This window comes from Otariodibacter oris, from assembly GCF_009684715.1.
GTDB classification, from domain to species: Bacteria; Pseudomonadota; Gammaproteobacteria; order Enterobacterales; family Pasteurellaceae; genus Otariodibacter; species Otariodibacter oris.
The window spans coordinates 1,441,786-1,499,456 of sequence record NZ_CP016604.1 but is presented as its reverse complement, the minus strand read 5'-3'; the positions used below and the strand labels follow the sequence as shown (position 1 = coordinate 1,499,456).

52 protein-coding genes, 1 rRNA gene, 1 riboswitch and 1 other annotated feature (2 of these 55 only partly in view) are annotated in these 57,671 nt (G+C 36.1%); of the genes, 44 read left to right on the top strand and 9 right to left on the bottom strand.

The genetic code is table 11. The features are described from left to right. Positions 1-32, bottom strand: the 5' portion of a protein-coding gene (gene dld, locus A6A10_RS06915; RefSeq protein ID WP_121122418.1) for a D-lactate dehydrogenase. 1,663 nt of this gene lie to the left of the window's left edge; the window shows 32 of its 1,695 coding nt (coding positions 1-32); the start codon lies at positions 30-32; the stop codon falls past the left edge of the window. Positions 33-271: 239 nt separating this feature from the next. Here dld and malT point away from each other — a divergent pair, with 239 nt between their 5' ends. Beyond that, positions 272-2,983 carry an HTH-type transcriptional regulator MalT gene (gene malT, locus A6A10_RS06910; RefSeq protein WP_121122416.1) on the top strand — a complete coding sequence of 904 codons (2,712 nt, stop codon included), beginning with the start codon at positions 272-274 and terminating at the stop codon, positions 2,981-2,983. Positions 2,984-3,003: 20 nt separating this feature from the next. Here the strand turns inward: malT and parE are convergent, their stop codons facing one another. Then, complete coding sequence (gene parE, locus A6A10_RS06905; RefSeq protein ID WP_121122414.1) at positions 3,004-4,914, bottom strand: DNA topoisomerase IV subunit B; 1,911 nt, start codon at positions 4,912-4,914, stop codon at positions 3,004-3,006. A 151-nt stretch (positions 4,915-5,065) separates the two neighbouring features. On the opposite strand from parE, the gene A6A10_RS06900 reads away from it, so the two are divergent. The 8 genes from A6A10_RS06900 to A6A10_RS06865 all read left to right on the top strand — a co-directional run bounded on the left by A6A10_RS06900 (position 5,066) and on the right by A6A10_RS06865 (position 12,946). Continuing rightward, positions 5,066-5,269, top strand: coding sequence for a heavy-metal-associated domain-containing protein (locus A6A10_RS06900; protein ID WP_121122412.1), 204 nt, complete (start codon positions 5,066-5,068; stop codon positions 5,267-5,269). Between the two features lie 6 nt (positions 5,270-5,275). Continuing rightward, positions 5,276-7,432, top strand: coding sequence for a heavy metal translocating P-type ATPase (locus A6A10_RS06895; protein ID WP_121122410.1), 2,157 nt, complete (start codon positions 5,276-5,278; stop codon positions 7,430-7,432). Positions 7,433-7,596: 164 nt separating this feature from the next. Further along, positions 7,597-8,001, top strand: coding sequence for a DoxX family protein (locus A6A10_RS06890; protein WP_121122408.1), 405 nt, complete (start codon positions 7,597-7,599; stop codon positions 7,999-8,001). Positions 8,002-8,412: 411 nt separating this feature from the next. Beyond that, entirely contained in the window at positions 8,413-9,444 is a 1,032-nt protein-coding gene (gene rsgA, locus A6A10_RS06885) for a small ribosomal subunit biogenesis GTPase RsgA (RefSeq protein WP_121122406.1), read from the top strand. A gap of 116 nt (positions 9,445-9,560) precedes the next feature. After that, positions 9,561-10,448 carry a metal ABC transporter substrate-binding protein gene (locus tag A6A10_RS06880; protein WP_121122404.1) on the top strand — a complete coding sequence of 296 codons (888 nt, stop codon included), beginning with the start codon at positions 9,561-9,563 and terminating at the stop codon, positions 10,446-10,448. After that, positions 10,448-11,221 carry an ATP-binding cassette domain-containing protein gene (locus A6A10_RS06875; RefSeq protein WP_121122402.1) on the top strand — a complete coding sequence of 258 codons (774 nt, stop codon included), beginning with the start codon at positions 10,448-10,450 and terminating at the stop codon, positions 11,219-11,221. The genes A6A10_RS06880 and A6A10_RS06875 overlap by 1 nt, the downstream gene beginning before the upstream one ends. Before the next feature lie 2 nt (positions 11,222-11,223). Further along, positions 11,224-12,111 carry a metal ABC transporter permease gene (locus tag A6A10_RS06870; RefSeq protein ID WP_121122400.1) on the top strand — a complete coding sequence of 296 codons (888 nt, stop codon included), beginning with the start codon at positions 11,224-11,226 and terminating at the stop codon, positions 12,109-12,111. Continuing rightward, on the top strand, positions 12,104-12,946 hold the full coding sequence (locus A6A10_RS06865) for a metal ABC transporter permease (RefSeq protein ID WP_121122398.1): 843 nt from the start codon (positions 12,104-12,106) through the stop codon (positions 12,944-12,946). Before A6A10_RS06870 ends, A6A10_RS06865 begins: the two co-directional genes overlap by 8 nt. A 79-nt stretch (positions 12,947-13,025) precedes the next feature. Here A6A10_RS06865 and A6A10_RS06860 read toward each other — a convergent pair whose 3' ends face one another. Beyond that, on the bottom strand, positions 13,026-14,411 hold the full coding sequence (locus tag A6A10_RS06860; RefSeq protein ID WP_121122396.1) for a Do family serine endopeptidase: 1,386 nt from the start codon (positions 14,409-14,411) through the stop codon (positions 13,026-13,028). Between the two features lie 282 nt (positions 14,412-14,693). On the opposite strand from A6A10_RS06860, the gene A6A10_RS06855 reads away from it, so the two are divergent. Continuing rightward, positions 14,694-15,488: a TatD family hydrolase gene (locus tag A6A10_RS06855; RefSeq protein ID WP_121122394.1), complete on the top strand. Its 795-nt coding sequence runs from the start codon at positions 14,694-14,696 to the stop codon at positions 15,486-15,488. 8 nt (positions 15,489-15,496) lie between these two features. Here A6A10_RS06855 and A6A10_RS06850 read toward each other — a convergent pair whose 3' ends face one another. Then, entirely contained in the window at positions 15,497-16,174 is a 678-nt protein-coding gene (locus A6A10_RS06850) for a phosphoribosyltransferase family protein (RefSeq protein WP_121122392.1), read from the bottom strand. A gap of 115 nt (positions 16,175-16,289) precedes the next feature. On the opposite strand from A6A10_RS06850, the gene A6A10_RS06845 reads away from it, so the two are divergent. The 5 genes from A6A10_RS06845 to prlC all read left to right on the top strand — a co-directional run bounded on the left by A6A10_RS06845 (position 16,290) and on the right by prlC (position 23,325). Beyond that, entirely contained in the window at positions 16,290-17,099 is an 810-nt protein-coding gene (locus A6A10_RS06845) for a Cof-type HAD-IIB family hydrolase (RefSeq protein ID WP_121122390.1), read from the top strand. A 105-nt stretch (positions 17,100-17,204) separates the two neighbouring features. Beyond that, positions 17,205-18,668 (top strand): porin family protein, encoded by a 1,464-nt coding sequence (locus A6A10_RS06840; RefSeq protein WP_121122388.1) that lies wholly within the window; start codon positions 17,205-17,207, stop codon positions 18,666-18,668. A gap of 182 nt (positions 18,669-18,850) precedes the next feature. Then, a complete protein-coding gene (gene pyrG / locus A6A10_RS06835) occupies positions 18,851-20,506 on the top strand; it encodes a glutamine hydrolyzing CTP synthase (RefSeq protein ID WP_121122386.1) in 1,656 nt (551 codons plus the stop codon). 197 nt (positions 20,507-20,703) lie between these two features. Continuing rightward, positions 20,704-21,090, top strand: coding sequence for a DoxX family protein (locus A6A10_RS06830; RefSeq protein ID WP_121122384.1), 387 nt, complete (start codon positions 20,704-20,706; stop codon positions 21,088-21,090). 198 nt (positions 21,091-21,288) lie between these two features. Then, positions 21,289-23,325: an oligopeptidase A gene (prlC, locus tag A6A10_RS06825; protein WP_121122382.1), complete on the top strand. Its 2,037-nt coding sequence runs from the start codon at positions 21,289-21,291 to the stop codon at positions 23,323-23,325. Between the two features lie 93 nt (positions 23,326-23,418). Here prlC and A6A10_RS06820 read toward each other — a convergent pair whose 3' ends face one another. Further along, entirely contained in the window at positions 23,419-24,549 is a 1,131-nt protein-coding gene (locus tag A6A10_RS06820; RefSeq protein ID WP_121122380.1) for an HAD family hydrolase, read from the bottom strand. A 316-nt stretch (positions 24,550-24,865) separates the two neighbouring features. Here A6A10_RS06820 and A6A10_RS06815 point away from each other — a divergent pair, with 316 nt between their 5' ends. Then, positions 24,866-25,615 carry an SIMPL domain-containing protein gene (locus tag A6A10_RS06815; RefSeq protein ID WP_229583599.1) on the top strand — a complete coding sequence of 250 codons (750 nt, stop codon included), beginning with the start codon at positions 24,866-24,868 and terminating at the stop codon, positions 25,613-25,615. Between the two features lie 77 nt (positions 25,616-25,692). Beyond that, the gene (locus tag A6A10_RS06810) at positions 25,693-26,850 is read left to right on the top strand and encodes a chorismate mutase (RefSeq protein WP_121122379.1); all 1,158 of its coding nucleotides are present in this window, start codon (positions 25,693-25,695) and stop codon (positions 26,848-26,850) included. Between the two features lie 71 nt (positions 26,851-26,921). Here A6A10_RS06810 and A6A10_RS06805 read toward each other — a convergent pair whose 3' ends face one another. Beyond that, positions 26,922-27,551, bottom strand: a complete 630-nt coding sequence (locus A6A10_RS06805) for a glutathione binding-like protein (protein ID WP_121122377.1) — start codon at positions 27,549-27,551, stop codon at positions 26,922-26,924. A 173-nt stretch (positions 27,552-27,724) separates the two neighbouring features. Here A6A10_RS06805 and A6A10_RS06800 point away from each other — a divergent pair, with 173 nt between their 5' ends. From A6A10_RS06800 to A6A10_RS06675, 26 genes are all read left to right on the top strand, one after another. Beyond that, entirely contained in the window at positions 27,725-28,387 is a 663-nt protein-coding gene (locus tag A6A10_RS06800) for a pseudouridine synthase (protein ID WP_121122375.1), read from the top strand. A 111-nt stretch (positions 28,388-28,498) separates the two neighbouring features. Further along, complete coding sequence (gene galE, locus A6A10_RS06795) at positions 28,499-29,518, top strand: UDP-glucose 4-epimerase GalE (protein WP_121122373.1); 1,020 nt, start codon at positions 28,499-28,501, stop codon at positions 29,516-29,518. Further along, entirely contained in the window at positions 29,518-30,807 is a 1,290-nt protein-coding gene (locus A6A10_RS06790; RefSeq protein ID WP_121122371.1) for an AmpG family muropeptide MFS transporter, read from the top strand. Before galE ends, A6A10_RS06790 begins: the two co-directional genes overlap by 1 nt. Before the next feature lie 94 nt (positions 30,808-30,901). Continuing rightward, on the top strand, positions 30,902-31,546 hold the full coding sequence (gene adk / locus A6A10_RS06785) for an adenylate kinase (protein WP_121122369.1): 645 nt from the start codon (positions 30,902-30,904) through the stop codon (positions 31,544-31,546). 121 nt (positions 31,547-31,667) lie between these two features. Continuing rightward, positions 31,668-31,802, top strand: a sequence feature (His leader region). A gap of 50 nt (positions 31,803-31,852) precedes the next feature. Then, positions 31,853-33,226: a Na+/H+ antiporter family protein gene (locus tag A6A10_RS06780; RefSeq protein ID WP_121122815.1), complete on the top strand. Its 1,374-nt coding sequence runs from the start codon at positions 31,853-31,855 to the stop codon at positions 33,224-33,226. Positions 33,227-33,432: 206 nt separating this feature from the next. Then, the gene (locus A6A10_RS06775) at positions 33,433-35,034 is read left to right on the top strand and encodes an ABC transporter substrate-binding protein (protein ID WP_121122367.1); all 1,602 of its coding nucleotides are present in this window, start codon (positions 33,433-33,435) and stop codon (positions 35,032-35,034) included. Positions 35,035-35,183: 149 nt separating this feature from the next. Continuing rightward, entirely contained in the window at positions 35,184-36,188 is a 1,005-nt protein-coding gene (locus A6A10_RS06770) for an ABC transporter permease subunit (protein WP_121122365.1), read from the top strand. A gap of 20 nt (positions 36,189-36,208) precedes the next feature. After that, on the top strand, positions 36,209-37,096 hold the full coding sequence (locus tag A6A10_RS06765; protein WP_121122363.1) for an ABC transporter permease subunit: 888 nt from the start codon (positions 36,209-36,211) through the stop codon (positions 37,094-37,096). 9 nt (positions 37,097-37,105) lie between these two features. Continuing rightward, positions 37,106-38,089, top strand: a complete 984-nt coding sequence (gene dppD, locus A6A10_RS06760; protein WP_121122361.1) for a dipeptide ABC transporter ATP-binding protein — start codon at positions 37,106-37,108, stop codon at positions 38,087-38,089. A gap of 56 nt (positions 38,090-38,145) precedes the next feature. Then, complete coding sequence (locus A6A10_RS06755; RefSeq protein ID WP_121122359.1) at positions 38,146-39,126, top strand: peptide ABC transporter ATP-binding protein; 981 nt, start codon at positions 38,146-38,148, stop codon at positions 39,124-39,126. Between the two features lie 1,358 nt (positions 39,127-40,484). Then, the gene (locus tag A6A10_RS06750) at positions 40,485-40,907 is read left to right on the top strand and encodes an Imm42 family immunity protein (RefSeq protein WP_121122353.1); all 423 of its coding nucleotides are present in this window, start codon (positions 40,485-40,487) and stop codon (positions 40,905-40,907) included. Between the two features lie 127 nt (positions 40,908-41,034). Further along, positions 41,035-41,871, top strand: a complete 837-nt coding sequence (locus A6A10_RS06745) for a hypothetical protein (RefSeq protein WP_121122351.1) — start codon at positions 41,035-41,037, stop codon at positions 41,869-41,871. A 101-nt stretch (positions 41,872-41,972) separates the two neighbouring features. Beyond that, positions 41,973-42,815, top strand: coding sequence for a hypothetical protein (locus tag A6A10_RS06740; RefSeq protein WP_121122350.1), 843 nt, complete (start codon positions 41,973-41,975; stop codon positions 42,813-42,815). A gap of 219 nt (positions 42,816-43,034) precedes the next feature. After that, complete coding sequence (locus A6A10_RS06735) at positions 43,035-43,265, top strand: YgjV family protein (RefSeq protein ID WP_121122348.1); 231 nt, start codon at positions 43,035-43,037, stop codon at positions 43,263-43,265. Between the two features lie 87 nt (positions 43,266-43,352). Beyond that, a complete protein-coding gene (gene pnuC, locus A6A10_RS06730; RefSeq protein WP_121122346.1) occupies positions 43,353-44,048 on the top strand; it encodes a nicotinamide riboside transporter PnuC in 696 nt (231 codons plus the stop codon). An 82-nt stretch (positions 44,049-44,130) separates the two neighbouring features. After that, positions 44,131-44,841: a DnaA regulatory inactivator Hda gene (gene hda / locus A6A10_RS06725; protein WP_121122344.1), complete on the top strand. Its 711-nt coding sequence runs from the start codon at positions 44,131-44,133 to the stop codon at positions 44,839-44,841. Further along, positions 44,842-45,483, top strand: a complete 642-nt coding sequence (ccmA, locus tag A6A10_RS06720) for a cytochrome c biogenesis heme-transporting ATPase CcmA (RefSeq protein WP_121122342.1) — start codon at positions 44,842-44,844, stop codon at positions 45,481-45,483. It abuts the gene before it with no gap. Further along, on the top strand, positions 45,480-46,142 hold the full coding sequence (ccmB, locus tag A6A10_RS06715; RefSeq protein ID WP_121122340.1) for a heme exporter protein CcmB: 663 nt from the start codon (positions 45,480-45,482) through the stop codon (positions 46,140-46,142). Before ccmA ends, ccmB begins: the two co-directional genes overlap by 4 nt. A 48-nt stretch (positions 46,143-46,190) precedes the next feature. Continuing rightward, positions 46,191-46,931, top strand: a complete 741-nt coding sequence (locus A6A10_RS06710; RefSeq protein ID WP_121122338.1) for a heme ABC transporter permease — start codon at positions 46,191-46,193, stop codon at positions 46,929-46,931. 16 nt (positions 46,932-46,947) lie between these two features. Then, positions 46,948-47,139, top strand: a complete 192-nt coding sequence (ccmD, locus tag A6A10_RS06705) for a heme exporter protein CcmD (protein WP_121122336.1) — start codon at positions 46,948-46,950, stop codon at positions 47,137-47,139. 140 nt (positions 47,140-47,279) lie between these two features. Next, on the top strand, positions 47,280-48,662 hold the full coding sequence (locus A6A10_RS06700) for a DASS family sodium-coupled anion symporter (RefSeq protein WP_121122334.1): 1,383 nt from the start codon (positions 47,280-47,282) through the stop codon (positions 48,660-48,662). A gap of 199 nt (positions 48,663-48,861) precedes the next feature. Next, a complete protein-coding gene (locus A6A10_RS06695; protein ID WP_121122332.1) occupies positions 48,862-50,034 on the top strand; it encodes a phosphoglycerate kinase in 1,173 nt (390 codons plus the stop codon). Positions 50,035-50,140: 106 nt separating this feature from the next. Beyond that, complete coding sequence (gene fbaA / locus A6A10_RS06690) at positions 50,141-51,220, top strand: class II fructose-bisphosphate aldolase (protein WP_121122330.1); 1,080 nt, start codon at positions 50,141-50,143, stop codon at positions 51,218-51,220. Between the two features lie 127 nt (positions 51,221-51,347). Then, the gene (locus tag A6A10_RS06685) at positions 51,348-52,154 is read left to right on the top strand and encodes a peptide ABC transporter ATP-binding protein (RefSeq protein ID WP_121122328.1); all 807 of its coding nucleotides are present in this window, start codon (positions 51,348-51,350) and stop codon (positions 52,152-52,154) included. A 93-nt stretch (positions 52,155-52,247) separates the two neighbouring features. Further along, entirely contained in the window at positions 52,248-53,603 is a 1,356-nt protein-coding gene (gene gorA / locus A6A10_RS06680) for a glutathione-disulfide reductase (RefSeq protein WP_121122326.1), read from the top strand. A 48-nt stretch (positions 53,604-53,651) separates the two neighbouring features. Continuing rightward, positions 53,652-54,344 (top strand): hypothetical protein, encoded by a 693-nt coding sequence (locus A6A10_RS06675; protein ID WP_121122324.1) that lies wholly within the window; start codon positions 53,652-53,654, stop codon positions 54,342-54,344. Between the two features lie 73 nt (positions 54,345-54,417). Here A6A10_RS06675 and A6A10_RS06670 read toward each other — a convergent pair whose 3' ends face one another. The 3 genes from A6A10_RS06670 to queC are packed head-to-tail and all read right to left on the bottom strand — an operon-like array spanning position 54,418 to position 56,031. Beyond that, positions 54,418-54,957 carry a 7-carboxy-7-deazaguanine synthase QueE gene (locus A6A10_RS06670; RefSeq protein ID WP_121122322.1) on the bottom strand — a complete coding sequence of 180 codons (540 nt, stop codon included), beginning with the start codon at positions 54,955-54,957 and terminating at the stop codon, positions 54,418-54,420. After that, entirely contained in the window at positions 54,957-55,379 is a 423-nt protein-coding gene (gene queD / locus A6A10_RS06665; RefSeq protein WP_121122320.1) for a 6-carboxytetrahydropterin synthase QueD, read from the bottom strand. The genes A6A10_RS06670 and queD overlap by 1 nt, the downstream gene beginning before the upstream one ends. Continuing rightward, positions 55,372-56,031: a 7-cyano-7-deazaguanine synthase QueC gene (gene queC, locus A6A10_RS06660; protein ID WP_121122318.1), complete on the bottom strand. Its 660-nt coding sequence runs from the start codon at positions 56,029-56,031 to the stop codon at positions 55,372-55,374. Before queC ends, queD begins: the two co-directional genes overlap by 8 nt. A 3-nt stretch (positions 56,032-56,034) precedes the next feature. Then, positions 56,035-56,079: riboswitch (PreQ1 riboswitch) on the bottom strand. Positions 56,080-56,508: 429 nt separating this feature from the next. Between queC and A6A10_RS06655 the strand changes: the two genes are divergently transcribed. Next, positions 56,509-57,671: ribosomal RNA gene (locus A6A10_RS06655) — 16S ribosomal RNA — on the top strand; it runs 378 nt beyond the window's last position.

The following is a 57,671-nucleotide window of genomic DNA, read 5'->3' as shown; positions in this document are numbered from 1 at the left end:
TTAAGATCGGATACAAGAGAATTGATAGACATATTATTTCCTCCTAAACAAAACTTAACAAATTTAATAACAAATGATAATGATAAATCAAAAAAATGTGACCTATTTCACTTTCTATACGAGAATTATTTAATAAAATCAAGAAATATAGAGAGTTTTTTATTTATTAATTATTATTTTTTGCTCTTTGATTCATTAATTTGCTTAATTTTTCCTATTTTATTTCAAAATTTGATAGAATCTAACTCCAAATGGATTAGGAGAAAATTCTATGGTCACAAAGCTTATTCCGACTAAATTGATTTCAAGCGAATCACAGGCTATGCATAAATTAAATGCTCAAAATATTGAGCGTACGGTATTATTGCGATCATTAGAACAAGCAAAGTCTTATCCATTAACGTTGATTACCGCTCCAGCAGGTTACGGAAAAACGATCTTAGCATTACAATGGGTTGAACGCTTAAGAGCTAAAAATGAACGTGTTGTTTGGTTTGCATTGGATGAGAGTGACAATAAAGTAGAGCAGTTCTCTAATTATTTTTCTTCGGCATTAAGTAATGTAACGGGAGTCAGCTTTCAATCGATCAATTATCAAAATAATTTAGTGGAATATCTAGGGCAATTATTAGTACCACTTTTTGAAGTAAAAACGCCTTTTTATGTTGTGATTGATGATTATCATCTTATTGAAAATAGTGAAATTCATGATGCGTTACGTTTTTGGTTGAAGCATCAGCCTGCATCAATGCATTTAATTTTGTTATCACGTCTTACTCCTCCTCTCAGTATTACTAATCTCCGTATCCATGAAAAGTTATTTGAAATTGGGGTGAATGAACTGGCATTTACGCCAGCTGAAGTTCGTCAATTTTTTGAGCAAAAACTACAAATGACACTGAACGATGAGGTTGTATTTTCCCTTTGCGACCGTGTTGAAGGGTGGGCTACAGCTTTGCAATTGGTTAGCATTGCTATTAAACAAAATGCCGAGTTATTGCAGTTTCCAGAAAAACTATTTACGAAGTTAAATCAACAAGATATTGCAGATTATTTGAATGAAGAGGTCTTCCATTATATTGATCCCACTTTAAAACAATTTATGCAACGTTGTGCAATTTTACGTTCAATGAATGAAAAATTGGTCTTTGCCATTACGCAAGATCACAATGGGGTCAAATACCTTGATGAGTTGGAAAAACAAGGACTATTTGTTCAGCGATTAGTACAAGATAATGGTGAGGTATGGTGGAAGTTTCACCCTATTCTTGCAAATTATTTATCTCAAAGTTGCCGAGTAGAATTGCCTAATGAATGGCAAAAATTGCATCAAAATGCCTCTATGGAGTGGCTAAAATTAGGCTATGGCTCTGAAGCTTTATACCACGCTCAGATGCTGGATGATACTGAAACCCTATATCAAATTTTACAAGAACATGGATGGGCGCTTTTTCACCAAGGGCAATTGAAATTACTGGAAGATTGTTTACAGCGACTTCCTTCAGAAAAAGTTTGGCAAGAAGAAAACTTAGTCTTACTTAAAGCTTGGCTAGCACAAAGTCAACATCGTTACCAAAAAGTAACCGGTATTTTGCAAAAGTTTGAGCCAAAGTCACCGCTTAGCGAAAGTTTACAAGGACGTTTCGATTCATTGAAAGCTCAAGTGGCAATTAATGCAGGGGATGAAGAACAAGCTTATGTCTTGGCAAATCAAGCCTTAAAAAATCTTTCTTCTGAGTTTGGATATGCGCAGATTGTGGCTAAGTCGGTCATTGGTGAGGCACAGCATTGTCGTGGCTATTTAAAAGATGGTCTAGCGATTATGCAACAAGTCGAAAAATTAGCGACTACGCAAAATGCTTATCACCATTGGCTTTGGTCTCGATTACAACAAGCTGAGATTTTATCAGCACAAGGATTTTGGCAATCTGCATTTGACTTATTAAAAGAAACCTCCCAACAGACTTCTAATTTTCATAAAATTCCAATGGATGAGTTTTTAGTCCGTTTGAAAGGACAAATCCTATGGGAATGGCATAATTTGGATCAAGCTGAGGCGATGGCAAATGATGGGATTGAGCTACTTGATAAGGAAGAAGAAAAAATCCAATGTTTAGCCTTATTAGCAAAAATATCCTTAACAAAAGGGGATATTCATAATGCGGAAAAATTGATTGAACGCTGTCGTGAATTACTCTCTCGAAGTTCGCCCCATAAGGATTGGATAACCGCATTGGATGAAGTTCAGCTAATTTATTGGCAGATGAATGGAGAAAAAGCACATTTAGAAAGTTGGCTTGCTCAAACTAATTTTCCAACCCAAGCCCATAATCATTTTACTCAACGTCAATGGCGTAATATTGCTCGCTGTTTCTTGTTGCAAGGAGAGTACGAAGAAGCATTAAAGATTCTCAATAATTTATTAGATACGGCTTTTAATTTTAATTTAGTCAGTGATACTCAGCGTGCGTTAATTTTACGTAATCGAGCTTATTTTTTACAAGGTCGACAAGATTTAGCTCAACAAGATCTCATTCAGGCTCTCACTTTGAGCCAACAAACTAATTTTATTAGTGCGTTTGTAATTGAGGGGGATTTGATTGCTCAACAAATCAGATCATTGTTGCAATTGAATATTTTAGAAGAGTTTACTTTACATAAAGCACAATTTATTTTGCGAAGCATCAACCAACATAATCGCCACAAAACTGCGCATTTTGATGAAGAATTTGTGAAAAACTTATTGGCGAATCCACAGGTGCCTGAGCTACTTAAAATCAGCCCGCTAACACAACGTGAATGGCAAGTTCTAGGCTTGATTTACTCTGGATATAGTAATGAGCAAATCTCACAGGAATTGGTAGTAGCCATGACGACCATCAAAACCCATATCCGCAATTTATATCAAAAAATCGGGGTAACCAATCGTAGTGAAGCGATTGAATACACCCGAAGTTTATTAAGAATGATGGGCTATAATTAACTCAAAAGATCTGATATAGCTTATACGGCTATATCAGCTTCGTTACCGTGATCTTGTAGCCATTGTTTACGATCTTCCGCGCGTTTCTTCGCAAGGAGCATGTCCATCATTTCTATTGTATCCTTTGAATCTTCCTCGTTTTCGGCGCCCTCAAAGGTTAATTGAACAAGACGACGTGTACTTGGATCCATTGTGGTTTCACGTAATTGGCTTGGATTCATCTCCCCTAACCCTTTAAAACGTTGTACGTTTGGTGTGCCTCTTTTTTTGGCTAAGCGAGCAAGAATCGCTTCTTTTTCTGTTTCTTCTAAGGCGTAATAGACTTCATCTTTACCGATGTCAATACGGTAAAGCGGTGGCATTGCCACATAAACATGTCCATTTTTGACTAAATTCGGGAAATGTTTGAGGAATAATGCACAAAGCAATGTGGCAATATGTAAACCATCAGAATCGGCATCAGCAAGAATACAAATTTTCCCGTAGCGTAATTGGCTTAAATCATCACTATCAGGATCGATCCCCATAGCCACAGCAATATCGTGTACTTCGGTAGAGGCGAGGACTTGATCAGATGACACCTCCCACGTATTTAGAATTTTTCCACGCAATGGCAAAATGGCTTGATATTCTTTATCTCGAGCTTGTTTAGCCGAACCACCCGCAGAATCTCCCTCAACTAAGAATAATTCCGTCAGTTTAAGATCTTGAGAGGTACAATCTGCCAGTTTACCCGGTAGAGCAGGACCACTCACCAATTTTTTACGTACTACTTTTTTCTCGGCTTTTAAGCGATTTTGTGCCGAGCTAATCGCCATTTCGGCTAATTGTTGTCCAGTTTGAACATTCTGATTTAACCACAGGCTGAACGCATCTTTTGTGCTATTTTCCACATAACTGGCAGATTGACGGGAAGATAAGCGTTCTTTGGTTTGTCCCGCAAATTGTGGATCTTGCATTTTTAATGAGAGAACATAACAACAGCGATTCCACACGTCATCGGCATTCAGTTTTACCCCTCTTGGTAGTAAGTTGTGGAAATCACAAAATTCTACCATCGCTTTAAATAGTCCTTGACGTAAACCATTTACGTGAGTTCCGCCTTGTGGTGTTGGGATTAAATTTACGTAACTTTCTGTTACCATCTCACCGCTTGTAGGTAGCCAAGCTAACGCCCAACTTACTGCCTCTGTTTCACTTTGAATATCCCCGATAAAGGCAGGATTTGGTAGCGATTCATATTGATCTAATGCTTCAGCAAGGTAATCGGATAAACCATCTTCGTAATACCAACTTTCTTCGGTATTATTGATATGATCTTTGAAATTAATCGTAAGTTTAGGGCAGAGTACCGCTTTAGCACGTAATAGATGACGTAAACGGCTAACTGAAAATTTTGCAGAATCAAAATATTTAGGGTTTGGGTAAAACCGAACGGCTGTACCAGTTTGACGTTTAGGGCAATTACCCTTAACAGTGAGTTCTTCTACTTTCGAGCCATTTTCAAAGGCAATCGTATAAACTTTACCATCACGTTTAATGGTAATATCAACTCGTTGGGAAAGGGCATTTACCACAGAAATCCCGACTCCGTGCAATCCGCCTGAAAAGGTATAGTTTTTATTGGAGAATTTACCGCCAGCGTGGAGTTTAGTCAGAATTAATTCCACCCCTGAGATTTTTTCAGTGGAATGAATATCAACGGGCATACCTCTCCCATTATCAATCACTTCAAGAGAATTATCGCTATGTAGAATGACATCAATTTGTGTCGCAAAGCCTGATAACGCTTCGTCCACACTGTTATCGATCACCTCTTGCCCTAAATGGTTTGGACGAGTAGTATCGGTATACATCCCTGGTCGAAGTTGTACGGGTTCTAAATCTTTGAGTACGGTGATTTCATCAGCATCATAGCGTTTTTCTGACATCTTGTAGTTTTTTCCATGTGGTTAGTAAAGCGACCTTGAATTTTAGCGAATTAAGCCCACATTAACAAGATGCGAGAAATATAGCGACAAGCGGTCAGTTTATGATTATATTTTACAAGAATAATTTATATGTTTTATAGGAGAAAATAATATGTCAGTCACTCAATTACAATTAGATGGTTTACATTGCAATGCTTGTGTGAATAGCGTAGAGAAAGCGTTAAAAACATTACCAAGCGTAAAAGATATTAAGATTGATTTAGCCACTCAGCTTGCTGTTGTTGAAAGTGAAGAGTCGGCACAAACATTGATTGATACGATTGAGGATATTGGGTTTGATGCAAAGGAGGCGTAGTCGATTATGGCAGAAGAAAAACAATTTCTGCTTGATGGATTACATTGTGCTTCTTGTGTTCGCCGAGTAGAAAAAAAAGTTTCGAGCTTACCTGAAGTTGAATTTGTTTCGGTTAATTTGGCGGATCAGACCGCTTTTGTACAAGGTAATGTCAATGCAGACGATGTTGTACAAGCAATTACTAAAATTGGCTTTGGTGCAGAAGTGCTAGAAAGTGAACAAGTTAGACGAGAAAAGCAACAAGCTCAAACACAAAAAACATTAGCCAGAAAAAAACAAGAATTTAGCCTTGCGTTAATTGTCGGTTTTGTGCTGATGTTTTATGGTATGTTTGCAGGAATGGGGCTAACGGCAGATAACCAATGGATTTGGTTTATTTGGGCATTGGTTACATTGCTTACTATGGTTTTTAGTGGACGTCACTTCTTTACGGGTGCGTGGACAACACTTAAAAACCGTTCCGCCAATATGGATACCTTGATTGCAATGAGTACAGGTGTCGCTTGGTTTTATTCCTTTTATTTAACCCTGTTTTCACAATGGGGATCGCATCTCTATTATGAAGCTAGTGTGATGATCATTGGTTTTTTAAGTTTAGGGAAATACCTTGAACTTAAAGCGAAACAACGATCTTCTCTCGCTCTCGAAAAATTATTAGATCTCGCTCCACAACAAGCGGTCATTTTTGAAGATAATCAACCAAAAACCATTTCAGCTAAAGGGATTAAACCAGAGATGCTGATTCAAGCGCTTACTGGCGATAGATTAGTCGTGGATGGCGTGTTAGAAAGTGGCACGATTTGGGTTGATGAATCAATGCTGACGGGTGAAGCTTTACCGATTGAAAAAAAAGTGGGCGATACTGTACGAGCAGGTACTTTAGTTCAAGATGGTGCAGGCATTTATCGAGCAGAACAAGTCGGTTCTCAAACGGCTTTAGCTCGTATCATTCATGCGGTACGTCATGCTCAATCAAGTAAGCCACCACTCGCAAAAATGGTGGATAAAATCGCTGCTGTTTTTGTACCAATAGTGATTGCTATTGCTTTAGTATGTAGCTTAATTTGGCTTGCTGTGGGCAAAGATTTCAGCTTCGCTTTTTCCATATTTACGACAATATTGATTATTGCTTGTCCTTGTGCTTTAGGTTTGGCGATTCCACTTTCTACTATCGCAGGTGTCGCTCGTTCAGCCGAGTTTGGCGTATTGGTACGTAATATTGATGCAATGCAAGCGAGTAGTCAGTTAGATACGTTAGTATTCGACAAAACAGGCACATTAACTACTGGCAAAATGACTGTAACAGAGTTAGAGATAGTCGGAGACGTTGAAAAGCAGACTGTCCTACAACTGGCGAAAAGTTTAGAAAAACAGGCTTCTCATCCTATTGCTAAAGCGATTGTGGATTTTGCCTCAGACTTTTCTGAATGTGAGGTTTCTGATTTGCAGATCATTAAAGGGCAGGGAATTTCAGCCAAATATGGTGATGATGAAATCAGAATCGGCAATGCAAAATTTGCAAATTTTAATCAGGATCTTACCGCTTCCGATACTGTCAGTACTTTGGTGTTTGTTGCAATTAACCAAAAGACTGTGGGTATATTTCATGTTCAAGATGAAATTAGATCAGAAACCAAACAGGCTATTGCAGAGTTGAAGCAGCAAGGCTATCACTGCATTATGCTAACGGGAGATCGCCAGCAGACTGCGGAATATTATGCTCAACAAATTGGTATTGATGAAATTATTGCAGAAGTATTGCCAGAACAAAAATCAGCGAAGATTCAGCAATTACAACAGCAAGGTCGAAAAGTGGCAATGATTGGTGATGGGATTAATGATTCGCCAGCACTTGCTCAAGCTGATGTCGGTATTGCGATGCATAATGGTAGTGATATTGCGATAGAAACCGCTGATCTTTCGCTAATGCGTTCAGGTTTAACACCAATATTACAAATATTACCTTTTTCAAGTGAAGTATTACGTAATATGAAACAAAGTTTAGTCGGGGCATTAATCTATAATGTCATCGCTATTCCAATTGCAGCGGGGGTGTTATATCCATTTACTGGATGGTTACTTAACCCAATGATTTCGGCTATAGCTATGGCATTGTCGTCGATTACAGTAGTATTAAACAGCCAAAGATTGTTAAGAACGTAATATTAAGTAAGTAGATTGTTGACTATTGTCAAATTTTGGTAAATTAAGTGTTTTATGTGTTAAGATTTGCATATATAATGGCAGACAGCCTAGTATAAATTGCTTAGGTAAAATCTTATCTTTTATTTTAATCAATGTTATTTTTTTGTTAAAAGGATAATAAAATGAATCAAACATTAAATAATTTACGCCCAGCAATATTTTTATTTGTTCGTATCATCGTTGGTTACATGATATTTTCACATGGTGCAATAAGAATTTGGGATTTTCCAGTACCTCATCATAGTGGTGGTGTTCCTGTATTATCTTTCATGGGTTTTGGTTCTATATTAGAAATTGTAGGCGGGATTTTAATCCTTTTAGGTTGGTATATTAGACCAGCTGCATTCATTCTTTGTGGTGAAATGGCCTATGCTTACTTCTTTATGCATGCTTCATGGAATGATTTCTTACTTCCTAGCCAAAACCACGGTGAATTAGCTGCAATCTATGCACTTGCTTTCTTATTAATGTTTGTTGCTGGTGCAGATAAATGGTCTTTAGATTACAAAGTTAGAGGAGTGCTATAATATTTTATAGTGTAGCATTTTATTAAATGAGTTTAGGGTGGGATGATCTTATTAGATCATCCCATTATTTTTTCTAAGGTTTCATATCTTTGGATCTTACGCTCTTACTTTGATATATATTTTAATATAATTTACTTATGGTAAATTATAAATCAATAAATTTAAGTATTGTTTTCCTTTTTTAATATATTAAACTAGTCTGAACTTTTAATTGTATAGACAGTCTATATTTACAGATTTCGTTAAAGTTAAGGTCAATGACGCAATCTTTGGATTTCATATACTTTAAAATTATTTTAGAAAAAATAAGCGGTGAGTTGCTTGCAAAATTTTGCAATAAACTCACCGCTTTTTTTCATTTTATAGTATGCTAATCATTCTATCATTTTTATTAATTTAAGAGATTTTATTTTGGGTAAACGCCGATTAACACAGAATCAACAACGTCGAATTCAATCTAATCATCATAAACGCATTAGTAAAAAAGAATTTGATTGGCAAGATGATATGCTTGGTGAAGTTGAGCAAGGAATTATTGTTACTCGCCATGCAAAGCATGCAGATGTAGAAACGGAGACTGGAGAGATTTATCGCTGTAATTTACGTAGAACCTTAAAGAATGTGGTCGTGGGGGATATGGTTTCTTGGCGGAAAGGGAGTGAGCAATTACAAGGCATTAGCGGTGTCATTGAAGCAGTGTTTCCAAGAAAAAATGAACTGAGTCGTCCGGATTATTATGATGGTATAAAAGTCATGGCGGCTAATATTGATCAGATTATTATTGTTTCTTCGGTGCTACCTCAATTTTCACTCAATATTATTGATCGTTATCTTGTGATTTGTGAAACTGCAAATATTCCTGCTTTGATCGTGCTAAATAAGATAGATTTACTGACGGATCTCGAACGACAAGAAATCCAAAAGCAATTAGCGATTTATGAAAATATTGGGTATGAAACTCTGTGTTTATCAGCTGACACAGGCGAGAATATGGAAACCTTATATCAATATCTTGCGAAAGGGACTTCCATTTTTGTTGGGCAATCGGGTGTCGGAAAATCGAGCTTAATCAATCAATTGTTACCTGAGGTCAATGCATTAACTGGGGATGTGAGCCAAAACTCAGGATTGGGACAACACACAACAACAGCTTCACGACTTTATCATTTACCTTTAGGGGGAAATTTAATTGATTCTCCAGGTATTCGTGAATTTGGCTTGTGGCATTTAGAAAGAGAGCAGATCACTCAAGGTTATCGAGAATTTCAATCAATACTAGGGACTTGTAAATTCCGAGATTGTAAGCATAAAGAAGATCCAGGTTGTGCATTACGAGAAGCAGTAGAGCAAGGAAAAATTAACCCAATTCGCTTTGAGAATTATCACCGCTTACTTGAGAGCCGAGAAGAAACAAAAAGCCAAAGACATTTTAGGAACGAATAAGTCGTTAATTTACCTATCAGTGCAATTTATTTTTTGAGAATTATTATCATTGACGATATTTTTCAGTTAAGTATAATCGCCCGTGCGTAAGACTATAACTTTTTTAAGGAGAAAACATGAAAAAAATCGTCGCGCTCTTAGGTACTTTAGCATTAGCTGCAACACCAATTTCTTCTGCTTTAGCAAAAGAATTCAAAGTTGTAACCACCTTTACTGTTATTCAAGATATCGCTCAAAATGTGGGTGGAGATAAAGCAGTTGTTGAATCAATCACTAAACCAGGTGCAGAAATTCATGACTACGATCCAACACCACAAGATATTGTTAAAGCACAAGAAGCAGATTTAGTGCTTTGGAATGGAATGAATTTAGAACGTTGGTTTGAGCGTTTCTTTACTCAAGTAAAAGATAAACCAGCGGTAGTTGTAACAGAAGGTATTGAACCAATTTCGATCTATGAAGGGCCATATACTGGTATGCCTAATCCACATGCATGGATGTCACCGAAAAATGCATTAATCTATATCGAAAATATTCGTAAAGCTTTTGTTAAGTACGATCCAGAAAATGCCGATACTTATAACAAAAATGCAAAAGCATATGCTGAACAAATTATGGCATTAGATGCACCAGTGCGTGCAAGTTTAAGCAAAGTGCCAGAAGGCCAACGTTGGTTAGTAACAAGTGAAGGTGCTTTCAGCTACCTAGCTAATGACTATGGCTTTAAAGAACTTTACTTATGGCCAATCAATGCTGAACAACAAGGCACACCACAACAAATCCGTAATGTGATTGAAAAAGTACGTGCAAATAACATTCCTGTTGTCTTCAGTGAAAGTACTATTTCAGACAAACCTGCAAAACAAGTAGCGCAAGAAACAGACGCAAACTATGGTGGCGTATTGTATGTTGATTCGCTATCCACTCAAGATGGTCCTGTACCAACTTATATCGATCTTCTTAAAGTAACTGTGAATACTATTGTTGAAGGATTTAAACTTTAATGGATAGACGCCAGAGCTCACTGGTAGTGAACGATGTCACTGTTCGCTACAACAACGGGCATACGGCAATTCACGATGTTACATTCAACTTAGCAGGGGGCACTATTTGCGCCCTGCTAGGTGTGAATGGTAGTGGAAAATCTACCTTATTCAAAAGTATTATGGGGCTAGTCAGTCCTCAGGGTCAGATACACATTTGTGAAATGCCTGTTAGCCAAGCATTAAAACAGAACCTCGTTGCTTATGTTCCTCAAAGTGAAGATGTTGATTGGCAGTTTCCAGTTTCTGTTTATGATGTAGTGATGATGGGGCGTTATGGCTACATGAATTTTTTACGTATGCCAAAAGCCATTGATAAACAACGAGTTATTGATGCAATGGAACGCGTCAAAATTAGTCATCTTAAGGATAGGCAAATAGGCGAACTTTCTGGAGGACAGAAAAAACGTGTATTCCTTGCGAGAGCCCTTGCACAAGAAAGTCAAATTATTCTATTAGATGAACCTTTTACCGGTGTAGATGTTAATACAGAAAATGCCATTATTGATCTGTTAAAACAACTTAGAAATGAAGGTCATTTAATTCTTGTTTCGACACATAACTTAAATACTGTTCCCAATTTTTGTGATCAGGCAGTAATGATTAATCGTACTGTGCTCGCAATGGGAGATATTGCCTCTACCTTTACAGAGGAAAACTTGGAAAAAGTGTTTGGTGGCGTGACGCGTTATCAGAACTTTTCACCTGTACCATCGGAAGAAGAAAGGGAATAATTATGATTGAACAACTACTTGAACCTTTCACATATAATTATATGTTTAAGGCGATTGTAGCAAGTGGAGCAATCGGAGCTGTTTGTGCTTTTCTATCAGCATATTTGATGCTAAAAGGTTGGTCGTTGATTGGTGATGCACTTTCCCATGCGGTCGTACCTGGTGTAGCAATTGCTTATGCTTTGTCATTACCTTATGCTTTAGGTGCTTTCTTTTCTGGATTCCTTGCTACAATTGCAATACTTGCAATAAAGTCCGTCACAAAGTTGAGGGAAGATGCCATTATCGGCTTTATTTTTACCACTTTTCTTGCACTTGGCTTACTGATTATTTCGATTAATCCAACATCTGTGAGCGTAGAAGGTATCATATTAGGTAATATTTTAGGTATTGCCGATGAAGATATGATCCAAGTGGCAATTATTTTAGTTGTCTCATTCTTTTTCTTAGTGATCTATTGGAAAGATATGCTTTTACTTTTCTTTGATGAAGTGCAAGCAAAAGCGGTAGGTATTTCGCCACTTAAGTTAAAAATTATATTTTTTACATTATTAAGTGCTTGTGTTGTTACCGCATTACAAAGTGTCGGTGCAATATTAGTGATTGCAATGGTGGTCACACCAGGAGCAACTGCTTATTTACTGACTGATAAATTTGGAAAATTACTGATTATTTCGATTTTATTAGGGGGAGTAACAGGATCTGTCGGTGCTTATTTAAGTTACTTTGCAGATGGGGCAACGGGTGGGTTTATTGTTTCACTACAAACACTTATCTTTTTAATTGCATTTTTCTTTGCACCTAAATATGGTTTATTACCTCGTAAATTTGCAAAAAGAGCAGCAGAATTGGCCGCTATTAAGCGAAAAGAGGAGAAAGCCAATGTTTGATATATTGATAAGTTGGTTTACTGAGCCTTTAGCTTATGGCTTTATGCAACAAGCATTGATTATCTCGCTCATTGTTGGAGTAGTATGTGCCACATTGTCTTGCTACTTAGTCCTTAAAGGTTGGTCGCTTATGGGCGATGCAATTTCTCACGCGGTTTTACCAGGGATTGTATTAGCCTATGTTGTCTCGCTACCACTTGCAGTAGGAGCATTTGTTTCTGGGATATTTTGTTCTGTCGCAGTAGGGTATCTAAAAGAAAATAGCCGTATTAAAGAAGATACAGTCATGGGGATCGTCTTTTCTGGAATGTTTGCTTTTGGAATTGTGCTGTTTACTAAAGTACAAAGTGATCAGCATCTTCTTCATATTCTCTTTGGTAATATCTTAGGAATAAGCGAAGATGAATTTCAGCAAACATTACTCATTGCTTTGATTTCTTTAGCAGTGATTCTCCTAAAAAGAAAAGACTTGTTACTTTATTGCTTTGATCCAAGCCATGCACGTACAATTGGGTTAAATGTGAAACTATTACATTATGGATTATTGGTGTTACTTGCTTTGGTTATTATCAGTGCAATGCAAGTGGTGGGTGTTATTCTTGTTGTTGCCATGTTAATTACACCGGGTATCACTGGCTATGTATTAGCAAAACGCTTTGACTATATGTTACTGATTGCTATATGTACTTCGTTATTTAGTGGTGTGGTTGGTGTATTAATGAGTTTCCACTTCAATGTTGCAACCGGTCCTTCTGTGGTGTTATTACAAGCGGTCTGTTTCATTGTGGCATTTGCAATTAGTAAAGTAAAAAGCCGATTAGTCGTTATTGCGTAATTAATTTTCCTTCAAATAAATAGAGTAAAAGTAAAAACGCCCGTAAGGGCGTTTTTACTAGAGTAAAGTGATATTCTATTTATTGAATAATCACAAATAGGTTTGAGCCATCTCTTAGAATATTAAGGGCAACAGCTGAAGGTTTAGAATCAAGAATTTTACGTAATTCACCGATGTTAGTTACCTCTCTACGATTTACACCAATGATAACATCGCCTTTTCTAAATCCTCTCATTTCAGCTGGAGATCCTTTTTCTACACTAGAAATTTCAACCCCTTTGATACCTTTATCGTCATAATTATTAAATTCGGCTCCTCTTAATGCAGGTAATAATGTACTCGCACTTGTTTTGGTTAGTTCATCTGATTGTAGTGTTACTTTAGCTTTTTCTTCTTTTCCATCTCTAAGGTAAGTAACTTCAATTTCTTTACCTGCACCAGTTGTTGCTACTTTTGCTCTTAATTCTGCGAAGCTACGAATTTTTTGTCCATTTAAAGCAACAATAACATCACCAGCTTTTAATCCAGCTTTTGATGCAGCTGAATCAGCTAACACTTCACTGACAAAAGCTCCTTGTTGAGCATTAACATTGAACGCTTTTGCTAGGTCTGCGTTGAGTTCTCCTCCTTTGATACCAAGTAATCCACGTTTTACTTCACCAAATTCAATAATTTGTTGCACTAGGTTATTTGCCATATTGCTTGGAATAGCAAATGCAATTCCAGCATTTCCACCATTAGGAGAGATAATTGCAGTATTAATTCCGATTAATTCACCTTGTAGGTTAATAAGTGGACCACCAGAGTTACCACGGTTTACAGCAGCATCTGTTTGAATGTAGCTTTCATAGCCTTCATCACTATTGCCAGTTGTACGACCTAATGCAGAAACAATACCTGATGTGACAGTTTGACCTAACCCGAATGGGTTACCAATTGCTACAGTAAAGTCACCCACGCGTAATTTGTCTGAATCCGCAATTTTGATTTCAACTAAATCTTTTGGTTCTTCGATTTGAACTAAAGCAACGTCAGAAAGAGGATCGGAACCAATTAGTTTTGCCTGAAACTCACGACCATCCTCTAATTTAACTGTAATTTTATCAGCATTATCAATAACATGGTTGTTTGTTACAACATAACCTTTATCAGCATTAATAATAGCACCAGATCCTTCTCCTTTAAATGCTCTAGGTGGTGTTCGTCTGTTATTGAATGCATCAGGACCAAAGAAGAACTCAAATTCATCAGGTATATCAGCTCGAGAAGAGCGTGTTTCTCTTTTTCCTTCAACAACGATACTTACCACTGCTGGACGTACTTTTTCTAGCATTGGTGCCAAACTCGGTACTGATTGACCATCTACGGCTGTTGGTAAAGATGCTTGAGAAAGTGTTGGAACACTTAATACACTTAATCCTAATACTAAAGAGGTAATTACAGATTTCTTCATTAATTTCTTCATTTTGCTTTCCTTAAGTTTTATGAATACGCTTCAAATTTACGACGGTAATCATGTCGTTATGCTCGGTAAGACATATAAAAATTTTTAAGGTTCTAAAAATTTAAAATAAAAGTCTTTTTTTTAATCAATTTATCGTATCCATTCATATTAATAAGCTAATAATGCTTAATACTACGGTATTTAGTACTATTTTTAATACTATTATAATCATTTAGTAAATATAATTATGATGATATAGTTTTATAAAAATAAAGTTTCTTTTTTTATTTATCATGGAGAATTATGGTATTTTTTGATACCCACACTCATCTTGATTATCTAGCTCAAGATTTAGGATTATCGATTACTCAATTGGTCGAAAATGCGAGGCAAGGTAATGTCGATCGGATACTTGTTGTATCGGTAGGTGCAAAAAATTTCGATAAAGTGACCGCTTGCAGCCAAGCTGAACCAGAGCATGTTGTTTATGGATTAGGGCTACATCCCTTATATATTGCCTCCCACCAGTATGCTGATTTAGATTTATTGGAACAACGGTTATTGAATCGAGATAAGCACTGTACGGCTATTGCAGAAATTGGGCTAGATAAAGGCGTTGCTGAAATTTGTACTCCTGAACTGTGGCAAAAACAGTGTGAGTTTTTAGAGACTCAATTATCTTTTGCCAAGCGGTTAGATCTGCCTGTTAATTTGCATTCTCGTAAAACTCATGATGTTTTATTTCCCTTCCTAAAAAAAGCGCAGTTATCGCAATGTGGTGTGATACACGGTTTTTCTGGCAGTTATGATCAAGCAAAACGTTTTGTTGATTTAGGCTATAAAATTGGTGTAGGGGGGACTATTACTTACGCAAGAGCTAATAAAACCAGAGAAACGATTCGCAAATTACCTTTGGATAGCCTAGTCCTAGAAACGGATTCGCCAGATATGCCAGTTTTTGGTTATCAAGGAGAACCGAATCGTTCTGAACGCTTGAATGTCAGTTTTCAAGCATTATGTGATTTACGAACAGAAGATCCAGAACAAATTGCTGATGTGATTTGGCAAACGAGCGAAAAGTTATTTTGGCTAGACTAGTGTTAAAACTAGGCTCTAGCTAACGTCCAGACTTGTATTTCTTCAACCTCATTTTTTAATAATTCCCGACAAATTGCATTCATAGTTGAACCTGTGGTAACCACGTCATCAATAATAGCTACCCGCTTATAATGTTTTTGTGGTTGGTATTTGAAGGCTTGAGCTAAATTCTTTTTTCGTTCTTTGGCGGAGAGTTCTCTCTGTGGTGGGGTTGCCCTTATTCTCGATAAACTATCAATATCTAACGGAATATTCAGCAATCTCGAAAGATGAACAGAAATTAACTCCGATTGGTTATAGCCTCTTGACCAGTATCGTTGCCAATGTAGAGGCACAGGCATAATCACTTCTGGCAAAGACAGAGATAATTCACGTTGTGCATTTTTTACGGCTAAAAGTAATAAGCGAGCAAGAGCTTGGTCAAAATGATAGGCTTTATGAAATTTAAACTGATGAATCCAGCCTGCTAGAAGAGGGCTATATTCGCTCACTTGAATAATATTGTGCCACTTATATTTGAGCGAAAGACATTTCCCACACCCATTATGATAATTCAATAATTTTGAGCCACAGCATCCACAATAGGGATGCTTTTTTATTTTTTTATAGCATTGTGAACAAAAGCCATGATGATCTATAGCTAATGATTGTTGGCAATTAAAACAACGAAAGGCAAGAAAGTTCATATCAATATAGTGTATTTTTTATTGCACTGTATCAATTTTTTCAGATTAATATCAGAGAGTTTTTGTGATACGGATCGAAAACAGATAAAATCATCCTAATTTTAAAGGAGAAATTATGAAAGCATTGACTGATCCAATTAAAGTGATTTTTTTCGATATTGATGAAACCTTGTATTACAAAAAAGAAACCCGCATTCCTACTTCAATTACTGAGCAAGTTTTACCTCGCTTAAAAGAAAAAGGGATTATTCCTGCTATTTCCACAGGACGAACTTATGGGGCCTTTCCCGATGCGTTAAAACCACTTCTAAATGAAAAAGGATTTGAGTTATTTGTTACAATTAACGGTCAGTATAATTTATATAAAAATGAAATTATTACGCAATATCCCCTTACCCAAGAGCGAGTAAGTCGAGTTATTCAAAAGTTAAATACGCTAGGTATTGAATATGGGGTTGTGACAGCCGATGAAATCGCAGTATCGAAAAATACTGAGCAAGTTGAAGTTTCTTTGCGTCCGATAAAATCGGATTATATTGTGGATCCTGATCATCATTTGCATCATCAAGTATTCCAATTATTAGCATTTTTTGAAGAAGATAGAATACAAGATATTATTGATGCCGATGTGTTGGAAGATGATTTAAAAGAAGTACGTTGGCATCAATATTCTGTGGATTTACTCAATAAACATAATTCCAAAGCAAAAGGCATTACAGATGTGTTAGCACATTTTGGTATCGGTATTGATAATTCCATGGCATTTGGTGATGGATTAAATGATGTGGAAATGCTTTCAACAGTCGGTTATGGCGTAGCGATGGGAAATGCAGAACCTAGTGTCAAAGAGTTAGCAGATTATGTGACATTACCGATTGAACAAGATGGGGTGCTAGTCGCGTTAGAAAAGCTAGGTGTGATTTAACTTGCTGTAGATAAGTAATAAATGTAAACTATTCTCATTTAGAATATCAGGGCTATCAATCAATTGGTAGCCTTATTTTCCTCTCAATTAACATAGGTAACTGTAATGAAACAAAAAGTATATTTTTCTGTTTTATCATTAGCCACTGCAACGTTGGCATTTGCAGCTGAAGAACAAAATATCATTTCAGAGAGATTGAATGACCAACGTATTCAAACAGAAACCACAGTTACTCGACCTAATGTGAGTGAGCTCCCGCAACTACAAAATACCCAAGCGAGAGCAGAAACTAATAGTGTTTCAATGACCAAAGAGGAATTAGCTCAGCATCCAGATTTAATTGTTAGGGCATTATTACCAGCAGTGATGGAAGGTAATGCGGATAATGTTGAATTACTTTTCCCGCTTTATGAGAAGTTACCTTCCCAATATCACGATCCAATTTTAACGCAATGGTCGAAAGCAATTTTAGCGAAGAAACGGCAGAATTATGCCGAATCAATTCGTATCTATCGTGAAATTCTTGCTAATCAGTCGGATATATTACCTGCCCGTTTACAACTTGCAGTCGCGCTTTTTGAAAATAACGAGTTAGAAGCCGCAGAAGACCAATTGCAACGATTGCGTGCAGAGCCATTAGCCCCTCAAATTCAACAGATAATTGAGCAGTATTTAGTGGCAATCAATAATCGAGATCGTTGGACTTTTGGTGGTGGATTTACCTTTTTGAATGATCCTAATATTAATAATGCACCGAAGTCTGGCACAACTTTTGGTAATTGGCGAGGACCGAAATCGGAGTCAGGGCGAGGAATTGGCTTTAATTTTGATATAGGGAAAAAGTGGTCTTGGGGCGATGGATTCTTTAATGAATTGCGTATAAATTCGAGCGGTAAATATTATTGGAATAATAAAAAATATAACGATTTTTCTGCTCGAGGCAGTTTCGGACTAGGTTTTCAAAATATAAAACATAATATCGCTGTTTTACCATTTATCGAGCATACTTGGTATGCGGGTGGTTCTAGTAGCAGTGAAACTCTCAAGCATTTTTCTCGATCTTACGGGGTAACTGGAGAATATAGCTATTGGCTTTCTCCACAATGGCAGGTCAATGCTAATTATGAATATGGCGAACAGCGTTATGATTCTCGAAAACATTTGAATGGTCATTATCATTTTGTCTCTTCAGGATTACTTTTTTTAGCGAATGCTAAACAATATTGGTTTGCTAATGTGAATTACAATCGCACCTCAACTCGAGATAAAGACGATAGTTTTTACCGCAGAGGTGTTAGTTTGGGTTGGGGGCAAGAATGGGGACAAGGCTTATCGACAAGGTTGTCTGTAAGTTTTGCACAGAAGAGATATAAAGCTCCGATGCCTATTTTTGAAATTACCCAACGAAATAAAGAGTATGGCTTTAATGCGTCAATTTGGCATAGGGCAGTTCACTTTTGGGGAATTACGCCTCGTTTGACTTATAATTTTACCAAAACAAAAAGTAATCATGTCTTTTATAGCTATGATAAACACAGAGTATTTATAGATTTTAGTAAGCGATTTTAATTGCTAAATTTTTACAAGCGGTAAGTTCAGCAAGATTTTTTGCAAAAAATTGCTAAGAACTTACCGCTTGTTTTGACTAGCAAAAATGTATTTTTTGCTGTAAACTATTGTCCCGTCCTGATGGTTTATAACCATTCAACTATTTCTTATTTCAAATCAACTTATCACAAAGGCAAAATACAATGACAACGAATTATATTTTCGTGACAGGCGGTGTTGTTTCTTCATTAGGGAAAGGAATTGCAGCGGCTTCTCTTGCTTCTATTCTTGAAGCTCGTGGCTTAAATGTTACCATCATGAAACTTGATCCTTATATCAATGTCGATCCCGGCACAATGAGTCCAACTCAACATGGTGAAGTCTTTGTGACAGAGGACGGTGCAGAAACCGACTTAGATTTAGGGTATTATGAGCGTTTTATTCGTACAAAAATGACAAAGGCGAATAACTTTACCAGTGGTAAAATTTACTCAGAAGTTTTACGTAAAGAACGTCGTGGCGATTACTTAGGCGCAACTATTCAAGTTATCCCTCATATTACCAATGAAATCAAATCTCGTGTGATTAAAGGTGGGGAAGGCCGTGATGTCGTGATTGTTGAAGTGGGTGGAACAGTGGGGGATATTGAGTCTTTACCGTTCCTTGAAGCACTTCGCCAATTAGCTGTTGATGTGGGTAGAGAAAAAACCTTATTTATGCACTTAACCTTAGTGCCGTATATTCCAACTGCGGGCGAAGTAAAAACCAAACCAACACAACATTCTGTTAAAGAATTACTTTCCATCGGTATTCAGCCTGATGTTTTAATTTGTCGTTCTGATCGTGCGATTCCAGCTAATGAGCGTTCAAAAATCGCATTATTCTGTAATGTGCCAGAACGTGCGGTAATTTCATTAAAAGATGTGGAGTCAATTTACCAAATTCCTGCAATGCTTAAATCACAAGGATTAGATAGCTTTGTGTGTGATCGTTTCCGTTTAACGTGCAAAGAAGCAGATTTATCAGAGTGGGAAAATGTCCTTTATCAACAAGCTAACCCATCTGGTGAAGTTACTATCGGTATGGTTGGAAAATATGTTGAGTTACCAGATGCGTATAAATCGGTAAATGAGGCATTAAAACACGCAGGATTAAAAAATCGTTTATCTGTACATATTAAATACATTGATTCACAAGATGTGGAAGGTAAAGGTGTTGATGCCTTAAAAGGTGTTGATGCCTTAAAAGGTGTGGATGCAATTTTAGTACCGGGTGGATTTGGTTCTCGTGGTGTGGAAGGGAAAATTAAAACTGCACAATATGCACGTGAAAATAATATTCCATACTTAGGTATTTGCTTAGGGATGCAAGTGGCATTGATTGAATATGCCAGAAATGTGGCTGGCATGGAAGGCGCTAACTCGACTGAATTTAATCCAGATTCCGCTTATCCTGTGGTTGGATTAATCACTGAATGGCAAGATGCTGATGGTAATGTTGAAGTACGTTCAGATAATTGTGATCTTGGCGGAACTATGCGTTTAGGATCTCAAGCGTGTCATTTAATTGAAGGAAGTAAAGCAAGGGAACTATATGGTAATGAAACCATTTTTGAACGTCATCGCCATCGTTATGAAGTAAATAATACATTACTGCCAAAAATTGAGGCAGCAGGCTTAAAAGTGACAGGTTTATCTGCGGATCGTAAATTGGTTGAAATTATTGAAGTGCCAAATCATCCTTGGTTTGTCGCCGCTCAATTCCATCCAGAATTTACTTCAACTCCTCGTGATGGTCATCCATTATTTGCAGGCTTTGTTAAAGCAGCAAAAGCATATCAAGATGCACATGCGAAATAATTAGGACAATCTGAGTGCTATACAAGCGGTAAGATGTGATAAACATTTTACCGTTTTTTTTGTTTGTAATTAAGTTGATTTGTTGTTAATTATTTCTCTTTTTGAAATAATTTATGTACACAAAAGTGATAGATACGCTTACCTACACGAGCCTATAATGTGACCATAATTTTTGAAATGATAATGAGGTATTAATTATGGAAAAAGATTATAGAGCTTATATTGTTGCGTTGTTACGTATCCTGACCGCTTATTCTATTTTGGTTCATCCTATGTCTAAGATATTTGGCGTACCACTGGATATGACAAATTTATTGACGTCTTGGGCATCGTTAGATGGAATCGCTACAGCACTTGAATTAGTCGGTGGTATTTTGCTGATTTTAGGTATCGCTACTCGTCCAACTGCATTTATTTTATCAGGGCTAATGGCAGCAGCTTATTTTATTGCTCATTTGTCATTTTTCCCTGTAGAAAAAGATGGTGAAGCTGCTATGTTGTATAGCTTTGTATTACTATTGATTACATTATTCGATAGTGGTGTTTGGTCTCTTGGTCATCGTACTAAAAAGAAAGCGGTCTAAAGAGAAAGAATAACTTAATATGGTAGAAATTCATTTAAAATTGGCGAACTAAAGTGCTAGATAATTTAATAAATTACCTAGCACTTTTTTATTATATTTAGGTAATAAGTTTACTTGATTTGCCGAACTTCCCCTTGATATTTCTAAAAAATCCCCCACACTATCAGAACGTTTTTAAAGAATATAAAAGGAATAAAAATGTCTAATCCATTATTAACCGCAACAGGATTACCCCAATTTTCAGCGATTGAGCCAGAACATATCCAACCAGCCATTTCACAACTTATCGATGATTGTCGTCAAACGATTGAAACCGTATCTAAAATTGAACAGCCAACGTGGGAAAATTTTTATCTTCCCCAAGCTATAACAGGCGATAAACTGTCTCGTGCATGGTCGCCAGTAGGACATTTAAACTCGGTGAAAAATAGCCCAGAATTACGTGAGGCTTATCAAGCATGTTTACCTTTGTTATCCGAATACAGCACTTGGGTAGGGCAACATCAAGGATTGTATCAAGGTTATGTGAAGTTAAAAAATAGTCCAGCCTTTGAAGGCTATTCTGTAGCACAAAAGAAAGCCATTGAAAATAGCTTACGTGATTTTGAATTATCAGGTATTTCTCTCCCAGCAGAAAAACAAAAACGCTATGGTGAAATTTCTATGCGTTTATCTGAATTAGGTTCGCAATTTAGCAATAATGTTCTTGATGCAACAATGGGCTGGGAAGTGATCATTGAAAATGTCGAAGATCTAAAAGGATTACCTGAATCAGCCTTAGAAGCCGCAAAACTTTCTGCTCAAAGCAAAGAGAAAGAAGGTTATCGCTTTACCCTTGAATTCCCAAGTTATTTACCCGTCATGACTTACTGTGAAAATCGTGAATTACGTCAAAAAATGTATGAAGCATTTAATACTCGAGCATCGGATCAAGGTCCAAATGCAGGGAAATGGGATAATTCGGCAATCATTGATGAAACCTTAGTGTTGCGTTTAGAACTCGCCAATTTACTTGGTTTTGAAACTTATGCCGATTATTCATTAGCAACCAAAATGGCAGAAAATCCAAAACAAGTGATGGATTTCTTAGAAAATCTTGCGACGAGAGCAAAAGGACAAGGGCAAAAAGAACTTGCAGAATTAAAAGCCTTTGCAGAAAAAGAATATAACGTTACTGATTTACAGCCTTGGGATATCGCTTTTTATAGTGAGAAGCAAAAACAAGCATTATATGCAATTAATGATGAAGAACTTCGCCCATATTTTCCAGAAAATCGAGTGTTATCAGGCTTATTTGAACTAGTTAAACGTATTTTCGGAATGAAAGTAGTTGAGCAACAAGGTATTGATGTTTATCACGATGATGTTCGTTTTTTCAATATTTATGATGAAACTGACCGCTTGCGTGGATCATTCTATTTAGATTTATACGCTCGTGAGCATAAGCGTGGCGGTGCTTGGATGGATGATTGCATCAGTCAAAGACGTTTAGCCGATGGTTCATTGCAAAAACCAGTGGCATATTTAACCTGTAACTTTAATAAACCAATCGGCGATAAACCAGCACTCTTTACTCATGATGAAGTGACTACCTTATTCCACGAGTTTGGACACGGTATTCATCATATGTTGACTGAAATTGATGTGGGTGATGTGGCAGGTATCAATGGTGTGCCTTGGGATGCGGTTGAGTTACCAAGTCAATTCCTTGAAAACTGGTGTTGGGAAGAAGAATCTCTTGCCTTTATTTCTGGACATTATGAAACAGGCGAACCATTACCAAAAGATAAATTAACGCAATTATTAAAAGCTAAAAATTACCAAGCGGCAATGTTTGTGTTACGTCAGTTAGAATTTGGAATCTTTGATTTCCGCTTACACACAAGTAAGCCAAGAGAAAATTTAGTGTTAGATACGCTAAGAGAAGTGAAGAAAGAGGTAGCAGTAATTGAAACCCCAACTTTTGTACGCACACCACACAGTTTCTCACATATTTTTGCAGGTGGATATGCGGCAGGTTATTACAGCTATTTATGGGCAGAAGTATTATCGGCAGATGCATTCTCTCGTTTTGAAGAAGAGGGCATTTTAAGTCGTGAAGTTGGTGAATCTTTCCTACAAAATATTTTAACACGTGGTGGCTCAGAAGAACCAATGGTGCTATTTGAACGCTTCCGTGGACGTAAACCAACTTTAGATGCATTGTTGCGTCATAAGGGAATTAGCGCTAATTAATATAACTTTTTAAGAGTTATAATAAAGATAAAAAAATCGCTACATTGAAACAGATAATTTATTTTAATGTAGCGATTTTATTTTTAGACTACTTTATTTTTCTGAATGAAGCTCTTCAGGTTTGACAATTAACCAATTTTTATCGGCTGTTGCTTCTTGTTTTAATTCGGTTTGTTTAGCTGAAGCTTCTTTTGACCACTTTTGCATTTGATCGGTATATTTTTGTCTTCTATCAACCCAAACACGCAATCCACCATTTTTAACATCAGCTCCATTTAATAACATATAGCCATCAGATATAGGCGTATCTCCTGCAACGAGAATTGGTTTTTCCCATTGATTAATCCAACCAACAATAGTTGCATATTTACCCTCATACCAAGTCATTGGATTAACAAGATATGAAGTGAATTTCATATTTTTTAAATTTTCTGAATTGCTATATTGGCCATTTTTTATTTGTATATGAGATGTTGCTAATTCATCGTTAAATTTATTTTTTAGTAAGACATTCACACCATAAATATTTTCAGGTTTAACGTTATACCCATATTTAGGATCAGATGCGACCATACGCACCAATTCTTCATTAGCTGCAGTTATGACATATACTTCAATACCATTTTGTTGTAGTTTGTTATAAAGCTCAACCATTCCTGGGAATATTTTAGGTGGATTAACGGTATAATCTACAATTTTATCACCATCATAATAATTAACAGCTATCGGTTTTTGCTCTGCAATCATTGTATCAACATGCTTTTTAAGCTCGCTAAGCTCTAATCCTGAAAATGCTTGAGCAATCCATGGATAGCATACCAAATCATCAATTTCACAAAGTCTTACATAATAAGAATATAAGCTTTCTTTATAATTGTCGGTATCTTTAAAAGGAATAAGTTTTAATGCAGGATCTAAGTTATCTCGAGTAAGGACGCCGTGTTGTTCAAGATAGGGTAATAGGGATTCCGTAAGGTCATATTGGTAACTGGTATTATCCATATCAAAGGTAGCAAATTTATTTTGAAAAGCATTATCTTTTATAAATTTTTCAAGTTGTTCTGCTTTGTCTTTTGGCCAGTGATTAAGTTTTACTTGTTCATTTTGATTCAGCATTTGATCATTATTGTTCATTATTTCTGAACTTTTAGATGAGTTTGTTTCGGCATTTGTTGGTGTATTTATTAGCATTAGGCAAGCGAAAAGGGGTAATAGTTTTTTCATTAAGACTCCTGAATTATGGAAACTATGATATAGAATTTTTATTTCTTATATCTGAGATTGAATATGGTATTAATGAGATTGGTGTCACTGTAAATCATGTGTATAGCAAACAAAAAATATTAAGTAGCAATCTATTAATATTTAGCCAATGTAGCATAAATATAAAAAATAAGCAAAAAACAACAAAAAATTAAATTTTTATGCTACATGAACATTAAATCAATTAATCTAATAAGAATTAATAAATCCTATTTTGGACTTATTATTTTTTATAGTACTATGAGGTACATGATTTTATATTTAAAAAGGAAAAAATGTGTCGCAGGAAATTAAACGTCGTTATTTAGGGTTTTTCGGGATTATTTTAGCCTTAGGGTTAATGGCATCTGCTTTTATTCTAGGTCATCAATTTAAAAACTTAAGACAACCCGGTGTTATTACTGTCAAAGGTGTAGCAGAAGCAGAACATAATGCTTCTGTAGGTACATGGCAAGTTCAAGTTTCAGGATGGGGCAGAACTTATGAAGAAGCCATGCAAAACACACAACAAAATTTGAATACAGCTGTTAAATTTCTTACTTCGCAAGGGTTTACTGAGAGTGAAAGAAGCATCGCCAATTTATCAGTAAATCCATACACTGAAGAATATATTGATGATTTTGGTAAAACTCGTTATCGCCAGAATGGTTTTAAGGCTAATCGTTCAATTCATCTTTCAACAAAAGATTTAGCTAAATTACAAAAAACAGTCTCTGATATTCAAAATTTAATCGCTGTAAATCAAAATATTTCATTTTATGATCCAGATTATTATCTTGAAAACTTAGAAACAATTAAACGTGACTTAATTTCCAAGGCAACCCAAGATGCTTATATGAGAGCAGAGCAGTTCGCTAAGACAAGTAATGTCAACGTTGGGTTATTGAAATCAGCATCACAAGGGTATTTTGAAATTAAACCTGTTTCAAGTGCCACTAATGATAGTGATTATGGCGGTGGTTACGATACATCAACGATTGATAAAAAGGTGCGTTTAGTTGTAACAATTCAATATGCTATTGATTAACCTTTTAGATAAGCGGTAAGATTAAGCCATAAATTTGCAAAATCTTATCGTTTTATTTTTGTTTCAAAGGAAATTAAATGTCTTTAGACCTTTCTGAAATTCGTCAGCAGATTACTCAAATTGATCGGGATTTATTAAAGTTACTTTCTGAGCGTCATAGGTTGGCTTTTGACGTTGTTAGAAGTAAAGAAATTAGCAAAAAGCCATTACGTGATATTGAGCGTGAAAAACAATTATTATTAGAACTTGTGAATTACGCACAAGCGGAAAATTACCAACTCGATCCACAATATATTACTCAGATTTTCCAACGTATTATTGAAGATTCAGTTTTAACCCAACAGACTTATTTACAGAATAAGTTAAATCAGCAACGAGAGGAAAGTATTTCGATTGCTTTTCTTGGTATACGAGGCTCTTATTCTCATTTAGTTTCTCGTCAGTTTGTAAAACAAGCTCAAGCACCTATTGTGGAATTAAGCTGTAACTCCTTTGATGATGTGTTTAAAAAAGTGGAATCAGGCGAAGCTGATTACGGAATACTTCCCCTTGAAAACACGACTTCAGGTTCAATTAATGAAGTTTATGATCTGTTACAACACACCGATCTCACCTTGGTTGGCGAATTAGCCTACAAGATCAAACATTGTGTGTTGGGGAATGGTAAAGTCAATCTTTCTGAGATTGATACTATTTACACCCACCCACAACCTGCACAACAATGTAGTCAATTTATTCAAAGTTTAAATAAAGTGCATTTGAAATATTGTGAAAGTAGCTCTCACGCAATGCAAATGGTTGCTCGTTTGAATAAACCTAATGTTGTTGCATTAGGCAACGAAGATGGTGGTAAATTGTATGGCTTGAACGTAATAAAAACAGATATTGCGAATCAAGAAAATAATATCACTCGTTTTATTGTACTCTCTAAATACCCAGTTAAAGTGTCTCCTCAAGTACAAACTAAAACGCTACTATTGATGACAACGACTCAACAAGCAGGAGCTTTAGTCGATGCATTGGTTATTTTTAAGAATCATGATATTCAAATGGTGAAATTAGAATCTCGCCCTATTTATGGTAAGCCTTGGGAAGAAATGTTTTATATTGAACTGGATGCCAATATTCATTCAGAAAATACGAAAAAAGCATTGGCTGATTTAAAAGATGTTACTAGTTATATTAAGGTGTTAGGTTGCTATCCGAGTGAGATTATTGAGCCTGTAAAATTGTAATGCTACTATAAGTTAAAAGCTCTTCTCGTAAACACTAGAAGAGCTTTTATATTTTTAAGCTTAAGGATTAATTATAGAGAATGGATTTTCTCTAATCCTTCTTGGGCAAGTGCTTGTGTCACGCCTTCATCACTTTCTACGCGAGTGATAAATGCATTAAAGTTTTTCACATTTTCAATCGGTAACGCTAAATTTTTAGCCCAACGTAAGATAACGTAGAGATATATATCAGCAGTACTTTTTTGACCAGCTAAGTAATCTTGTTTACTTAGTTGTTCATCTACCAATTTGAGCATATTTAGGACTTTTTGACTTGCCTTTGCTCTTACTGTTTCTTGTGCCGCTTCATCATCAATGAAGTTTTGTGGTCCAAATAAAGGACCAAATCCTTTATGTAAATCTGAATTTAAGAAAGCGAGCCAACGCATGACATTTGCTTTTTCTGCTGGTGTTGCAGTTGCACCGAAAATATGTGCATCTGGATAGACCGCATCGATATAAGTTTGTACGGCTAGATTTTGAGTCACAACGGTGTCTTTATCACTGATTGCTGGAACGGAACCCTGAGGGTTGATTTTTAGATATTCCTCTGATTTGATCGCATCACGATCCATAATTTGAAGTTGATAATCTGCTTTAGCCCATTCTAGTGCAACGTGAGGAACTAATGAGCAAGCGCCAGGAAGAACATATAGTTTCATAATTTACTCCTCATTTTATCTTTGAATTAAAAATTAACATTGCTAATTTTAGAACAATAAAAATAGAAATAAAGAGCTGATTTTGTAAATATTTAATTCTTATTAGTGGATAATATTTATTTCTATGATTCTAAAAGATATTTTCCTTTTTCAATTTTTGTTAAAATATCGTCATGAAAAAAATAACTCAAAATTCTCGTCCTCAATATCGTAGTAAACAACGTTCTAAGCCTAAAATCACATTATCATTGGCTGAGACGAACGTTGTGTTGTTTAATAAACCCCATAATGTATTAACGCAATTTACTGATGCTCAAAATCGTCAAACATTAAAGGATTTTATTCCGATTCCTCATATTTATCCCGTTGGTCGCTTAGATCGAGATAGTGAGGGCTTATTGCTCTTAACCAATAATGGTGAGATACAACACCGATTAGCCAATCCTAAATTTGATAAGCAAAAAACTTATTGGGTTCAAGTTGAAGGTATTCCTGAAGAATCAGATCTAGAAAGGTTGCGGGAAGGGGTAGAATTGAAAGATGGGATAACTAAACCTGCTAAAGTTAAAGCGATTTTAGAGCCTGATTTTAATTGGCAAACTGCCCCCAAGATTCGAGAACGCAAAAATATCCCGACTTCGTGGATTGAATTAAAAATTGCTGAGGGTAAAAATCGTCAAGTGCGCAGAATGACTGCACATATTGGCTTTCCAACGCTACGGCTAATTCGTGTCGGTATTGGAGCTTATTCTCTTGGCGAATTATCTGCGGGAGAATATCGTATCTTAACGGATGCGGAAAAAGCGGAATTATTTAAGAAATTAGGATTAAGTTAACTAAATTATCGTGTGTAAGCGGTTATTTCTGTTGAAAATTTTGCAAATAGCAAAGAATTTTGATTTTAAAGAGAGTAAACTAGGCAAAGTTTTTATTACGAGGGCATAAAAATGGCAATTTTATTAACAGGTGGAGCAGGTTATATTGGCTCACATACAGTGGTTGAATTACTTAATCAAGGCAAAGAAATTGTAGTATTGGATAATTTTTCAAATTCATCCCCCGTTGCTTTACAACGTGTAGAAGAAATTACGGGAAAATCATTCAATTTCTATGAGGGTGATGTACTTGATAGAACAATTTTACGTAAGGTTTTTGCTGAAAATAAAATTGAGGCAGTGATTCATTTCGCTGGACTAAAAGCTGTTGGTGAAAGTGTACAGAAACCATTGCATTATTATCAAAACAATGTCACTGGTTCGATTGTTCTTGTCGAAGAAATGCTAAAAGCGAATGTGAATACGTTAGTATTCAGTTCATCAGCAACTGTTTACGGTGATCCAAAACAAATTCCGATTACTGAATCTTGCGAAGTAGGCGGAACAACCAATCCATATGGTACTTCAAAATATATGGTAGAGCGTATTTTGGAAGATACTGTTAAAGCCTTCCCACAATTTAGTGCCGTTGTGTTGCGTTATTTTAACCCAGTGGGCGCACATTCTAGTGGCTTAATTGGTGAAGATCCAAATGGTATACCAAACAATTTATTACCTTATATTAGCCAAGTGGCAGTGGGTAAATTAGAACAGCTATCAGTTTTTGGTAGTGATTATGATACTCCTGATGGCACAGGCGTACGTGATTATATTCACGTGGTTGATCTTGCTTTGGGACACTTAAAAGCGTTAGAAAAACACCAAGATGATGCAGGATTCCACGTTTATAACTTGGGAACAGGTGTTGGCTATTCTGTACTTGATATGGTCAAAGCATTTGAAACTGTAAACGATATTCAAGTGCCTTATAAATTAGTAGATCGTCGTCCTGGTGATATTGCGGTTTGCTATTCAGATCCGAAGAAAGCACTTGAACAGTTAGGATGGAAAACAGAGCGTGATTTAAATCAAATGATGCAAGATACGTGGAACTGGCAAAAAAATAATCCAAATGGTTACAAGGATGCATAATGACAGAAACTTCTAAGCCTTCTATTTGGCAACAGATTTTTACTAAAAATATGTTGCTCTGTATTTTCACGGGTTTTAGTTCAGGGCTACCATTGTATGTATTATTTCAATTAGTCCCTGCTTGGCTATCATCTTCTGGTGTAGATGTGAAAACCATCGGATTTTTTACTATCATTGGTTTTCCTTATACATGGAAATTTTTAATTTCCCCATTGCTAGATAGATATTACCCGAATTTTTTAGGCCGCCGTCGTAGTTGGATGTTTATTACTCAGATTGGCTTACTTGCCTTATTGGCACTGTTAGGTCAATTTAATCCGAGTGAAAGTATTCAGGTTGTTGCTGCTTTATCTGCTTTAGTCGCAGTCTTCTCCGCAGTGCAAGATATTGTGATTGATGCCTATCGTCGTGAAATTCTCAGTGATGAAGAGTTAGGATTAGGAAATTCTATCCATGTGAATGCTTATCGTATTGCAGGATTAATCCCTGGTGGGATTTCATTGATCTTGGCGGATAGCTACCCTTGGCAAACAGTCTTTATTTTTACGGCTTTATTTATGATCCCTGGGTTAATTTTATCGCTCTTTTTAAGCAAAGAGCCTAAAGTTGTACAGGTTGATCGTAGTTTACCGTTTTATACGACATTCACTTTACCTTTTAAAGAGTTTTTTAGTCGCAAAGGCTTATATGCAGGCTTTGGGTTAATTTTCTTTATTTTCTTATATAAATTTGGTGATTCATTAGCAACTTCGCTACAAACTAAATTTATTTTAGATATGGGATTTAGTAATACCGATATTGGTACCGTTGTTAAATTAAATTCATTATGGGCTTCCATCATTTCTGGTATGGTGGGGGGCGTTATGATGATACGCTTGGGCGTTAATCGCTCCCTTTGGGTATTTGGCTTTGTACAGCTTATTACTATTTTAGGCTTTGTTTGGATGGCGAGCTATGGTAAGTTTGAAACCATTGGTACCTACGAGTTATTTGTATTAACCGTTGTCATTATTGGTGAATATATTGGGGTTGGATTAGGTACTGCCGCCTTTGTTGCTTTTATGGCAAGGGAAACTAACCCACTTTACACAGCCACTCAACTTGCTATATTTACTAGCTTAGCTGCTATTCCAAGTAAAGTGATTGGAGCATTTTCTGGAGTGCTTGTAGCTGATTATGGATACTATACATTTTTCTGGATCTGCTTTGTTGTTGGTATTCCTGGGATGCTAATGCTTTTTAAAGTTGCTCCTTGGTCTGTCAAAAATGATGCTTTGGTCAAGCCATAACAGAATACAAGCGGTCAGTTTTATAATTTTATTTGCAATTAAGGAATAATTAGTAAAGTTATTCTTTGTTATTTCGTTATATTAAGAGGTTCTTATGAAAATTATTTTATTAGGTGCACCAGGTGCAGGGAAGGGTACACAAGCACAATTTATTATGAAGAAATTTGGTATTCCACAAATTTCAACAGGGGATATGTTCCGTGCAGCTATTAAAGAAGGAACTGAATTAGGTAAACAAGCTAAGGCGTTAATGGATGAAGGTAAATTAGTGCCTGACGAATTAACTGTTGCATTAGTTAAAGATCGTATTGCTCAACCAGATTGTGCCAATGGATTCTTATTAGATGGTTTCCCTCGTACGATTCCACAAGCTGATGCATTAAAAGATGCAGGCGTTAAAATTGACTTTGTTTTAGAATTTGACGTAGCAGATGAAGTGATTGTTGAACGTATGAGCGGTCGTCGAGTGCATCAACCATCAGGTCGTACTTACCACGTTGTTTACAATCCACCAAAAGTAGAAGGTAAAGATGATGTAACAGGCGAAGACTTAATTATTCGTCAAGATGATAAACCAGAAACAGTGTTAGATCGTCTTGCTATTTATCATAAACAAACTAAGCCTCTTATTGCTTATTACACTGCAGAAGCTGAAGCAGGAAATACACAATATTTCCGTTTAGATGGTACTCAACCAGTAGAAACAGTTAGTGCAGAATTAAATAAAATTTTAGGGTAACGGTAATAATGAAAAGTAACGGAAATTTTTGTTAAAAATTCGTTGCTTTTCAATTTTTGTTATTATATATTCTTGCCCATTGAATTTTTGGAGTCGTTATGAATATCAATTTTATGAACCATCATCATCACCATTTACCTGATTAATCTTTCGGGCATTTGGGTGTGTTCGGAAGAAACTTCCGAGCATAAAATGTGATAACGACTGTTTAGAATATTTTACCCCTCGGGAGTCCCACTTCCGAGGGGTTATTTTTTGACATAATGAAACTATTTTTAAAATAAACTAAGAAGGAAAAAAGCAATGTTGTTTTCAAATGAGGTGGTTATCTCGATCATCGTTTTACTTGCATTAAGTTTAATGCGGATTAACGTCGTTATCGCGTTAATTATTGCTGCACTGACTTGCGGTATTTTAGGTAATTATGCCGATGGAGTGACTTTAAATGAGGCTCTAACTAACACAGTATCTAGCTTTACCAGTGGGCTTGGTGGCGGAGCAGAAACAGCGATGAATTATGCCGTATTAGGTGCATTTGCCGTTGCCTTATCGAAATCGGGTGTAACTGATTTATTGGCTTATAAAGTGATTAAATCATTTGGGAAAAGCCCATCAGGTCGCTCTGTATTTTGGTTCAAATACATTATTCTTTTCACATTAGTCGCCTTTGCGATGTCTTCCCAAAACGTAATTCCTGTTCACATTGCCTTTATTCCGATTGTTGTTCCACCACTTTTAGGGGTAATGAATCAATTAAAAATTGACCGTCGTGCAGTCGCTTGTGCAATTACTTTCGGTTTAACTGCAACCTATATGTTTATTCCAGTGGGTTTTGGACAAATCTTTATTGAGAATGTATTAGTTAAAAACATTAATCAAGCAGGCGAATCATTGGGATTAATGGCAAATATTGGTTCAGTCACGAAAGCAATGGCAATTCCAGTCACTGGGATGGTATTAGGTTTACTGACAGCAATGTTTGTGACTTATCGTAAACCTCGTACTTATCAAGTAGAAAGTAATAAGGCGGGTGTAGAAAGCATTGAAGATCGTGTTGCAAGAGTAAAACCTTTCCACATTATCATCAGTATTGTGGCAATTGTGGCAACTTGTTTAGTCCAACTTGCCATGAATTCAACTATTTTAGGTGGTTTAGTCGGTTTGGTGATCTTTGCTTTAGGCGGGGTATTTAAGCTTAAACAAAGTAATGATATTTTCCAAGATGGCTTACGCTTAATGGCAATGATCGGTTTTGTAATGATTGCGGCATCAGGCTATGCAAATGTAGTTAATTCAACGGGTGGTGTACCAGAATTAGTTGAAAGTATTCGTGGTGTGATTGATAGCAAAGCAATGGCGGCATTCCTCATGTTATTAGTGGGCTTATTTATCACAATGGGAATCGGTTCTTCATTCTCAACAGTACCAATTATTGCGGCAATTTATGTACCACTTTGTATTTCTTTTGGATTTTCTCCTTTAGCAACAATCTCTATTATCGGAGTTGCTGCTGCGTTAGGTGATGCAGGTTCACCAGCTTCAGATTCAACATTAGGACCAACATCGGGTTTAAATGCTGATGGTAAACACGATCACATTTGGGATTCAGTAGTACCGACTTTTGTTCACTACAATATTCCACTACTTGTATTTGGTTGGATTAGTGCGATGGTATTATAAATTTGGATTATTTAACTAAAGATATGAGTGATTATAGTCACTCATATCGAAAAATAGACAAAAAATAGATAAGAAGTTATCACTTGTAATACAAAAAACTATAATTTTGATAAAAAAAAGTATTGCATAACATAAAAATTTTTGTATATTGATATAGAATCTTGAAAAGATTAACATTTTTATAACAATGACAGTGGAGTGAAACCATGAATAAATTAACACAACTTTCTTTAGTTGCTCTTGCAGTAGCCTCAGGCTCTGCAATGGCAGCTCCTAAAACATTCGTTTATTGTATTGAGGCTTCGCCTTCATACTTTAACCCTCAATTAGGGACTGACGGAGCAACTTTAGATTCATCAGGTCGTCCTATTTTTAATGGTTTAACGACATTTGAAAGTGGCACAACAAACGTAATTCCTGCATTAGCAGAGAGTTGGGAAGTATCTGATGATGGTAAAAGTTATACTTTCCATTTGCGCAAAGGGGTAAAATTCCACAGTAATAAAGAATTTACACCAACTCGCGACTTTAACGCGGATGATGTAGTGTTCTCATTCAATCGCCAATTAGATCCAAACAATCCATATAATAAGGTGTCTGGCGGTAACTATGAATATTTTATCGGTATGGATATGCCTAATATTTTAGATAAAATAGAAAAAATAGATGATTATACTGTTAAAATTAGCTTAAAAGTACCAAATGCACCATTTTTAGCAAATTTAGCGATGGATTTTGCTTCAGTTTTCTCTGCTGAATATGCTGATGCTATGTTAAAAGCTGGTACACCAGAAAAAGTGGATTCAATGCCAATTGGTACTGGACCATTCCAATTTGTTTCTTACCAAAAAGATTCATCTGTACGTTTTAAAGCATTTGATGATTATTGGCAAGGAAGGGCGAAGATTGATCGCTTAGTATTCTCCATCACACCTGATGCTTCAGTACGTTATGCAAAATTAACTAAAGGTGAATGTCATGCAATGCCATATCCAAATCCTGCGGATATCGAAAAATTACAAAATGACCCGAATATCAATGTGATGACTAAGCCTGGACTTAATATTGGCTATTTAAGTTTTAACGTACAAAAAGCACCATTTGATAATACCAAGGTTCGCCAAGCATTAAGTTATGCAGTAAATAAACAAGCAATTGTAGATGCGGTATATCAAGGTTCTGGACAAGTTGCTAAAAACCCAATTCCACCAACAATGTGGTCTTATAATGATGATATTCAAGATTATGATTACGATCCTGAAAAAGCAAAAGCATTATTAAAAGAAGCGGGTTTTGAAAATGGGTTTGATACAGAAATTTGGGCAATGCCAGTTTCTCGTCCTTATAACCCAAATGCACGTCGTATGGCAGAATTAATTCAACAAGATTGGGCAAACGTAGGTGTGAACTCTAAGATCGTAAGTTATGAATGGGGTGAATACCTTAAACGTATGCGAGCAGGCGAACATGCTGTGGGTATGATGGGATGGACTGGTGATAATGGTGATCCAGATAACTTCTTAAATACATTATTAAGCTGTGCAGCAATGGAGCAAGGATCTAACTATGCTAAATTCTGCTATCAACCATTCAATGAGCTGGTGAGTGAAGCAGCTCAAAAAGTCGATAAAGAAAAACGTACAGAGTTATATAAACAAGCTCAGGTGGTATTCCATGAGCAAGCTCCATGGATCAATATCGCACATTCAACAACTTACTTCCCAGTACGTAAAGAAGTAAAAGGATATGTGGTGAGTCCATTCAGCTTACACGATTTTTATTCTGTTGACTTAGAAGAAACAAACTAATATCGTACAAAACTTGGCGTTGCTGTATTTATTATTTCAAATGAATATGGCATCGCTTATTTTTTAATATTAAGCGGTGAGATTGCTAAGCTATTTTGTAAAATGTCTTAGCAATCTGTCTCGTTTATCAATGAATACAGAGATTCTCAATGTTTCAATTTATTCTTAAGCGCATTTTAATGGTTATTCCTACTTTCTTAGCAATAACCTTAATTACTTTTGCTTTAGTACATTTAATCCCTGGTGATCCTATTGAAATTCGAATGGGGGAGCGTGGGCTATCTCCTGAATTACATCTTGAAATGATGAAACAGCTAGGGTTGGATTTACCTCTTTATCAGCAATATTTCAATTATATTGTTGGGATTTTTCATGGGGATTTAGGTAACTCATTCCGAAATAATGAACCCGTCTTAAAAGAGTTTTTTACCCTTTTCCCTGCAACAGTAGAATTAGCCTTCTTTGCATTACTTTGGTCTTTAGTATTAGGGATTGTCTTAGGGGTAATCGCCGCGGTTAAAAAAGACTCGTGGATTTCACATACGGTAACATCACTCTCTTTAACAGGATATTCAATGCCGATTTTCTGGTGGGGATTGATTCTCATTTTATACGTTTCAACGCCTTTAGGCTTACCTGCATCAGGGCGACTGCCTGCGGAATATTGGATTGACGTTGATACTGGATTTATGCTGATCGATACATGGCGTTCGGATGAACCGGGGGCATTTATAGCCGCAATCGAGTCACTTATCTTACCGGCGATTGTATTAGGTACTATTCCGCTTGCCGTGATAACCCGTATGACACGTTCTTCAATGTTGGAAGTGTTGGGAGAAGATTATATCCGTACCGCAAAAGCCAAAGGACTCAATACAACTCGAGTGGTTGTGGTACACGCGTTGCGTAATGCGCTTATTCCTGTTGTGACTGTTGTCGGTTTGATTGTGGGACAATTATTATCAGGTGCAGTTTTAACGGAAAATATTTTTTCATGGCCGGGAATCGGTAAATGGATCATTGATGCAATTAATTCACGTGATTATCCAGTGTTACAAGGATCAGTGCTAATTATTGCGACGATCATTATTGTAGTGAATCTACTTGTGGATCTCATTTATGGTGTGGTTAATCCACGTATTCGCCACAATTAATTTTATTTTGGAGTGATTAAATGTCTAATGTGGAAACCTCTCCAGTACCATTAACGCCCTTACAAGAATTTTGGCACTATTTCCGTCAAAATAGAGGGGCGTATGTTGGTTTAGTTTTTATTTTTATCGTTTTTCTTGCTTGTGTGTTTGCTGGTGTGGTAGCACCTTTCGATCCGATTGCACAAAATAGGGATGCATTACTTTTACCGCCAGCTTGGTTTGAAGGTGGTGATTGGCAATTTATTCTTGGAACAGATGATATCGGTCGTGATATTCTTTCTCGTATCATTTATGGTGCAAGATTGTCGGTATTTATTGGATTACTGATTGTATTAATGTCTTGTGTGCTTGGTGTAATGTTGGGCTTATTTGCGGGATATTATGGTGGATTAGTCGATATCTTCATTATGCGATTTGTTGATATCATGTTAGCGATTCCAAGTTTACTACTAACTATTGGTGTCGTAACCATTCTTGGTCCTTCCCTTGTCAATGCTGCTATTGCGATAGCGGTCGTTTCCGTACCAAGTTATGTACGTTTAACTCGAGCATCTGTATTAAGTGAAAAAAATCGTGACTATGTGACCGCTTCCAAAGTAGCGGGTGCGGGTGTTTGGCGTTTAATGTTTATTGTGATTCTTCCAAACTGTTTAGCACCATTGATCGTCCAAATGACAATGGGGATCTCGAATGCAATTTTAGAATTAGCAGCATTAGGATTCTTGGGAATTGGGGCTCAGCCACCAACACCAGAATTAGGCACAATGCTAGCGGAATCTCGTGGTTTTATGCAATCTGCGAACTGGTTGGTAACCATTCCGGGAGTAGCTATTCTGTCTTTAGTACTTGCATTCAACTTAATGGGTGATGGTTTGCGTGATGCACTTGATCCAAAACTTAAACAATAGGAGCGTCCAATGGCATTATTAGAAGTAAAAGAGCTTTCTGTCCATTTTGGCGATCAAAAATCTCCGTTTAAGGCAGTGGATAGAGTAAGTTATAAGGTCAACGAAGGTGAAGTATTAGGGATCGTTGGAGAATCTGGCTCGGGTAAATCCGTTAGCTCTCTGGCGGTAATGGGATTAATCGATTTTCCCGGAAAAGTCCTTGCTAGCGAATTAAAATTCGATGGACAAGATTTATTAGCATTAAAACCTAAAGAAAAACAAAAAATTGTGGGTGCTGATATTTCGATGATCTTCCAAGATGCAATGACCAGTTTGAACCCAAGCTATACCGTGGGTTATCAAATTATGGAAGCATTAAAAGTGCATCAAGGTGGATCAAAATCCAGCCGTCGTCAGCGCACGATCGAATTATTAGAAATGGTGGGCATTCCTGATCCAACTTCACGTTTAGATGTTTATCCGCATCAATTATCAGGTGGTATGAGTCAACGTGTAATGATTGCTATGGCGATTGCCTGTACACCTCGTTTATTGATTGCAGATGAACCAACAACAGCATTAGACGTAACGATTCAAGCACAGATTATTGATCTTTTACTTGAATTACAACGTAAAGACAATATGGCGTTGATTTTAATTACACACGACCTTGCGTTAGTGGCGGAGTCGGCACATCGAATCATTGTAATGTATGCAGGGCAAGTTGTTGAAGAGGGTAAAGCACAAGAGATCTTCAAAGCACCACTACACCCTTATACCCAAGCATTACTCAAAGCCTTACCTGAATTTGCTGAAGGGAAGTCACGGCTACAATCATTACCGGGTGTTGTACCGGGAAAATACGATAGACCAAAAGGTTGCTTGCTTAATCCTCGTTGCCCTTACGCAACTGATTTATGTCGTCAACAAGAACCTGAATTACGAGAATTAAATGGTCGTCAAGTGAAGTGCCATAGCCCATTAAATGAAATGGGTGTTCCAACAGTTATTTAGATTTTTACTTCTTCATTATGCAAAGCATAACGATAGGGAGTGAGTGGGAATAAAAAATGCAAAACAATACAGAAAACGCACCGCTTCTTAATGCGGTGGATTTAAAGAAATATTATCCTGTTAAGAAAGGGATGTTTGGTAAGCCTAAATTAGTTAAAGCCGTTGATGGGGTATCTTTTACGCTAGAAAGAGGGAAAACCTTAGCCGTTGTAGGTGAATCTGGTTGTGGAAAATCAACATTAGGGCGAATGCTCACCATGATTGAAAGACCAACTGAGGGCGAATTATTCTATAACGGACAGAATTTTCTTGTTAATGATAAGGAAACTGAAGCATTACGCCGTAAAAAAATTCAGATCGTCTTCCAAAATCCTTATGCATCACTAAATCCGCGTAAGAAAGTTGGAGCAATTTTAGAAGAGCCTTTACTTATCAATACTGATTTTTCAGCAACGGAGAGAAAAGAAAAGGTATTGAGTATGATGGAAAAGGTTGGATTAAAACCCGAATTTTATGATCGTTATCCGCATATGTTTTCGGGAGGGCAACGTCAGCGTATCGCCATTGCTCGTGGATTGATGCTTGAGCCTGATATTGTTGTTGCCGATGAACCTGTTTCTGCACTTGATGTGTCCGTACGTGCGCAAGTACTTAATTTAATGATGGATCTTCAAGAAGAAATGGGCTTATCTTACGTGTTTATTTCTCATGATCTTTCTGTAGTAGAACATATTGCAGATGAAGTGATGGTAATGTATCTAGGACGTTGTGTGGAGCAAGGGGAAACGACAGCAATTTTTAGTAACCCGAGACATCCTTATACGCAAGCATTGCTCTCAGCAACACCACGATTAGAACCAGAGAATCGTCGTGAAAGAATAAAATTAACGGGCGAATTACCAAGCCCACTTAACCCACCGAAAGGTTGTGCATTCCACGCTCGTTGTCGTATGGCTAAAGATATCTGCCAACAAGAACGACCAGAATTAAAACAGTATGCAGATGGTTCAAAAATAGCCTGTTTTATGGTGGAGTAACAATAAGTTACATTCTATTTTAAGAAGACAAGCGGTCATTTTCTGATAAACTTTTGCAAAGTTTTAGAAGGAAATGACCGCTTTTTCGATCCTGAATGCATATTATGGTTCTATAAAATAGGATAGCGGTTTGATAAGTGATGGACTCTAGTTGAGTATGAGCATATAAAAGAATAATTTAATTAAACTGGATAGATAGGAAATAATGAAAAGAACAAAAACAAGTAAAATTAGACTGTTTTTATATTATTATTTTACTTTATTTATTTTATTGAGTATTGGAATCTCTATACTATCATTGACAATGGATTTAGTTTCATTTTTTTTATTTGATAGTAAGTGGTTTGTTCCTGTGCCAATAAAATATTACTTTGGATTAGCCATAATGTCTTTTTTTATAACCATTTATTCTTTATGGATTAAGGGTGTTTTAAGATGAATTTTTTAAAATGGATGATGAAAATTTACTCATCAAATATGATGCTTGTTTTCTATGCACTACCTCTTATGATTTTATTTAGTATAGTGCTAATATTCCCTACTTTTTTTCTAGGATTTTATATTGGAAATAATAATATAGTAAGAAATATTATAATTTACTGGTTTGGTTCTTTTATGGTTTTAGAGATTATTTTAAGTATTATCTTTATAACTAGTTATTTTATATTAGAAAAGTATAGAATAAACATTAAGTGGATCTTATTTCATGGAGTAATTAGTTTATTTAATATTATTTCTTATAGTAGTTTTTTTATAATAGATTTAATGGCATTATTCTTTATTTATATTAGTTCAGTTGCATTTTTAGCAACGTTTTATTTAGCACGCAAACAAATGAAGATGTTGATTTGTTGATCTTTTTTTTAAAGAGGAGTGTTTAAAAACTAATATCAATCTTTCTAGAAAATAAGCGAAGTAATACACTTGATTAAAAGCAAAAATAACAAATGGAAATAAAAATGTTAAAAAATATAAACTTTGAATATATTGAGAAAATATATCTTAAATACTTTTATCTCTTGGTGATAAGTAGCATTATTTTTGTTTTTATTAGCTTTTTTCTAATGTTTGATGTGTATCTTTATAATCAAAAATATATCTTTTATATAATGGTCAACAGCATATTGGTTTTACTTGTTTTCTTAGAGTTAATATTGTGTATAGCAATGATAATTAAATTTATTTTTTTTAAAATAGAAATATCTTTTTATTTTTATCTTCGGTGTTTTATATTTTGTTATTTTTAAATTTTTTTATTATACATTCAAAGCTATGGTTGTCTATGGTTTTTTTATGTGATTTTTTCCTATTTTATATTAAAGGAATAGTAGATAATAATAAGTTGCAGAAGGGGTGAAATGATTTTTGGCAATCCTGATAAGTTTGCAATTCATTGCGATATAGTAAAAGAATGGAATGATGATTATTTTTGGGTAAATGGTATTTTTAATGTTTATATTCAAGGGAAAATGATTGTTCCAGAAGTTGCTGTGTCAGAATTGAAATTTACTTTAGCAAATATAGAAAATAATGTTTTAGATGCATTACAGACGCAAATTTCTCTGGATGAATTAAATTCTGAGTTATTTTTAGGGTTAAGCAGTCCAGAAATGGAAGATAAATCTATTTTTATATATTACTTTTTTACATTAGAAAATGATTTTATCTTTATAAAAAACAACCAATATGAAAATATTTTTAAGTATAATAAGAAATATATACATAATATTTTATCTGATATTGTACTTTGGAAAAAGTCAATTTTATTCTTTATTGATTAAAATAAATTATTGTAATTTATAATATTGAAATGGCATTTTTATATAGTGTATTAAATAAAACGATCATTATTATAGATGATGCTATTAATTGATACAAGGGGTTAAAATTTAAACTGAGGATTATAAAATGAAATTTGTCAATGAGCAGGAACTACATAAGCTTTTTACAACAGTTTATTATGATGTAAATGATATACCCTATGAGTCTTTGGTACTAAATGATATTAGAAGGGAATTTAATGGGTATAATTTTTTTCAATATGGGGATTTATTTGAGTATATCATTGCACCATTTAAAGATACGCAACCGTTATCTTATAAGTATTTAATGCAAGGACGATTTTTTTATGGAGTTGAAAAAAGTACAATAGGCCCCCCAATGAGGGATATTACCGAATTAGGTATTATCGTAAATGATAGAGCTTATTTTATTTACTATACTCCGTATGCTAAAAATCATAAAAAATACTCAACCATTCCGTTAGAAATATTAAATTCTTGGTTATATCGAAGTGAAAGATGGGGCATTATGGAAGATACTGTGCATAATGTTTATAAAAGCACGCTTCCTTCAACATTATTAATGCCATTACATTCATTGATTGCTGGTTTTGAAGATAAGAAAGGGTATGCGTTACCCAAATATGTGGATTTTTTAGAGGCGAAATTCAATCATTCATTTAGACAAGAATATGATACAGATGATTTTCTTGATGATGAAAAGTATTTTGAGTTACGCTGTTTACTCGATACCCGCCCAAATGAAAGTTGGGATAAAAGTGGTTTTCAGCTTTTTGTCTCTTCCCATAATCAGGAAAGAAATGTGTATCTTGTTCCCCAAGCGGATGTGTTGAAAATCAAAAAACTAAGCAACCCCGCAGAAGCCATTGACCACTACGCCGCCCACCTTTTCGGCAAAAAAGAGGGGGAATTTGACTTTATGCAATATGCCGAGGATTTCTAACCCCCTATTGCAATAATACAAGCGGTAAGATTTCATTCAAAATTTGCAAAAAATAAGAAGAAACTTACCGCTTTTAAATAGCGAAAAAAGAGGATTCTAAAATGAATTTTGTTAATGAACAGGAATTGCATAAGCTTTTTACAACAATTTATTATGATATGAATAACATACCTTACGAATCTTTATCTCTAACTGAACTAGATAAAGAGTTCGATGGCTATAATTTTTTTAAATACGGGGATTTATTTGAGTATATCATTGTACCATTTAAAGAAACACAACCGCTATCTTATGAGTATTTAATGCAAGGGCGATTTTTTTATGCGGTAAAAAAATCCACACAGCCACCTTTAGAGCCAGATTTGACTCAATTAGGTATTTTAGTAAATGATAGGTGTTATTTCGTGGATTATGCACCTTATCCGTATTCTAAAAATAATAAAAAATATCCAGCTATTCCATTAGCGATTTTAAACTCTTGGTTATATCGAAGTAAAAGATGGGATATTATGGAATATACGATTCATAATGTTTATAAAAGCACGCTTCCTTCAACAACATTAATGCCTCTACATTCAGTGATTGCTGGTTTTGAAGATAAGAAAGGGTATGCGTTACCCAAATATGTGGATTTTTTAGAGGCGAAATTCAATCATTCATTTAGACAAGAATATGATACAGATGATTTTCTTGATGATGAAAAGTATTTTGAATTACGCTGCTTGCTCGATACCCGCCCAAATGAAAGTTGGGATAAAAGTGGTTTTCAGCTTTTTGTCTCTTCCCATAATCAGGAAAGAAATGTGTATCTTGTTCTCCAAGCGGATGTATTGAAAATCAAAAAACTGAGCAACCCCGTAGAAGCCATCGACCACTACGCCACCCACCTTTTCGCCAAAAAAGAGGGGGAATTTGACTTTATGCAATACGCCGAGGATTTCTAACCCCTATTGCAACAACACAAGCGGTAGGATTTTATTTAAATATTGCAAAAATTCAGTTTATATTTGTCTGTTTTTTTAAAGAAATCTTTAAAAGAGGAATGAGTTTTGTAAATTTTCATAACGCAAAGGTTTGCGTAAAAAACTCTTGCCGACAAAGGATCTGATAACAGTTAGAATGAAAAAATTCATCAACAATTATTAATAATTAAGTAGGTTATCGTGAATTCTGTTGAAATATTAGGCTATGTTGCCATGATTCTTGTTGCAGTCTCTTTTCTTTTAAAAGACGTGATCAAGTTACGTATGCTCAATGCACTTGGCTGCCTTTGTTTTGTGATATATGGCATATTAATTGGTTCAATTCCTGTCGCTGGGCTGAATATTTTTGTCGTAGTGGTTAATAGTTACTACATTTATAAAGGGCTTAGCCAAAAAACTCAATCGGCATAGACATTACTTTTATTTTTGTAATATATCCTTGACATTTTATGGCTGAATAGCTAGATTTAGCCCATATTTTATACGTCAGAGGTATCTATGGATTCTAAAAATATTGCACATCAGCTCAAACAAGAGTTTTTCAGTGGGTGGAAAACATTTGAAGTCGTTTGGCTGTTCGTATTTGTTGCCGTTCAAATTGTATTTTATATTCGAGAACCTGATTCCATATTGGGTATGGTTGCGGGTATTTCTGGCATTATTTGTAATGTGTTTATTACCAAAGGAAAAATCAGTAATTATTTCTTTGGACTTATTTTCGCCTATAGCTATTTTTATGTCACCCTTGGGGCTAATTTCCTTGGCGAAATGAATACCACGCTGTATGTTTATATTCCAGCACAATTTATCGGTTATTTTTTGTGGAAACAAAATATGCAAAAAGCCGATGGCGGTTCTGATGCTGTAATTGTTAAAGCATTAACAGTAAAAGGCTGGATTGGCTTATTAGCCTTTGTGGTAATCGGCACATTCTTATTTGTACAAGCCTTAAATGCGGCAGGTGGTAGCTCAACAGGTTTAGATGGATTAACCACAATTATCGTGGTTGCGGCTCAAGCTTTAATGTTACTCCGTTATCGTGAACAATGGCTTTTATGGATTGTATATAATATTTTATCCATGTTTCTTTGGGCGGAAAATCCTGCAATGTATATAATGTATTCAGCTTATTTATTGAATTCATTATATGGTTATTATAATTGGACAAAATTACAAAAAAGTATCGAGGCATAAGAAATAAATCAGAGGTTGAGGGTTCTCAACCTTTGATTTTTCGGCTATTCTTTCATTATATTTTTTATTTCCAATCATAATTTTGCAATTACCATTACCTATTCATCAAATTGATGACGAAACATTAGAGAATTTTTATGCAGAAAATAATTTGCTGCTATTAGATTCACTTCGTCATAATTTTGAGCTGATACAGCAACCCTTTTTTTATATTTGGGGAACAAAGAGTAGTGGTAAGAGCCATCTATTGAAAGCTGTTACAAATCATTATGTGGAAAATCAGCAAACCTCTATTTATATTCCTTTAGAAAAAACGCAATATTTTTCCCCACATGTATTAGATAATGCCGATCAGCTAGATCTCATTTGTTTAGACGATATTCAGATGATTGAAGGTAATGAGGAATGGGAAGTGGCGATCTTTGATCTATTTAATCAAATACGGGAGCAACAAGGGTTATTCAATAATGAGAAAAAAACATTGTTATTGATTAGTGCCGATCGCCCACCTAATTTATTAAAGATCAAATTGCCAGATTTACGATCTCGCTTAACATGGGGCGAAGTCTATCGGTTAGATGAACTGAATGATGAACAGAAACGCATTATCTTGCAACGAAATGCGTACAATAAAGGTTTAGAACTCTCGGATGAGGTGGCTAATTTTCTATTAAAACGAATTGATCGGGATTTAAAAGTCTTGATCGCACAACTTGAATTATTAGATAAAGCCTCGTTACAAGCACAAAGGAAATTAACCATTCCTTTTGTAAAAGAAATTTTAAAATTATAAATGACGCATAAAAACCAATTAGTTTTACACAATATTGCTTGTGAAAGAGGTGATAATCGCCTTTTTGAACATTGTAATGCTCAAATTTCCGAAGGCGAGTTATGGCAAATTGAAGGTCATAATGGCATAGGAAAAACTAGCTTATTACGTATTATTGCCGGATTATCTCCCGCTGCTGAAGGAGAGATACTGTGGAATAATACCCCTATTCTTAAACAACGTTCAGAATACTATGCAGATTTGTTTTATCTTGGGCATCAAGCAGGAATAAAACCTGAATTGACCGCATGGGAAAATTTACGTTTTTATCAAAAAATTCAAGGTTTAGAACAATCTGACGATTTGCTGTGGAATTCTTTAGATAAAGTTTCTCTTATTGGGCGAGAAGAATTGCTTTGCTCTTCTCTTTCTGCTGGGCAACAACGCCGAGTGGCTTTAGCAAAGCTATGGCTCACCCAAGCTCGTTTATGGATTTTAGATGAACCCTTTACCGCAATTGACAAGAAAGGTGTAGAGGAACTCATTATCCAAATTGAAAAGCACTGTGAGGATCAAGGTATCGTTATTTTTACCAGCCATCAATCAATGGCAAGTGAGCGTGTGAATAAATTATCACTTGATCAATTTAAGGTATTAGGATGAGTTTATTTACTATCATTCAACGTGAATTAACCATAGCCTTTCGTAAGCCAGCGGAAATTTTAAATCCGTTGTGGTTTTTTCTTATTGTAATCACTATGTTTCCTTTATTGATGGGACCTAACCCTGACTTACTGGGCAAAATTGCCCCCGGTATTGCTTGGGTTGCATCAGTGCTTTCTGCTTTGCTTTCATTTGAACGTTTGTTTCGTGATGATTACTTAGATGGTTCTTTGGAACAATTCATGTTACTTCCTACGGGATTATCGCAAGTCGCCTTGGCTAAAGTGATTGCTCATTGGCTATTAACAGGACTACCACTTATTTTATTATCTCCCATTACTGCGATACTGCTTTCATTAGATACTGAGGTATGGGGGGCATTGGTACTCACGCTACTATTAGGCACACCGATTTTAAGTTGCTTTGGTGCCATTGGCGTCGCTCTTACCGTCGGGTTACGCAAAGGCGGAACCTTACTCAGTTTATTAATATTACCGCTATTTCTCCCTGTATTAATTTTTGCCGCATCAGTGCTAGAGGCCGCTACATTAGGTTTATCTTATTCAGGTCAATTAGCGATACTTGGAGCAATGCTCGTTCTATCATTAACCTTATCGCCTTTTGCGATCGCTGGTGCTTTACGCATTAGTTTGCAATAACAAGCGGTTAGATTCTTATTATTTTTTGCATATTATCTAGGAGAATTTATGTGGAAGTGGTTACACCCCTACGCTAAATCGGAAACGCAATATCGTTTGTTAGGGAAGATTCAGCCTGTTATTGGGTTTGTGAGCCTATTAATGTTATCCGTTGCGTTTGTGATAGGACTAGCTTTTGCACCTAAAGATTATCAGCAAGGGGATAGCTATCGCATTATCTTTATTCATGTTCCTGCTGCGATTTGGTCCATGGGCGTGTATGCCTCAATGGCTGTTGCCGCTTTAATTGCATTAGTATGGCAAATCCGTCAAGCAAGTCTTGCCATGATCTCTATGGCACCTATCGGAGCGGTATTATCCTTTATTTCCCTTGTGACAGGGGCAATTTGGGGAAAACCAATGTGGGGAACTTGGTGGGTATGGGATGCTCGCTTAACCTCCGCATTAGTACTATTCTTCCTCTACTTAGGTGTAATTGCACTTTACACCGCATTTCAAGATAGAAAAACAGGGGCAAAAGCCGCTGGTATTTTATCGATCGTTGGTGTGATCAATTTACCGATCATTCATTTTTCTGTTGAGTGGTGGAATACTCTCCATCAAGGCTCAACAATCACCAAAATGGATAAGCCATCAATGGCAACTGAAATGCTAATTCCGCTGCTTTTAGCTATTTTCGGCACAATGATTTTTATGATTTGGTTGAGCATTGTTCGTTATCGTAGTGCTTTGTTGGCAGATGAACAAAAACGGCCTTGGGTGCGAGAACTTGCCAATAATTTGAAATAAGTAAGGAGATAACAAGATGACATTTCAATTTGAATCAATCAGCGATTTTTTTGCGATGGGGGGCTACGGATTTTATGTGTGGCTTGCCTATGGGATTTCCTTCCTCGCTATTGCTATTTTGATATGGTATAGCAAAGTAGAACCTAAAAAGACATTAAGCCAAGTTAAAAAAACACTGCAACGAGAAACAAAATTAAAAGCAAAATAGTGATACTTATCAATTAAGAAAGAAAAAGTAAAAACTGTTAAAAATTTGTGAGCTTATTCACAGAACCAATGCTTAATAATAGGCAGAAAAAATAAATTTGTTTATAGTATGTCAAATGTTTTACTGAGTTGGAGAAATAAATGGACAGTCAAACAACTGATAATAAATCCTTTGTAAATGGGGCTATTATTATCGCTGATATTATTTTATTTTTTGCCCTATTGGCATTATTACCTTTTGATCCAATGGCGAATAAAGGGTTGGCATTATTAGCATTTATTGCAGTGTTATGGTTAACCGAAGCATTGCATGTCACAATTACCGCCTTACTTGTGCCGATTATTTCTATTGGATTAGGACTTGTTACCTCTAGGGAGGCGCTTGCAAGCTTTGCTGATCCGACAATTTTCCTATTTTTTGGTGGATTTGCATTAGCCACTGCATTGCATATTCAAGAATTGGATCGCATGATTGCGAATAAAATTATGGCAATGGCAAGAGGAAAATTGTCACTTGCTGTCATTTATTTATTTAGTGTTACTGCTTTCCTTTCTATGTGGATTAGTAATACGGCAACAGCAGCAATGATGTTACCTCTAGCAATGGGTGTATTAAGTAAATTAGATAAAGATGCACATCATAATACTTATGTATTTATTTTATTGGGTATTGCATATAGTGCTAGTATCGGCGGTATGGGAACACTAGTTGGAAGTCCACCAAATGCGATTGTATCCTCTAATTTACATTTAACATTTGCAGATTGGCTAGGTTATGGTTTACCTGTCATGATCATTTTGATGCCATTGATGTTAGGTACACTTTATATTGTCTTTAAACCTAAGCTCAATCAACAATTTGACTTTGATTTTGAAAAAATCGAATTAAACCGTAGTAGAATCATTACATTAGTAATTTTTGTAGCAATTGCATTGTGCTGGATATTTAGTAGTAAATTAAATCCAATTTTTTCAAGTATTTTAGGCATTAAAAGTATTGCAAGTTTCGATAGCGTTGTTGCATTAGTTGCTGCTGTTTTACTTTGTGCATTACGTGTGGTCAATTGGGATCAGATTCAAAAGAATACCGAATGGGGCGTATTGATGCTTTTCGGTGGTGGTTTAACATTAAGTTCTGTGCTGGGTAAAACGGGTGCAAGCAAAGTCATGGCAGATGGTATTGTGTTTATGATTGAAGGTGGACACTTCTACGTAATAGGCTTAATTGTTGCGGCATTCATTATATTCCTCACTGAATTTACGTCAAATACAGCGAGTGCGGCATTACTTGTTCCTATCTTTATTTCAATTGCTGAGGCATTAAATATGCCAACAGTTGGATTAGCCCTTATTATCGGGTTAGGTGCATCTTGTGCCTTTATGTTACCAGTGGCGACTCCACCAAATGCTATTGTATTCGGAACCGGACAAGTTAAACAACGTGAAATGGTTAAAGTAGGTATTTGGCTCAATTTACTCTGTGTATTTGTTATTGCGACCTACGGCTATATTTTCTGGTTGTAAGTAAATTTTAAAACGCAATTTCATTTCTTTTTAGATGACCTGTTACATCATTGTATTGTAGTAGGTCATTTTATTTATTTTTCCCTATGAAAAAAATCAAAAAAAGCTCAAATATTTTGATCTAAGTTCGCGAAAAATAATCGGAAACTGGTATAATCGCTACGTTTTTAATTTTTAAAATCAAAAAGAGGAACTAACTATGTCCGTAAAAAAAATGGCTGATCTTGATCTTGCAGGTAAACGCCTTTTTATCCGTGCAGACCTTAATGTACCAGTTAAAGATGGTAAAGTTACATCAGATACGCGTATTCGTGCGACGATCCCTACTTTAAAATTGGCATTGCAAAAAGGGGCAAAAGTGATGGTTACTTCTCACTTAGGTCGTCCTACTGAAGGTGTGTTTGAAGAGGCTAACTCTTTACAACCTGTCGTAGATTACTTAAATGAGGCATTAGATGTCCCTGTACGTTTAGTTCGTGATTACCTAGATGGCGTTGAAGTGAATGAAAATGAAATCGTTGTACTTGAAAACGTGCGTATCAATAAAGGTGAAAAGAAAAATGATCCTGAGTTAGGTAAAAAATATGCCGCACTTTGTGATGTCTTTGTGATGGATGCGTTCGGTACAGCTCACCGTGCTCAAGCTTCAACTTACGGTGTAGCTGAATATGCTCCTGTTGCGTGTGCCGGTCCATTATTAGCAGCTGAATTAGACGCATTAGGTAAAGCATTAAAAGAGCCACAACACCCAATGTTAGCGATTGTAGGGGGATCAAAAGTTTCAACCAAATTAACGGTATTAGATTCTCTTTCTAAAATTGCAGATCAAATCATCGTTGGTGGTGGTATCGCAAATACATTTATCGCTGCAGAAGGCAAAAATGTTGGTAAATCACTTTACGAAGAAGATTTAATTCCTGAAGCACAACGTTTAGCAAAAGCGACAACAATTCCTGTTCCAGTTGACGTGCGTGTTGGTTTAGAGTTCAGCGAAAATGCAGTTGCAACAGAAAAAGCAGTAGCTGATATTAAAGAAGATGAATCTATTTTTGATATTGGTGACAAATCTGCAGAAGAATTAGCAAATATTATTCGCAATGCAAAAACTATTCTTTGGAATGGTCCTGTAGGTGTCTTTGAATTTCCTAACTTCCGTAAAGGAACAGAAATCGTCGCAAATGCAATCGCAGAAGCAACAGCAAATGGTGCGTTCTCAATTGCAGGTGGTGGCGATACTTTAGCGGCAATTGATTTATTTGGTATCAAAGATAAGATTTCTTATATTTCAACAGGTGGCGGTGCTTTCTTAGAATTTGTTGAAGGCAAAGTATTACCAGCCGTTGAAATCTTAGAGAAACGTGCTAACGATTAATTAATGATAAGCGGTGAGATTTTACAAATATTTTGCAATATCTTACCGCTTACTGATTTATACAAAGTAGGAATGTGCCTACTTAACAAAAAAAGGAAAATGAAAAATGGCTAAATTATTAGATATCGTAAAACCGGGTGTATTAACAGGTGATGATGTTCAAAAAGTATTTGCTTATGCAAAAGAACATAACTTTGCTATCCCAGCGGTAAACTGTGTTGGTTCAGATTCAGTAAATACCGTGTTAGAAACAGCTGCTCGTGTAAAAGCACCGGTTATCGTACAGTTCTCTAATGGTGGTGCTCAATTCTATGCAGGAAAAGGAATTAAACCAGCAAGTGGCGCTCGTCCAGACGTTTTAGGTGCAGTAGCAGGGGCAAAACATGTTCACGCATTAGCTGAAGAGTATGGCGTACCAGTGATTCTTCATACTGACCATGCTGCGAAAAAATTATTACCATGGATTGATGGCATGCTTGATGAAGGTGAAAAATATTTTGCTGAAACAGGTAAACCTTTATTCTCATCTCACATGATTGACCTTTCTGAAGAGCCAATGGCTGAGAATATGGAAATTAGTAAACAATACCTTGCTCGTATGAGTAAAATGGGTATGACATTAGAAATCGAAATTGGTATTACTGGTGGGGAAGAAGATGGTGTAGATAATTCTGATGTTGATGAATCTAAATTATATACTCAACCACAAGACGTGTTATTCGTTTACGATCAATTAAACCCAGTAAGCCCACGCTTTACTGTGGCTGCAGCATTTGGTAACGTGCACGGTGTGTATAAACCAGGTAACGTAAAATTAAAACCATCTATTTTAGGTGCATCACAAGATTTCGTTGCTAAAGAACGTAATTTACCAGCTAAACCATTAAACTTCGTATTCCACGGTGGTTCAGGTTCTAGCCGTGAAGAAATTCGTGAAGCAATCAGCTACGGTGCAATTAAAATGAATATCGATACTGATACTCAATGGGCTGCATGGAATGGTATCCTTCAATTCTATAAAGAAAATGAAGCATATTTACAAGGTCAATTAGGTAACCCTACTGGTCCTGATGCTCCAAACAAAAAATACTACGATCCACGTGTTTGGTTACGTAAAATGGAAGAGTCAATGTCTAAACGTTTAGAACAATCTTTTGAAGATTTAAACTGTGTGGATGTGTTATAATTCTTTACACTGATGACTTGATAAAAGATAAAAAGGTTGCTTAATTAGCAACCTTTTTTTATTTTCATTAGTAATTTTTAATATTAAAAGATACAATCATTCCATTATTTTCTATTACTGTTAATTTATGCCATTACTTGAAGTTGAAAATCTCAGCAAACGTTTTACAGATCGTATTAGCCTGTTTAGAAAAGAAGATTTTTATGCGGTTAAAAATGTTTCTTTTTCCCTTGAAAATCAGGAAACTTTGGCAATTATTGGAGCCAATGGTGCGGGGAAATCAACGTTAGCTAAGATGCTAGTTGGAATTACTAAGCCAACATCAGGTCAAATAAAATTTGAAGGAAAACAACTTAGCCATGGTGATTATGCTTTTCGAGCGAAGAAAATCAGGATGATTTTCCAAGATCCGAATGATGCTTTCGATCCTAATTATAATATGGGACAGATTTTAGATTCACCATTAAAGCTTGCAACTAATTTATCCGAACAAGCGAGAAATGATCGTATTTTCAGAGCATTAAAGTTAGTCGGGATGTATCCTGAGTATGCATTAATTGATATTAGTGAGGCATCAAGTAGCCAAAAACAGCGATTAGCACTCGCTCGAGCATTGATTTTGAATCCAGATATTATTATTTTTGATGATAGCTTGAATGCACTTGATTTTTCAGTGAAAAGTCAACTGACAAATTTAATGTTAAACTTACAAGAGCGTTTAGGCATATCTTACATTTATGTTGGTCAAAATTTAGGTTTAATTAAGCATATTGCAGATAAATTAATGGTTATGGATGATGGAGAGGTTGTTGAATATGGGGAAACTAAAGAAATATTAATTTCCCCAAAGCATGCGATTACAAAAAGATTGATCGAAAGTTATTTTGGAAAGAATTTAACAGTAAGTTCATGGGTACCAGAGAATGATATGTAAATTGATTTACCTAATTTTTACAGGGAATAAATCTACCCATATCATTAAAAAATGATAGAATTTGCTTGTTAATAAATTAATAAGGAAAAAATGATGACAAAACATTATGATTATATTGCTATCGGTGGTGGTAGTGGAGGTATTGCTTCAATTAATAGAGCAGCAAGCTACGGTAAAAAATGTGCAATTATTGAAGCAAAACATTTAGGTGGTACTTGCGTTAATGTGGGTTGTGTACCTAAAAAAATCATGTGGCATGGAGCGCAAATTGCAGAAGCAATTAAACTTTATGCACCTGATTATGGATTTGATGTTACGCTAAATGAGTTTGACTTTGGTAAATTAGTGGAAAACCGTCAGGCTTATATTGGACGTATTCATACTTCATATAACAATGTCTTAGCTAAAAATAATGTAGATGTAATTAATGGCTTTGCGAAATTCGTCGACAAAAATACAGTGGAAGTTAACGGTGAGAAGATTACAGCCGATCATATTTTAATTGCAACAGGTGGACGTCCAAGTCAACCAAAAGTTAAAGGTGCAGAATATGGTATCAATTCAGATGGTGTATTTGCATTAAAAACTTTACCTAAACGTGTTGCTATTGTTGGTGCGGGCTATATTGCTGTTGAATTAGCCGGAGTGATGAATAGCTTGGGCGCTGATACTCACTTATTCTTACGTAAACATGCTCCAATTCGTGCTTTTGATCCAATGGTAAGTGAAACCCTTTTAGAATTAATGCAACAAGAAGGCATTACTGTACATACTGAAGCTATTCCAGAAGAATTGGTCAAAAATAATGATGAGTCATTAACTTTAAAATTAGCTGATGGACGTAAGCAAGATACTGATTGTGTTATTTGGGCAATTGGTAGAGTGCCAGCAACAGATGCTCTTAATTTAGAAGCTGCGGGTGTTGAAACAAATGAACGCGGATTTATTAAAGTGGATAAATTCCAAAATACGAATGTTGAAGGAATTTATGCTGTGGGTGATATTATTGAAGGCGGTATTGAATTAACACCAATAGCAGTTGCTGCAGGGCGTCGTTTATCTGAGCGTTTATTCAATCATAAACCAAATGAGCATTTAGATTATAATTTAGTACCAACGGTAGTATTTAGCCATCCTCCGATAGGAACAATTGGCTTAACAGAGCCTAAAGCAAAAGAGCAGTATGGCGAAGATAAAATCAAAGTTTATACTTCTACATTTACACCGATGTATAGTGCTGTTACTCAACATCGCCAGCCATGCAAAATGAAACTTATTTGTGCAGGAGCAGAGGAAAAAATTGTTGGTTTACATGGTATTGGTTTTGGTGTTGATGAAATGATCCAAGGTTTTGCTGTAGCGATTAAAATGGGGGCGACAAAGGCTGATTTTGACAACACTGTTGCGATCCACCCGACAGGATCCGAAGAATTTGTGACAATGCGTTAGTTTTATTTTAAGTTTATATATTAATCTTCACTTTTTAGGGAAATAAAAATGAAAAAAGAGTTATCTATTGTATTAGGACTGAGTTTTGCCTTGGTTGGTTGTTTTGATGCTTCCACAGAAGATAAGGCTAAGTCTGTTGAGTCTGATAAAGCGCCAACTGCAACAATGAATATTCAAGCAGAAAGCACAAAAGACAAAGACACAGAAGCACAAGCGGTAAAAGATCTATCAGATAATAAAAAATTATCAGAAAATAATTCTTTGTCTGATGATCAATTTTCAAAAGACGAGGGGGATGATGCTCAAAATATAAAAGATATTGAAAGTAGATCGTCAGTGACTAGTGGTAATGAAAAATCAGAAAAAAATAATGAGAATACTACGTTAATGGATAGTCAAGAAACTCTCACATCAGAACCTGATAAAGGTCAAAATCAGGTTGTTGATTCCAGTCAACCTGCAGTTGAAAAACAAGAAGATAATTCTACTCAAGCTGTAGTTGAAAAACAAGAGAACGATTCAGCACAAGCTGTAGCTGAAAAACAAACTAGACAAAGAAGAAGTCGTAATAGAAATGTTGCATCGGATGGTCTTTCAGATGAAGAAAGACGAGTAGGTCAGCAACAAATTTATAATAAAACTCAAATAGACTATCTTAAATCACAGTGTAGATATCCTTATATGTCTCCAGCTGAAAGACAGAGATATGATTGCTATATTAAACCAGCGACAGTGAGATAATCTTTTATAAGAAAAAACCAAAAATCAAAAACCAAGAGTAATAGTTATCAACTAAACTCTTGGTTTTTATTTATCAGTCAATATTGGCAATTTTGTGAGTTTGAATACTTAAATGCCAGTGAGGTTTATTGGCTCTCTGATTTAAAAGCCCTAATTGAGTAATCGTCGCTAACATATTCACTTCACCATCCGCATAAGGAATATGGTGCTTGCTATAGTTTTTTTGATACAAGCGTTTAGGGCTTGTAGCAATATAATCAATTTGTAGCGGAACTGGTTTTAATCCGTTAGTTTCTATGGCAAGAAAATATCCCTCATTTTTTAGCATATCTAACAGAATATCTAAGTGAGGTTGAATCGTTGGCTCACCACCAGTGATAATAATATTCTTTGCAGAGAATTGTTTAACAATAGAAAGTATTTCAGATGCCGTTTTTTCTTCATATTGATGATAATTAGTATCGCACCACGGGCAAGCTAAGTTACATTTTCCAAAACGGATAAATATACTTGGCATACCAGTGTTGTAGCCTTCACCTTGCAATGTTTCAAAAATTTCTACAATGCGGTAAGAAATAAGTGCATTATTTTGAGATGAATTGACCGCTTGCATTAGTTTGAATACTCACAATAAGAAGTTGGAGTTTCCCACAAACGAATAAGGCTAACAGGTAAACCAGCCGTTTTAAGTTTGTCGAACATATACTTAGCCATATTCTCAGCCGTTGTTCGATAAGGGATTGCAAATGTTTTAGAATTAAGATCATTCAATAAAGTTGCAACCTGAGATTCCCTTTCATTTGTTGAGTCATAAATGAAAGCGTGATCCATATGATCTAGAATATGCTCATTTACACTTGCTTTGAGATCGGCATAGTCCATCACCATTCCAGCTTTTGGACCTTCTACATATAGTTCACCACTAATTTCAACTTGTAGCTTATAAGTATGCCCGTGCAGATTTTTGCATTTTCCATCGTGTCCATCCAGCATATGTGCCATATCAAAACTAAACTCCTTGGCAATTTTAAACATTATCTCGCTCCTGCAAATATTCATTGAGCCCTTTTTCACGTAAGACACAACTCGGGCAAGTGTGACATCCGCCTTCTACTCCTAAATAGCAAGTATGAGTATGATTTTTAATATATTCAAAAGCACCTAAGTCATCCGCAAGTTTCCAAGTTTCTTTTTTGGTGAGATACATTAATGGTGTGCGAATATTAAAATTGTAATCCATTGCTAAATTTAAGGTGACATTCATCGACTTGATAAATACATCACGGCAATCTGGATAACCACTAAAATCTGTTTCGCAGACCCCCGTAAAAATAGTGTGAATATTTTGGCTTTTAGCGTAAATGGCTGCATAAAGTAAAAATAGAGCATTACGACCATCCACAAAGGTATTGGGCTTATCGCCTTCTTGCTTTATGGTTGCAGAACTATCCATTAGAGCATTTGTGGTAATTGATTTAATAACAGAAGTGTCAATGAGCGTTTGCTTAACACCAAGATCTTGTGCTATCCAAGCCGCTTTTTCTAATTCTATTGCATGACGTTGCCCATATTGAAAGGTAATAACTTCAACATTTTCTACCCCGAATTCTTGAATAGCAAGAAATAGACAAGTCGTAGAGTCTTGACCGCCTGAAAAAATTACAGCGGCTTTTTTTATTTCATTCATTTGTGTTCCTTAGTTTTTTTATGTGGGAGGTTTTCGAACCACGAGAAAGTAAGCGGTCAGATTAGCAAAAAGAATTACCAATCTGACCGCTTATACATAATTATACAGGTTTTATAGGGTTTGGCACTGCTCAACAGGTTTTATGGTAGTTTTGTACTCAAATTGAATTGATTTTAGGCTTTTTGGCTAAAATTTAATTATTTAATATAAAAATTAAAAAAAATCATAAAAAAGACTTGTCAGCCCTTAAATTTCATCTATAATACGCCCCACACAACGACGCGCTGTGGTGAAAGATTTAATGCAGTGCGTCGTTATTTTTTGCTCTTTAACAACATATCAGACAATCTGTGTGGGCACTTGTTGATGATTGATTTTAAAATAAATTTAATTTTGAAGTCTTAATAAGTGTCTATAACTTGAAAATTCATAAAGAATAATAAAGCTAGAAAACAGTTATTGAGCGATTGAACTTTTTAATTGAAGAGTTTGATCATGGCTCAGATTGAACGCTGGCGGCAGGCTTAACACATGCAAGTCGAACGGTAACAGGGAAAAGCTTGCTTTTCTGCTGACGAGTGGCGGACGGGTGAGTAATGCTTGGGAATCTGGCTTATGGAGGGGGATAACTACGGGAAACTGTAGCTAATACCGCGTAATATCTACGGATTAAAGTGTGGGACCGCAAGGCCACATGCCATAAGATGAGCCCAAGTGGGATTAGGTAGTTGGTGGGGTAAAGGCCTACCAAGCCGACGATCTCTAGCTGGTCTGAGAGGATGACCAGCCACACTGGAACTGAGACACGGTCCAGACTCCTACGGGAGGCAGCAGTGGGGAATATTGCACAATGGGGGGAACCCTGATGCAGCCATGCCGCGTGAATGAAGAAGGCCTTCGGGTTGTAAAGTTCTTTCGGTGATGAGGAAGGCTATTGTTTTAATAGAACAGTAGATTGACGTTAGTCACAGAAGAAGCACCGGCTAACTCCGTGCCAGCAGCCGCGGTAATACGGAGGGTGCGAGCGTTAATCGGAATGACTGGGCGTAAAGGGTACGCAGGCGGTGACTTAAGTGAGGTGTGAAATCCCTGGGCTCAACCTAGGAATTGCACTTCATACTGGGTCGCTAGAGTATTTTAGGGAGGGGTAGAATTCCACGTGTAGCGGTGAAATGCGTAGAGATGTGGAGGAATACCGAAGGCGAAGGCAGCCCCTTGGGAATATACTGACGCTCAAGTACGAAAGCGTGGGGAGCAAACAGGATTAGATACCCTGGTAGTCCACGCCGTAAACGATGTCGATTTGGGGATTGGGCTATAAGCTTGGTGCCCGTAGCTAACGTGATAAATCGACCGCCTGGGGAGTACGGCCGCAAGGTTAAAACTCAAATGAATTGACGGGGGCCCGCACAAGCGGTGGAGCATGTGGTTTAATTCGATGCAACGCGAAGAACCTTACCTACTCTTGACATCCATAGAAGAACGCAGAGATGTGTTTGTGCCTTCGGGAACTATGAGACAGGTGCTGCATGGCTGTCGTCAGCTCGTGTTGTGAAATGTTGGGTTAAGTCCCGCAACGAGCGCAACCCTTATCCTTTGTTGCTAGCAGGTAATGCTGAGAACTCAAAGGAGACTGCCAG

What these genes read in the sequence shown, in the direction of transcription:
- malT (WP_121122416.1), top strand. Translation starts at nt 272, where the DNA reads ATGGTCACAAAGCTTATTCCGACTAAATTGATTTCAAGCGAATCACAG.
- parE (WP_121122414.1), bottom strand. Translation starts at nt 4,914, where the DNA reads ATGTCAGAAAAACGCTATGATGCTGATGAAATCACCGTACTCAAAGAT.
- A6A10_RS06900 (WP_121122412.1), top strand. Translation starts at nt 5,066, where the DNA reads ATGTCAGTCACTCAATTACAATTAGATGGTTTACATTGCAATGCTTGT.
- A6A10_RS06895 (WP_121122410.1), top strand. Translation starts at nt 5,276, where the DNA reads ATGGCAGAAGAAAAACAATTTCTGCTTGATGGATTACATTGTGCTTCT.
- A6A10_RS06890 (WP_121122408.1), top strand. Translation starts at nt 7,597, where the DNA reads ATGAATCAAACATTAAATAATTTACGCCCAGCAATATTTTTATTTGTT.
- A6A10_RS06880 (WP_121122404.1), top strand. Translation starts at nt 9,561, where the DNA reads ATGAAAAAAATCGTCGCGCTCTTAGGTACTTTAGCATTAGCTGCAACA.
- A6A10_RS06875 (WP_121122402.1), top strand. Translation starts at nt 10,448, where the DNA reads ATGGATAGACGCCAGAGCTCACTGGTAGTGAACGATGTCACTGTTCGC.
- A6A10_RS06870 (WP_121122400.1), top strand. Translation starts at nt 11,224, where the DNA reads ATGATTGAACAACTACTTGAACCTTTCACATATAATTATATGTTTAAG.
- A6A10_RS06865 (WP_121122398.1), top strand. Translation starts at nt 12,104, where the DNA reads ATGTTTGATATATTGATAAGTTGGTTTACTGAGCCTTTAGCTTATGGC.
- A6A10_RS06860 (WP_121122396.1), bottom strand. Translation starts at nt 14,411, where the DNA reads ATGAAGAAATTAATGAAGAAATCTGTAATTACCTCTTTAGTATTAGGA.
- A6A10_RS06855 (WP_121122394.1), top strand. Translation starts at nt 14,694, where the DNA reads ATGGTATTTTTTGATACCCACACTCATCTTGATTATCTAGCTCAAGAT.
- A6A10_RS06850 (WP_121122392.1), bottom strand. Translation starts at nt 16,174, where the DNA reads ATGAACTTTCTTGCCTTTCGTTGTTTTAATTGCCAACAATCATTAGCT.
- A6A10_RS06845 (WP_121122390.1), top strand. Translation starts at nt 16,290, where the DNA reads ATGAAAGCATTGACTGATCCAATTAAAGTGATTTTTTTCGATATTGAT.
- A6A10_RS06840 (WP_121122388.1), top strand. Translation starts at nt 17,205, where the DNA reads ATGAAACAAAAAGTATATTTTTCTGTTTTATCATTAGCCACTGCAACG.
- pyrG (WP_121122386.1), top strand. Translation starts at nt 18,851, where the DNA reads ATGACAACGAATTATATTTTCGTGACAGGCGGTGTTGTTTCTTCATTA.
- A6A10_RS06830 (WP_121122384.1), top strand. Translation starts at nt 20,704, where the DNA reads ATGGAAAAAGATTATAGAGCTTATATTGTTGCGTTGTTACGTATCCTG.
- prlC (WP_121122382.1), top strand. Translation starts at nt 21,289, where the DNA reads ATGTCTAATCCATTATTAACCGCAACAGGATTACCCCAATTTTCAGCG.
- A6A10_RS06820 (WP_121122380.1), bottom strand. Translation starts at nt 24,549, where the DNA reads ATGAAAAAACTATTACCCCTTTTCGCTTGCCTAATGCTAATAAATACA.
- A6A10_RS06810 (WP_121122379.1), top strand. Translation starts at nt 25,693, where the DNA reads ATGTCTTTAGACCTTTCTGAAATTCGTCAGCAGATTACTCAAATTGAT.
- A6A10_RS06805 (WP_121122377.1), bottom strand. Translation starts at nt 27,551, where the DNA reads ATGAAACTATATGTTCTTCCTGGCGCTTGCTCATTAGTTCCTCACGTT.
- A6A10_RS06800 (WP_121122375.1), top strand. Translation starts at nt 27,725, where the DNA reads ATGAAAAAAATAACTCAAAATTCTCGTCCTCAATATCGTAGTAAACAA.
- galE (WP_121122373.1), top strand. Translation starts at nt 28,499, where the DNA reads ATGGCAATTTTATTAACAGGTGGAGCAGGTTATATTGGCTCACATACA.
- A6A10_RS06790 (WP_121122371.1), top strand. Translation starts at nt 29,518, where the DNA reads ATGACAGAAACTTCTAAGCCTTCTATTTGGCAACAGATTTTTACTAAA.
- adk (WP_121122369.1), top strand. Translation starts at nt 30,902, where the DNA reads ATGAAAATTATTTTATTAGGTGCACCAGGTGCAGGGAAGGGTACACAA.
- A6A10_RS06775 (WP_121122367.1), top strand. Translation starts at nt 33,433, where the DNA reads ATGAATAAATTAACACAACTTTCTTTAGTTGCTCTTGCAGTAGCCTCA.
- A6A10_RS06770 (WP_121122365.1), top strand. Translation starts at nt 35,184, where the DNA reads ATGTTTCAATTTATTCTTAAGCGCATTTTAATGGTTATTCCTACTTTC.
- A6A10_RS06765 (WP_121122363.1), top strand. Translation starts at nt 36,209, where the DNA reads ATGTCTAATGTGGAAACCTCTCCAGTACCATTAACGCCCTTACAAGAA.
- dppD (WP_121122361.1), top strand. Translation starts at nt 37,106, where the DNA reads ATGGCATTATTAGAAGTAAAAGAGCTTTCTGTCCATTTTGGCGATCAA.
- A6A10_RS06755 (WP_121122359.1), top strand. Translation starts at nt 38,146, where the DNA reads ATGCAAAACAATACAGAAAACGCACCGCTTCTTAATGCGGTGGATTTA.
- A6A10_RS06750 (WP_121122353.1), top strand. Translation starts at nt 40,485, where the DNA reads ATGATTTTTGGCAATCCTGATAAGTTTGCAATTCATTGCGATATAGTA.
- A6A10_RS06745 (WP_121122351.1), top strand. Translation starts at nt 41,035, where the DNA reads ATGAAATTTGTCAATGAGCAGGAACTACATAAGCTTTTTACAACAGTT.
- A6A10_RS06740 (WP_121122350.1), top strand. Translation starts at nt 41,973, where the DNA reads ATGAATTTTGTTAATGAACAGGAATTGCATAAGCTTTTTACAACAATT.
- pnuC (WP_121122346.1), top strand. Translation starts at nt 43,353, where the DNA reads ATGGATTCTAAAAATATTGCACATCAGCTCAAACAAGAGTTTTTCAGT.
- ccmA (WP_121122342.1), top strand. Translation starts at nt 44,842, where the DNA reads ATGACGCATAAAAACCAATTAGTTTTACACAATATTGCTTGTGAAAGA.
- ccmB (WP_121122340.1), top strand. Translation starts at nt 45,480, where the DNA reads ATGAGTTTATTTACTATCATTCAACGTGAATTAACCATAGCCTTTCGT.
- A6A10_RS06710 (WP_121122338.1), top strand. Translation starts at nt 46,191, where the DNA reads ATGTGGAAGTGGTTACACCCCTACGCTAAATCGGAAACGCAATATCGT.
- ccmD (WP_121122336.1), top strand. Translation starts at nt 46,948, where the DNA reads ATGACATTTCAATTTGAATCAATCAGCGATTTTTTTGCGATGGGGGGC.
- A6A10_RS06700 (WP_121122334.1), top strand. Translation starts at nt 47,280, where the DNA reads ATGGACAGTCAAACAACTGATAATAAATCCTTTGTAAATGGGGCTATT.
- A6A10_RS06695 (WP_121122332.1), top strand. Translation starts at nt 48,862, where the DNA reads ATGTCCGTAAAAAAAATGGCTGATCTTGATCTTGCAGGTAAACGCCTT.
- fbaA (WP_121122330.1), top strand. Translation starts at nt 50,141, where the DNA reads ATGGCTAAATTATTAGATATCGTAAAACCGGGTGTATTAACAGGTGAT.
- A6A10_RS06685 (WP_121122328.1), top strand. Translation starts at nt 51,348, where the DNA reads ATGCCATTACTTGAAGTTGAAAATCTCAGCAAACGTTTTACAGATCGT.
- gorA (WP_121122326.1), top strand. Translation starts at nt 52,248, where the DNA reads ATGACAAAACATTATGATTATATTGCTATCGGTGGTGGTAGTGGAGGT.
- A6A10_RS06675 (WP_121122324.1), top strand. Translation starts at nt 53,652, where the DNA reads ATGAAAAAAGAGTTATCTATTGTATTAGGACTGAGTTTTGCCTTGGTT.
- A6A10_RS06670 (WP_121122322.1), bottom strand. Translation starts at nt 54,957, where the DNA reads ATGCAAGCGGTCAATTCATCTCAAAATAATGCACTTATTTCTTACCGC.
- queD (WP_121122320.1), bottom strand. Translation starts at nt 55,379, where the DNA reads ATGTTTAAAATTGCCAAGGAGTTTAGTTTTGATATGGCACATATGCTG.
- queC (WP_121122318.1), bottom strand. Translation starts at nt 56,031, where the DNA reads ATGAATGAAATAAAAAAAGCCGCTGTAATTTTTTCAGGCGGTCAAGAC.